The sequence below is a fragment of the Isoptericola sp. NPDC058082 genome, from assembly GCF_042885055.1.
Lineage (GTDB): Bacteria > Actinomycetota > Actinomycetes > Actinomycetales > Cellulomonadaceae > Isoptericola.
Map to the genome: position 1 here is coordinate 68,872 of NZ_JBHVSQ010000011.1, position 57,671 is coordinate 126,542.

Here is a 57,671-nt window from a genome sequence, read left to right on the forward strand (position 1 = left end):
GGCTGCCGCCAGAGATGTATCCCTCCCGCCGCCCCCCCCCCCTCCCACCCGCCCCCCCAGCCCCCCCCGCACCCCCCCCCCCCAACCCCCCCCCGCCCCTCGGGGCCTCCGGCGTGCCCGGGCCGTTCCCGGGCAGTGCCCGGGCATGAGCGCGGGCCCCACCCGGCGCGTGGCGTCTGGATCGAGTCCGTCGGCGTCCCGGTCGGCCCGGGCGCCGCCGCGCGTTGTTGCGACCAGCATGACGACGAACCCGATCGACACCGCCGCGGCTCCCGCGGCGGCCACGACGACGGCCCCGACGAGGGTCCCGGGGGCGCCCGGCCCCCTCCCGCGCCGGCGCGCCGCGCTGGCGCTGGCCACGATGTTCCTGGGCAGCTTCTCGCTCGTGACGGCGGAGTTCCTGCCGCCGGGGGTGCTCACCCCGGTGGCGCAGGACCTCGGTGTCTCCGAGGGCGTGGTCGGCCTGTCGGTGAGCGCCACGGCCCTGACGGCGCTGGCCACCGCCCTGGTGCTGGGCTCGCTCTTCCCGCGCACCGACCGCCGCACGCTGCTCGTGGTGCTCGCGCTGGGCGCGGTCGCCTCCAACGTGCTGGTGGCGCTGGCGCCGAGCATCGGCGTGCTCATGGCCGCCCGGCTGCTGCTGGGTGCGGCGCTGGGCGGCTACTGGTCGATGTCCCTGGTCATCGCGACGCAGCTGGTCCCGGCGGACCGGGTGGGCAAGGCGATGATGGTGGTCAACGCGGGAACGACGGTCGCCACGGTGGCCGGGGTGCCGCTGGGCGTGATCCTCGCCGCCGCCGCCGGCTGGCGCGTCGTGTTCGTGGCCGCCGCGGTGGTCACGGTGGTGACGGCGGTCGCGATGCGCGTCGCCCTGCCGCCCGTGGCGCCGACGCCCGGCATCGGCTGGTCGGCGACGGGCCGGGCGCTGCGGTCGCCGGGCGTCGCGCTGGGGCTGGTGGCGATCGTGGCGGTCATCGGCGGGCACTTCGCCGGCTACACGTACGTGCGGCCCGCCCTGTCGCTGCTGCCCGGTGCGGACGTCGGGACGGTCGCCGTGCTGCTCGCACTGTTCGGCGCCGGCGGCCTGGTCGGCAACTTCGCGATCGGCGCGCTCGTCGACCGGCACCTCGCGGTGCTGCTCCTCGCGGTCCCCGTGGCCGTCGGAGCGAGCGTCGCCGCGGTCGGGCTGGCGTCCGCCGTGCCGCTGCTCGTCTACCCGGCCGTGGTGCTCTGGGGCGCGGCGTTCGGCGGCATCCTCAACGTGGTGCAGGTGTGGATCACGCGGATGATGCCGGACCAGGTCGAGGCGGGCAGCGGGCTCGTCGTCGCGGCGTTCCAGACGGCGATCATCCTCGGGTCCGCGGTCGGCGGTCTCGGCGTCGACTCCGTGGGGGTCGGCTGGACCTACCTCGTGGCGGCGGTGGCCGCGGTCGCGGGCGGGGTCCTGGTGCGCAGCACGCTGTCGCGGCGGTACTCGGACGGCGTCGCGCCCGTGTGACGGCGGAAGGCGCGGCCGAACGCCGTGTCCGAGCCGTAGCCCAGGCGGCGGGCGATCGTCGCGACCGGCAGGTCGCCCGCCGTCAGCAGGCAGCGCGCGTGCGCCACCCGCACCTGCGCCAGGTAGCGGCCGGGCGTCAGGCCCGTGGCGGACCGGAACCGGGCGGCGAACCCGGACCGCGACGCGAGCGCCACCCGCGCCAGGTCGTCCACCGTCCACTCCCGGCCGGGGTCGGCGTGGATCGCGGCGACGGCGCTGGCCAGGCCCGGGTCCTCGCGCTGCATGAGCCAGCGGGCCGGGGCGCAGCCGCGCGCGTACCAGGCGCTGATCGCCATCGACGCGACGAGCGTGACGACCCGGTCGCCCAGCACGCTGCGCGGGGCGCGGTAGTCCTCCACCAGCGAGCGCAGCATGGTCGCGGCCGTCGGCTCGGTCTGCGGCAGCTCGGTGAGGAGCACGGCGGCGGGCAGCACGCCCGCGCCGTCGTCCGCCCCGACCGGCGCGACCCGCACGCACTGCACGGCCGCGTCGGACAGCGCGTGCACCTCGAAGCGCGGCCCGTGCGGCAGGAACAGGAAGTCGCCGGGCGCCAGGTCGGCGACGTCGCCCACGCCGCGCACGCGCACGAGGCCGTCGGTGACCAGCAGGAGCGCGGCGTCCCCGGAGGTGTGCTCCGCCCACGCGCCGGCGGCCAGCGCGTGCCGGGAACGCGCCACGAACCGCCACTGCAGCCCGGCGAGCACGCGGTCGAGCTCCTCGGCGGCGGCCGACGCCGCGGTCGCGCCGGGTCCGTCGGGTCCGACGGCGCACGACGGCGTCGGCAGGTCCGTCACGGTCATCGCGCCTCCCCGGGCGCGACGACCGGCGCGTCCGGCCCGGGCCCTCCAGGAGCATGCCACGCGCGACGGGCGCGTGCGCGACCGTCCGGGCGTCCGGATCCCGGTCGGCGGAGGCCGGGGATCGCGTCCGTCGGCAGGGCGTGACTACGCTCCGGGGGATGCGCGCCGACGACCTGAAGAACGTTCTCCACCCGAACGCGTCGCAGCTCGCGCTGCTGGCCGCCGCGGAGCGGCTCGTGGCGCGCTCCGGGTTCGAGGGGGCGAGCTCGCGGGCGATCGTCCGGGCGGCGGGGCACCGCAACAACTCGGCCGTCACGTACCACTTCGGGTCGCGGCAGACGATGCTCGACGCCCTCTACTACTGGCGCAGCAGGCCGATCAACGAGCACCGCGCGCGCATGGTCGCCGAGCTCGTGGGCGAGGGGCGGGAGCGGGACCCGGAGGGGCTGGTGCGCGCGTACGTCGTGCCGTTCGTGTCGGCGGTCGAGGGGCTGCGGCCCAGCTCGTGGGCCCGCTACACGCAGGCCGTGCTCCAGGACCGGCCGCTGGTCTTCATGGACTGGGTGCGGCGCGACGTGAAGCGCTACGAGGGGGTCGAGGTCCCGGTGGTCGGCACGCTCGACCTGCTCGACCTCATGCGCACGGTGGCGTGCGACGGCGTCGAGCCGCTGGCCGGGCTGCGCGTCGCCACGGTCTCGCGCGCGGTGGTCGCCGCCGTCGCGGCGTGGGAGGCCGACGACGAGAAGGGCGACCTCGGCCTGCCGCCGCTCGACGTCCTCACCGAGGAGCTGGTGCGCTCCGCCACGGGGATGCTCACCGCCTGACCGCGGGGTCGCCCCGGCGGCCGGGCGGTGAGCGGCGACGCCGTCCCCCCGGACCGGCGTCAGCTCTCGGCCGCGCCCGCCCGTCGCCGCGACGCCCGCAGCAGCAGGCCACCGGCCGTGACCAGCAGCAGCGCGCCCAGCGCCGCCGCCCCGACCTCGGCGCCGGTGACCGGCAGGCTGCCGCCGCCCGGCGTCGCGGACCCGCCGTCGGACGGCCCCGCCCCGGTGCCCGGGGCGGCCGGCGTCGCCGGTGTCGTGGGGGCCGGGCTCGCGGTCGGGTCGGGCGACGGGCTCGGCGCCGCGTCCTGCGCGGCGAGGACGAAGTCGACGCCGGTCACCTCGCCGCCCGCCACCTCGAACCCGCGGGACGCGTCGCCCTCGACGACGTAGCCCTCGGGCGGCGTGACCGTGGCCGTGTACGCGCCGTCCGGCAGGTCGGCGGTCCACGCGCCGTCGTCGTCGGTGATGGCGGTGGCCACCTCGGCGCCCTCGGAGTCGGTGACGGTCACCTCCGCCCCGGGCACCGGGGCGCCGTCGGGGTCGGTGACGGTGCCGCCGACGGGCCGCGCGGGCGGCGCCACGGGGTCGGCGACGACGGCGAAGTCCTCGGCCAGGAAGCTCTCCCCGGCAGGGGTGAGGGTGATGGTCCGCTCGGTCTCGTCGGCCGTGTACCCGTCGGGCACGCTCAGCGTGATCGCGTAGTCGCCCGGCGGGAGCTCGCCCAGGAAGTAGTCGCCCGCGTCGTCCGTCGTCAGCGTGACGGGACCGTCGGGACCCGCGACCGTGACGGTGGCGCCCGGCACCGGGTCGCCCGCGTCGTCGGTGACGGCGCCGCCGACCGCGCCCGGTCGCGCCAGGGCGAAGTCGACCCCGGTCACGTCGTCGGTGCCCACGGCGACGTCCCGCGTGGCGGGGCCGTCCACGGTGTAGCCGTCCGGGGCCTGCACGGCCACGGTGCGGTCACCGGGCAGCACGCCCTCGAACGCGTAGGTGCCGTCCGCTCCGGTGGTCGTGCTGCGGTCGCCGAGCGTCACCACGACCCCCGCCACGGGCTCCCCGCCCGCGGTCACGGCGCCGGACACGGTCGCCGGCCCCCGGACGGTGAAGTCGTTGCCGGTGCTGGCCTCCTCCTGCCCGACGTCGACCACGAGGTTCGGCGGCGTCCCGGTGACCACGTACCCCTCGGGCAGGTCGCCGAGCGAGAGCTCGTACTCCTGCGGCCGGTCGTTCGCGACGTCCCAGGCGACGTCGTCCACCAGGTACTCGCCGCGCGAGCTCGTGACGACGGTGATCGGCTCGCCGCCGCCCACCGGCGTCAGCGTCACGGTGGCGCCGGGCACGGGGTTGCCGTCGTCGTCGAGCACGGTGCCGCTGACGGCGACGGGCTCGATGTCGCGGGCCTGGAAGTCGGCGGTGCCGTCGGTCTCGCCGAGGTCGACGTCGCCCACGACGGTCGGACCCACGGCGACGAGCCCGAACCGGTGCGCGTCCGACGACCCGGGCAGCTCCGTCAGCTCCACCCGGTACCCGGGTGCCGCGGTGTAGCCCTCGAAGGCGTAGGCGCCGTCCGCGGCGGACGTCGTGGTGGCGAGGGCCGTCCCGTCGGGGCCGAACAGCGTGAGGGTCGCGCCCTCGAGCGGGGCGCCGTCGTCCGTGGTGACGGTGCCCGTGACGTCGCGGGCCAACGACGCGAACCACGTCTGGTACACCGGGAAGCCGGAGCGCTGGAAGAACCCGATCGTCAGCCGCGTGACGGGCACGGTGGGCCGGAACCAGCCGGTCGCGCCGTTCGTGTCGGTCGCGGTCGCGTTGCCGAAGAGCTGCTGGGTGGCCGGGTCCCAGGTGGGGACCTCCGTGTCGGTGCACGACGGCGAGCCCGCGCCCTGGCAGTAGTTGAAGGCGCCCTGCCAGCCGAGCTCGTCGGCGGTGAGCTGCTGCCCGTCCGCCCCGACGGCGGAGACGCGCACCCAGTCGGCGTCGATGTCGCCGAGCACGAACGCCCAGCCGCCCGCCGGCGTCGGCCGCTCGAAGGTGTAGACGGTGGTCGACGGCGTCGTCGGGCGGTCGGCCTGCGGGCGCAGGTTGACGTACGGCTGGTTCCGGCTCGAGCCGAAGACCTCCCCGGGCGGTGTCGCGTCGGACAGCCACGACGAGGCTCCCGAGACGACACCGACCGTGCCCCCGCGTGAGTTGGAGGTCATGGTCGCGGCGGGGAAGCCGGCCGCGGGCAGCTGCATCGTGGTCGACCAGCTGCCGGCGGAGCCGGTCAACGGGTCCCACGCGGCCCAGCCCGCGGTCGTCGCCGCGGAGGACGTCGTGGGCGCCACGACGGCGGAGAGCGCGGCGAGCGTGAGCGCCGCGAGCGCACTGAGGATCCCCCTGGCCCGGTTCACGGGGACACGGTATGAGACATGTGTCTTGACCGCGCGGCGTGGCGCCGCGGCTGAGGTTCCTCAGAGGTCGGTCAGAGGTCGCCCGTCTTCTCCAGGCGCTTCATCGCCACCCAGCCGATCGGCACGCGGGCCCAGTAGGTGACGACGCGGTAGAGCATGGTGACGGTGACCGCGAGGGACGCCGGGATGCCGGCCGCGGTGAGCCCGGCGATGAGCGCGCCCTCGACGCCGCCCAGGCCGCCGGGGGTGGGCACCATGGCCCCGACGGAGTTGCCGACCAGGTAGATCACCGCGACGTCGATGAGGTTGAGCGACTGCCCGAACGCCGCGAGGGCGAAGTCGAACGCGAGCACGTAGCCCAGCGTCATGATGACGTTGCCGCCGAGGCCCAGCGCCAGGCGCGTGGGCTGGCCCAGCATCTGCGACAGCCGGGGCCACACCTGCTCCAGCGTCGGGCGCGCCTTCTCCCACGCCCACCGGCGGACGGACGGCACCAGCAGGATCGCGACGACGGCGATGGCGACGCCCGCGATGGCGAGCAGCACCGTGGTCGAGGGCAGGTCGATGAGGCCGCCGGAGCGGGTGGACACCGACAGCACGACCAGCAGCAGCACCGTGACGACGAACTGCGACAGCTGCACCAGCGCGACGGTCGCGACCGCCATCGGCGTGGACACGCCGCGACGGGTCAGCATCCGCAGGTTGAGCGCCGCGGGCCCGATGCCGGCGGGGGCGGCGAGCGCGACGAACGACCCGGCCATCTGGGTGAGCGTGGCGCGCCACAGCGGCAGCTTCTCCGGCGAGAACGCGCTGAACGTGAGCGCCGCGCCGAACCAGGTGATGGCCCCGAGCACGAACGACGCCGCGACCCACCACGGGTTGGCCTCGGTGATCGCCGAGGCGATCTCCTCGAAGTTCAACGTCGTGACGATCACGGTGACGGCGACGATCGTCAGGGTCAGCATGATGACCGTGCGGGCGCCGAAGCGGGTGATGTTCTGCGGCTGCACGTCCGCCTGCGGCAGCCGCTCGACGAGCGCCTCGCGCAGCTCGTCCAGCAGGCCCTTCGTGCGCCGCACCTCCTCGCGCGTCGGGCTGGGCAGCGCGATGGACTGCAGCAGCGGCCCGATGGCGGCGATGTCCTCGTCGGGCAGGGCGCGCACCGCGGAGGCGAGCGCCCGGCGCGCGCCCACCCGCAGCGCCAGCAGCGCGAGCATCTGCGTGAGGTCCAGCCGCCGCGACAGGGTGCCCGACGCGATCTCGCCCTGCTCCCACCCGGTGAGCCACACGTGCGGCGCACCGGACAGGTCGCGGTGCACCAGCACGACGTCGGGAGTCAGGGCGTGGTGGGTCAGCCCGGCGTCGTGGGCCCGCCGCAGCTGCTCCCACGCCTGGGCGAGCACGGCGTCGCCGCGCGTGCCGTCGAGGTCGTCGGGCTCGAGGTCGCGCAGGGAGACGGCGCCGCGCGCGTGCTCCTGCACCAGCACCACCGAGTCGTCGGCGACGCCGATGCCCTCCAGCCGCGGGGTGCGCACGCCGGCCGCCTGGGCGGCGTACGCGAGCAGGGCGGTGCGCTCGGCCGCGGCGCGCAGCGATATCGCGGCGCGGCCCTCGAGGCCGCGCAGCCGCAGCGCGCGCCACAGCCGCTGCACCGTGGTGAGCACCTGGCGGTCGCCGTCGAGCACCACGACGTCGCGGCGGGGCTCGCCGTCGCCCGTGAACAGCGCGTACACCCGGTTGTCGCCGGAGCGTGTGAGGGCCACGGCCGCCGCGTCCGCCGTGGTCGGGTCCGGCGGCAGGGTCAGCTCGTCGTCCGTGGCCTCGTCGACCACGTCGCCGTCGGCGTCGTAGGACGCCACCGGGTCCTCCGGCACGGGGGGCGCGCGGTCGGCGTCCGCCTCGTCGTCGACGACGGCGGAGACGTCGCGCACCCGCACCAGCGCCGTCGGGTGGAACCCGGCCCGCCGCACCGCCGCCACGAGGTCGGCGCCGTACGCGCGCTCGCTGCGCACGCCGGACACGTACTGCACCGCCTGCCCGGCGAGGCGGCCCAGCAGCAGGGCGACCAGCACGCCCGGCAGCGACACCTGCCCCGTGATGAGCACGATGAACAGGGCCAGGTACAGCACGTTCCACGACCAGCGCACGGTGCGCCGGCGGGTGCGCGGGCCGGCGGTGGTGAGCAGGCCGGCGATCGCGGCGACGTACCCGGGGATGGTGAGCTGCCACGCACCGTCGGTGTACACGGACAGGCCGCGCACGAGCTCGTCGCTGCCGAACCGGGAGATGGTCAGGGCGGTGACGACGCCGAGCACGAGCCCGAGCGCGGCCGCGCAGATGGACTCGACGACCTGCCGGCCCAGCCGGCGCCAGCCGAGCTCCACCAGCACGGCCGCGGGCACGAACAGGGTGATGAGGCCCTCGAGCAGCGCGACCGGGACGAAGAGGATGCGCGCGAGCAGGGAGCTGAAGGTCCGCACGTCCTGGGTGACGCCCTCGGTGGTGGCGTGCGCGACCACCGACAGCACGAGCACCAGGGCCACGCCCAGGGCGCTGACCACCATGCCGAGCATGTCGGACGGGTGCCGCACCCGGGCCTCGGGGGTGTCGACGACGCGCACGAGGTCGGTCGGCGTGCCCTGGTCGGAGGTGTCGCCGCCGAGCAGCGCCCGCAGCGGCCCCGTCGGTGGCAGGGCGTCGCCCGTGGGGCTCCGGTGCGAAGGATCCTGGGCAGGACCCGCGGTGCTCGCTCCGGACATGCCGGAAAGTCTAGGTGTTACCGGGCCTCACGGCCTGTGACACGAGGTAGAGAGCGGTGGTAGGTTCCCGGACCACGATGCGATCACCGGCCAGGGTGTGACCCACGCCCGTGACCACGGCGACACACCGGTGTGCTAGAAACGCCCGCATCGTGACGAGTCCGCGGCCACCCGCCGCGGCCGGCCTGGACGAAGGGGACCACGACCATGAGTGCCATCAGAGGCTCGCGACGGCTGCTTGCCGGCGCCGCAGGAACCGCAGCGCTCGCGCTGGTGCTGACCGCGTGCGGCGGGGGTTCCGGCGACGGCGGGAGCGGCGGCGGCGGAGGCAGCGCCGAGTCGCTGGTCGTCGGCACCACCGACAAGATCACGTCGCTCGACCCGGCCGGGTCGTACGACAACGGGTCGTTCGCGGTGATGAACCAGATCTACCCGTTCCTCCTGAACACCCCGTACGGCAGCCCCGACGTGGAGCCGGACATCGCGGAGTCGGCGGAGTTCACGTCGCCCAAGGAGTACACGGTCAAGCTCAAGCCGGGCCTGAAGTGGGCCAACGGCAACGACCTCACGTCCTCCGACGTCAAGTTCACCTTCGACCGCCAGCTCGCGATCGCGGACGAGAACGGCCCGTCGTCGCTGCTGTACAACCTCGACTCGGTGGAGACGCCGGACGACACGACCGTCGTCTTCAAGCTCAAGAGCGAGAACGACCAGATCTTCCCGCAGATCCTGTCGTCCCCGGTCGGCCCCATCGTGGACGAGGACGTCTTCTCGGCCGACGCCGTGACGCCGGACCAGGAGATCGTCGACGGCAAGGCGTTCGCCGGCCAGTACTCGATCACGAGCTACAAGACCAACGAGCTCATCAGCTACGAGGCGTACGACGGCTACCAGGGCATCCTCGGCGCGGCCAAGACGCCGAAGGTCGCCGCCAAGTACTTCACGGACGCCTCCAACCTCAAGCTCGAGGTGCAGGACGGCTCGGTGGATGTCGCCCTCCGCTCGCTGTCGCCCACGGACATCGAGGACCTGCGCGGCGACGACGCGGTGAAGGTCGTCGACGGGCCCGGCGGCGAGATCCGCTACATCACGTTCAACTTCAACACCCAGCCCTACGGCGAGAAGCAGCCGGACGCCGACCCCGAGAAGGCGACCGCGGTGCGTCAGGCCGTCGCCGACCTCATCGACCGCGAGGCCCTGGCCGACCAGGTCTACAAGGGCACCTACACCCCGCTGTACTCCTTCGTCCCGGACGGCCTGACCGGCGCCACGGAGCCCCTCAAGGAGATGTACGGCGACGGTCAGGGCGGCGCCGACGCCGACGCGGCGAAGAAGCGCCTCGACGACGCCGGCGTCACCACCCCGGTCGAGCTGAACCTGCAGTACTCGAACGACCACTACGGCCCGTCGTCGGGCGACGAGTACGCGCTCATCAAGGACCAGCTCGAGGAGAGCGGCCTGTTCAAGGTCAACCTGCAGACCACCGAGTGGGTGCAGTACTCCAAGGACCGCACGTCCGACGTCTACCCGGCCTACCAGCTCGGCTGGTTCCCGGACTACTCGGACGCGGACAACTACCTCACGCCGTTCTTCCTCAAGGAGAACTTCCTGGGCAACCACTACGTGAACCAGGACGTGGAGGACATGATCCTCGAGCAGGCCGTCACGGCCGACGAGGCGAAGCGCACCGAGCTCCTGGGCCAGATCCAGGAGGCCGAGGCCGAGGACCTGTCGACCGTCCCGTACCTGCAGGGTGCGCAGGTCGCGGTCACCGGCGCCGACGTCACGGGCGTCGAGGACACGCTCGACGCGTCGTTCAAGGTCCGCTACGCCGCGATGGCCAAGGGCTGAGAGACGGACTGAGCTCTTCTCGTGGCTGCCCGTAGCACGGCAGGAAGCGCACTGGGACGCTACGTCCTGGTGCGCTTCCTGCTCATCATCCCCACCGTGTTCATCCTGGTCACCACCGTCTTCGTGCTCATGCGCGCGACCGGTGACCCCATCACCGCCGCACTGGGCGGCAAGCTTCCGCCCGACCAGCTCGCCGAGCTGATCCATGCGGCCGGCTACGACCGACCCATCATCGTCCAGTACTGGGAGTACCTCACCGGGATCTTCTCCGGCGACTTCGGCACCACGATCAGCGACAACCGGCCGGTCACCGAGGTGCTCACCACCTACGGGACGGCGACGCTGGAGCTCGCGTCCTACGCGATCCTCGTGGCTCTCGTGCTGGGCGTCCCGTTCGGGATGGTCAGCGGCTACTTCCGCGACCGTCTGCCGGACGCGGTGCTCCGCATCCTCGCGATCCTCGCGTACGCGACGCCGGTGTTCTTCGCCGGCCTCGTCCTCAAGCTGGTGTTCTCCGTCTGGCTGGGCTGGTTCCCGGTGGCCGGGCGCGTGTCCACCGACGGGGAGATCGCGATGCAGCTCGCCGGGGCCGACTCCGGGTTCATGCTGATCGACGCGTTCAAGACGGGCGACCCCGAGGTCGTGCTCGACGTGCTGTCGCACGCCGCGCTGCCGGCGATCGCGCTCGGCCTGCTCACCGCCGGCGTGTTCCTGCGCCTCGTGCGCACCAACATGATCGGCACCCTCGGCACCGGCTACATCGACGCGGCCCGCTCGCGGGGCGTCAAGGAGAGCCGCCTCGTGCGCAAGCACGCGTGGCGTCCGGCGCTCATCCCGATCATCACCGTGGCCGGCATGCAGGTCGCGATGCTGCTCGTGGGCGCCGTGCTCACCGAGACCACGTTCGAGTGGCGCGGCCTCGGCTTCCAGCTGTCGGAGTACCTCCAGGCGCGCGACTTCGTCGCCGTGCAGGGGATCGTCGTGCTGATGGCCGTGGTCGTGGCGGTGACGAACTTCCTCGTGGACGTCCTCGCCGCCCTGATCGACCCGAGGGTGAGGTACTGATGACCAGCGGAGAGATCACGAGCGTCGGCACGGCCGGCGCCGCCCCCGAGCACGTCGCCGGACGCGGGGCCTGGTTCAAGAAGCTGCCGGTGGTGCACCAGGTGCGCCAGAGCGTCGGGCTCCAGCGGGGCATGCTCGTCGCGGGCCTCGTGCTGACCACGCTGTTCGTGCTGGTCGCGGTCTTCGCGCCGCTGCTGGCGCCGTACGGCTGGTCGCAGCTGCGCAGCGGCGACGGCGTCGCGTTCGGTGCCCAGCAGCCGCCGTCGGCGGAGCACTGGTTCGGTACCACCGTCGGCGGCTACGACGTCCTGTCCCGCGTGGTGTGGGGCGCGCAGACGTCCCTGCTCGTCGTGCTGGTCGCGGTCGTGGCGTCGATCGTCGTGGGCGTGCTGCTCGGCCTGGTGTCGGGGTACTTCGGCGGCTGGCTCGACCGGGTGCTCGTGGTGATCGCGGACGCGATCTACGCGTTCCCGTCCCTGCTGCTCGCCATCCTGCTCGCCATCGTCATCTCGGGCGGGCAGTCGAGCATGTGGGGCGGCATCCTCGCCGCCGCGCTGTCGATCACCGTGGTGTTCGTGCCGCAGTACTTCCGGGTGGTGCGCGCCGAGGTGGTGCGGATCAAGGCGGAGGCGTTCGTCGACTCGGCGCGCGTGCTCGGCACCGGGCACTGGCGCATCATGACCCGCCACGTGCTGCGCAACTCCACGCGCACGCTGCCGCTGATCGTCACGCTCAACGCGTCGGAGGCGATCCTCACGCTCGCGGGGCTCGGCTTCCTCGGCTTCGGCATCGAGCCGACGGCGGCCGCCGAGTGGGGTTACGACCTGCAGCGCTCGCTCGCCGACGTCACCTCCGGCATCTGGTGGACCGCGCTGTTCCCGGGTCTCGCCATCGTCCTCGCGGCGATGGGCATGACCCTCATGGGCGAGTCGCTCAACGACCTGGCCGACCCGCGCCTGCGCTCGCGCGCACGCTCCGGCAAGGTGGCGGGGGCGGTCGCGGCGACGTCGGTCGAGGCGGACGCCTCCGACCCGGAGAACCCGGCGTCCGCCGAGCACTCGCAGGAGAACCCGAAGGGAGACGACGCATGAGCGCCGTCGCATCGAGCGCCGCATCGTCGAACGGCGCGGTCGCGTCGAACGGCGCGGTCGCGTCGGTCAGGGACCTCGAGGTCTCGTTCGCCACGGACGCCGGCCCGGTGCGGGCCGTCGCCGGAGTGAGCCTCGACGTCCAGCCGGGGGAGGTGCTCGCCGTCGTCGGCGAATCCGGCTCGGGCAAGACCGTCACGGCCAAGACCATCCTGGGCCTCCTGCCGGAGACGGCCACCACGAGCGGCGCCGTCGTGCTCACCGGGCGCGACGGCGCGACCACGGACGTCGTCGCCGTCTCGGCGGCGAAGCTGCGCCAGGTGCGCGGCCGCGACGTGGCGATGGTGTTCCAGGAGCCCTCCAGCGTGCTCAACCCCGTGTACACGGTGGGGTGGCAGATCGCCGAGGGCATCCGGGCGCACGGCGACGTGTCGAAGAAGGAGGCGCGGCGGCGGGCGATCGAGGTGCTCGGCACGGTCGGCATCCCCGACCCGGAGCACCGCGTGGACCACTACCCGCACCAGTTCTCGGGCGGGCAGAAGCAGCGCATCGTCATCGCGATGGCGCTGGTGCTGGGGCCGAGCCTCATCGTCGCGGACGAGCCGACGACGGCGCTGGACGTCACCGTCCAGGCCGAGATCCTCGACCTGCTGCGCCACCTGCGCGACGAGACGGGCACCGCCATCGTGCTCATCACGCACAACATGGGCGTGGTGGCGGATCTGGCCGACCGCGTCGCCGTGATGTACCAGGGCAAGGTCGTGGAGCAGGCGCCGGTCAAGGACCTGTTCGCCGACCCGCAGGCCGACTACACGAGGGCGCTGCTGAAGGCCGTGCCGCGCGTCGGGGAGGGCACCGCCCGCGCCGTCGAGCGCGCGGCGTCCCGGCCCGCGGGGTGGGAGTCGTCGGAGCCGGTGGTGCGGGCCGAGGGGCTGACCATCACCTACCCGGGCCGGTTCCGGCAGCCGGCGTTCACGGCCGTGGACGGCGTGGACCTCGCGATCCGTCCGGGCGAGGTGCTCGGGCTGGTGGGGGAGTCGGGATCGGGCAAGACGACGATCGCCCGCGCGATCGCCGGGCTCACGCCCGTCAGCGGCGGGTCGCTGCGCGTGCTCGGCACGGAGATGCTCGGCGCCAAGGGGCGTGACCTCAAGGCGATGCGCCCGCGGCTGGGCTTCGTCTTCCAGGACCCGGCCACGTCGTTCAACCCGCTGCTGACCATCGCCGAGTGCGTGGCCGAGCCGCTGGTCGTGCACGGTCGGGCACGCCACCCGGAGGCCGCGCGCGGTCGTGTCGACGAGCTGCTGGAGGCCGTCCAGCTGCCCCGCAGCTACGGCGACCGGTACCCGCACGAGCTGTCCGGCGGGCAGCGGCAGCGCGCGTCGCTGGCGCGCGGCCTGGCGCTCGACCCGGAGCTGCTCATCGCCGACGAGCCGACGTCGGCCCTCGACGTGTCCGTGCAGGCGCGCGTCCTGGAGCTCTTCGCCGAGCTGCAGAAGGAGCTGGGCTTCGCCTGCCTCTTCGTGTCGCACGACCTGGCCGTCGTGGACCTGCTCGCCGACCGCATCGCGGTGCTCTACCGCGGGCACCTGGTCGAGGAGGGGACGGGCGAGCAGGTGCTGGGCGGTCCGCGCGAGGACTACACCAAGCAGCTGCTGGCCTCGCTGCCGCTGCCCGACCCGGAGGCGCAGGCCGCGCACCGCGAGGGGCTGCACGCCCTGCGCACGCCGAGGTAGCTCGTCTCCCGCCGAGGTAGTTCGAGACGAGCTACCTCGGCGGGGGTCAGAGACCGAGCGCGTCCTTCCACTCCTGCGGCAGGAGCGCGTAGCCGACGAACGCGACGACGTCGAGCAGGGTGTGCGCGACGACGAGCGGCACGACCCGCTGCCGCCCCCACCGGCTGGTGTAGAACCAGGAGAAGACGACGCCCATCACGACGTTGCCGAAGAACGGCCCGATGCCCTGGTACAGGTGATAGGAGCCGCGCAGCAACGAGCTCCACACGACGAACCACAGGCGGGACCAGCCGAGGTCGCGGGTGCGCTCGTGCAGGTACGCGACGGCCACGACCTCCTCGAGCAGCCCGTTCTGCAGGGCGGCGACGATCAGCACAGGCACGGTCCACCAGTGCTCGTTCAGGGCGCTGGCCTGCACCTGGACGGTGATGCCGAGCAGGCGGCCGAGGCCGTAGAACGCGAGGCCCGGGATGCCGATGGCGGCGGCGAGCGCGAACCCCCACGCGACGTCGCGGCCCGGCCGGGCTCCCTCGAGACCCCAGTCGAGGCCGATCCGGCGACGCGTGCCCCGCCACGTGGCGCCGGCCCGCCCGCTGAGCAGGTACAGCGCCAGCGCGACCGGGACCAGCGCGAAGAAGATCCCCAGCAGCTGGTAGGTGAGGTCGAGCAGCGAGCGGTCGGACTGGCTCGCGTTGAGGGTCGCGGACTGCTGTGCGAGCGGGGTCTCGGCCGTGAGCCGCGCGACGATGTTGACCAGCGCGTACACGCCGCTCTGCCCCAGGCTGAGGCCCAGCACGATCCAGATCTCGGCGGTGGTGCGGCGTCGCGCCGCGGGCGTCATCGTCTGCGGGTCGGCCACCGTCCGGTTATAGCACCCGCCCCTGGACGATCAGGTGGACGGGGGACGGCCCGGACGCCGGGCGGGTGCCGCGTCGCGCGGCAGCCGACCGGCGTCCTTGAGCGCGCGGCGCAGCAGCAGGTCGATCTGGGCGTTGACGCTGCGCAGGTCGTCGGCGGCCCAGCGGGCGACGGCGTCGTGGATCGCGGGGTCGAGGCGCAGCAGCACCTGCTTGCGCGCAGGCCGGGCGGGGCGCCCGGGACCCTCGGGGCGCTCGGTGCCCGGGGACGCGGCGTCGTCCCCGGGCTCGTCCCCCGGTGCAGGGGCCGCGGGCGTCACTGGTACAGCGATCCCGCGTTGACGACGGGCGTGGCGCGGCTCTCGCCGCACAGCACCACCAGCAGGTTGGACACCATGGTGGCGCGGCGCTCGTCGTCGAGCGTGACGACGCCCTCCGACTCGAGGCGGTTCAGCGCGTCCTCCACCATCGAGACGGCGCCCTCGACGATGCGCGACCGGGCGGCGATGATCGCGCCGGCCTGCTGGCGCTGCAGCATGGCCTGGGCGATCTCGGGGGCGTAGGCGAGGTTGGAGATGCGGGCCTCGACGACCTCGACGCCGGCGACGGCGACGCGGGCCGCGACCTCGGTCGCGATCTCCCCGGACACGAGCTCCGTGGCGCCGCGCAGCGACTCGACGCCGTCGCCGCCGTCGTACGGGTGGGACATGGCGACGTGCCGCAGCGCCGACTCCGCCTGCACGGAGACGAAGTCGTCGTAGTCCTCGACGGCGAAGCTCGCCCTGGCGGTGTCCGCGACCTGCCAGACGACGATCGCGGCGATGTTGATGGGGTTGCCGTCGGCGTCGTTGACCTTGAGCTCGCTGGTCTCGAAGTTCCGCACCCGCACGGAGACGCGGCGCCTCGTGCTGAGCGGGACGGTCATGACCAGGCCCGTGCGACGGATCGTGCCGAGGTAGCGGCCGAAGAGCTGCACGACCAGCGTCTCGCCGGGGCTGATCACCGAGATGCCGGTGAGCACGGCGAGCGCGAGCAGCAGGCCGACCGCCAGCACCCCCACCATGGCCGGGGCGTCGCTCGAGACGGCGCCGAGCGTGCCGAGGGCCAGGACGAGCAGCGACACGACCACGCCGAGGACGGCGCCGCCCGCGCCGACGGACCAGGCGGGGCGCTCCGCGACGTCGACGCGGGTGCCGTCGTGGCCGACGGGCCGTCCGGTGGGCTCGCCGCCCACGGAGTCCTGGACGGGGGCGGTGCTCTCGGGCATGGCAGCTCCTGTGCTCGGGGCCGGGCGGTCCGGCGATGCGATAGCAAAGTGATATCACATTATTAGGGTCTTGTGCGTGGAGCTGCTCGGTGCCATGATCGACAAAGCAGTTTGCAGCACAAAGTTCTCTGTTAATCCTCTGCGAGGTAGCGATGACCGACCACCCTGACCGTCCCGGCGACGACGACGCCGGGCTGGCCGCCGCCGACTCCCTGCGGCTCATCCGCGAGCAGCAGGACCGCGCCCGTGCCGCCCTCGGGCCGGACGGCCGCGCGCTCTACGGGGTGTGGGGCGTCGCGTGGCTCGCCGGCTACCTGGTGCTGTGGTCCAGCGCGCAGGGACGCGAGCAGCCGGAGGCCTGGGCGTACTGGGTCTTCGCCGGCGCGCTCGCGGCGGCCGTCGTCTTCACCATGGTGCACACCATGAGCCGTACCTCGGGCACGCGCGGCGTCTCCGCCCGCACGGGCGCGATGTACGGCTGGGCGTGGATGCTCGGCTTCCTCACCTTCAGCGCGTTCCTCGGTGGGCTCGCCCGGGCCGGCGCCGACGGCGAGCTCATGGGCCTGGTCAGCAACGGGGGCGCGTGCCTCGTCGTCGGGCTCCTGTACCTGGGCGGGGCGGTCGCGTTCGACGACCGCAGCCTCTTCGTCCTCGGCGCGTGGATCCTGCTGGTCGCCGCGGCCGCCACGCTCGCCGGCCTGCCCCTCACCTACCTGGTGATGGCGTTCGCGGGCGGCGGTGGCTTCCTCGTGATGGCCGCCGTCGAGCACCTACGGATCGTGCGGCGCCGCCGCCGCCGGCGCCGCGCGGACGCGGAGGTGGGCCGTGGCTGACGCCCTCGACCCGGTCATCCACGCGCCCGCCCGGCTCCGGGTCGTCGCGACGCTCGCCGCCCTGGACGCCGGTGACGAGCTGAGCTTCCCCAAGCTGCAGAAGCTGCTCGACATGACCGCCGGCAACCTGTCCACCCACCTGCGCAAGCTCGAGGACGCGGGCTACGTCCGCGTCACCAAGACCCACGAGGGTCGTACCCCCGCGACGTACCTCGCGCTCACCCCGCACGGGCGTCGCGCCTTCGAGGACTACCAAGAGGCCCTCACCGGCCTGCTGAGAGGAGCCGGATCATGACCCGCACCCGACCCCCGGAGCGCGCCCCCGCCCTGGCCGGGGCGCCGCTCGCACCCCCCGCCGCACCCCCCGCCGCGGCCGTCGTCGCCGTGCGCGGCGTCACCCGGCGGTTCGGCGACGTCGTCGCGCTCGACGACGTGTCGCTCGACGTCGGCCCCGGCGAGCTCGTGGGCCTGCTCGGGCCCAACGGCGCCGGCAAGTCCACGCTGCTCTCGCTGGTCAGCGGCCAGCGCCGCCCGGACGCCGGCACCGTGCGCCTGCTGGGCGGCGACCCGCGCGACGCCGCCAGCCGCGCCGGGCTCGGCATCACCCCGCAGGAGACGGGGCTGCCCGCCACGCTGCGGGTGGGCGAGGTCGTCGACTTCGTCGGCGGGCACTTCGCCGACCCGGTGCCCACCGGCGAGCTGCTGGAGCAGTTCGGGCTCACCGACCTGGCGCGGCGGCAGACGGGGGCGCTGTCCGGCGGGCAGAAGCGGCGGCTCGCCGTCGCGCTGTCGCTCGTGGGGCGGCCGCGCGTCGTCCTGCTCGACGAGCCCACCACCGGCCTCGACGTCGGCGCCCGCCAGGCGCTGTGGGACGCCGTCCGCGCCTACCACGCGGCCGGGGGCACGGTGCTGCTCACCAGCCACTACCTCGAGGAGGTGCAGGCGCTGGCGCAGCGCGTCGTCGTCATCGACCGCGGCGTGGTGCGGGCGGACGACACGCTCGACGCCATCCTGCGGCGTGTGGGCCTGCGGCGCGTGGCGCTGCGGGCGACGGCCGACCTGGCCGCGTGGCCCGGCGTCGTGCGCGCGGAACGACTCGACGACGGCACGCAGGAGCTGTACACGGCGGACGCCGACGAGCTCGTCCGGTCGCTGGTGCGCGACGACGTGGACTTCCACGACCTCCGCATCCGGGGCGCGAGCCTCGAGGAGGCGTTCGAGGAGATGGTGACGGAGGCGGCACGATGAGCGCGACGACGACCCCCGCCCGGGCGGGGACGGCCCCGGGACCGCTGCGGCTGACCTGGCTGCACCTGCGCTACCAGTTCCTCGAGACGGTGCGCGTGCCCATCGCGGTGCTGGGCAACATGCTGTTCCCCGCGCTGGCGATGTTCTTCTTCGTCGTGCCGCAGCGCGACGTCGCGAACAACCCGCTCTGGGCCACGATGTCGGTGGCGAGCCTCGGTCTGTTCGCCGTCTGCTCGGCCAGCCTGTTCACCTACGGGCTGGGCGTGGCGGAGGACCGGCAGCTCCCGTTCGACCCGTTCCTGCGCTCCCTGCCCGCCGGCCCCGGCCCGCGGATGGTCGCGCGGATCGGCAACGGCGCGATCTTCGCGCTGTTCGGGCTGGTGCCGCTCATCCTCATCGGCTGGCTGTTCACCGCCGCGACGGTGACGTTCGGGCAGCTGCTCGCCGGGGTGGGCACGATCCTGCTGGTCTCCGTGCCGTTCGTGCTGCTGGGCATGGCCGTGGGCTACTCGCTGTCCGCCAAGGCCGCGCTGCCGGTGGTGCAGGCGGTGCTGTTCCCGCTGGCGTTCGCGGGCGGCCTGTTCCTGCCGCCGCAGGCGTTCCCGTCGTGGCTGGACGCGATCTCGCAGGCCACGCCGACACGCGCCGGTCGTGACCTGCTGGTGCAGGCGCTCACCGGCGAGCCCGCCTACGGGCTCGCGTGGGTGGTGCTGCTCGGCTGGACGCTGCTGTTCGCCGTCCTGGCCGTCGGCGCCTACCGCCGCGACGAGGGTCGCCGCTTCCGCTGACCCGGGTCCGTGCTGCGAGCATGATGGTGGCCCTGTTCCGCGACCGGAACAGGGCCACCGACATGCTCACGGCACACGAGGGTCAGCAGAGGTCAGCCGGCCCGGCGCAGGCGCAGCGAGTTGCCGACGACGATGACGGACGACGCGGCCATGGCCGCCCCGGCGATCATCGGGTTGAGCAGCCCCGCCGCGGCGAGCGGGATCGCCGCCACGTTGTAGGCGAACGCCCAGAACAGGTTCTGCTTGATCACGCGCAGCGTGCCGCGCGACAGGCGGACGGCGGCGGGGGCCGAGCGCAGGTCGCCGCGCACGAGCGTGATGTCGCTCGCCTCGATCGCGACGTCCGTGCCCGTGCCCATCGCGAGCCCGAGGTCGGCGGTGGCGAGCGCGGCGGCGTCGTTCACGCCGTCGCCGACCATCGCCACGACCCGGCCCTCGGAGCGCAGCCGGGTCACGACCGCGGCCTTGTCCTGCGGGAGCACGCGAGCGATGACGTCCTCGTCGGCGATGCCGACCTCGCGGGCGGCGACGCGGGCCGCGCCCTCGCCGTCGCCGGTGAGCAGCACGGGCCGCAGGCCGAGGTCGCGCAGCTCGCGGACGGCCTCGGCGGAGGTCGCCTTCACCGGGTCGCGCAGCACGACGACGCCGCGGGCCGCGCCGTCCCACGCGACGACGACGGCGCTCGCCCCGGTCGCCTCGGCGTCGTCGAACGCGGCGGCCAGCCCGTCCGTCCCGTCGCCGTCGAACGCGACGCCCTGCCCGGCCAGCCACGAGGGCTGCCCGACGAGCACGCGCCGGGCGTTGAGCCCGCCGTCGACCCCCAGCCCGGTGAGGCCCGAGTGCGCCCGTCGCACGACCGCCTCGACGCCGCCGCCCGGCGTGGCGCGGAAGTCGAACGCCTGCAGCGCGCCGATCCCGACGCCGTCCGCCCCCGTCCCCCCGGACGTGTCAGGCTCTGCGCCCGGCGTACCTTGCGATCGTCCCGACAACTCCGTGGCGGCGGCCGCCACCGCGTGGGCGATCGGGTGCTCGCTGAGTGCCTCGACGGCGCCGGCGTAGGCGAGCACCTCTCGCTCGCCGGCGGCGCCGGCGACGACGCGCTCCACCTCCATGCGGCCCTCGGTGACGGTGCCGGTCTTGTCGAGCACGACGGTGTCGACGCGGCGGGTGGACTCCAGGATCTCCGGGCCCTTGATGAGGATGCCGAGCTGCGCGCCGCGGCCGGTGCCGACCAGCAGCGCGGTGGGCGTCGCCAGCCCGAGGGCGCAGGGGCAGGCGATGATCAGGACGGCGACGGCGGCGGTGAACGCGAGCTGCACGTCGGCGCCGGCCAGCAGCCAGCCCACCAGGGTGAGCACGGACAGCCCGATGACGATCGGCACGAACACGGCGGAGATGCGGTCGGCGAGCCGGGCGACGGGCGCCTTCCCGGTCTGGGCCTGGGAGACGAGCCGGCCGATCTGCGCGAGCGTCGTCTCCTCGCCCACGCGGGTCGCGCGCACCAGCAGGTGGCCGGACGTGTTGACGGTCGCGCCGGTGACGGCGTCCCCGGGGCCGACGTCGACCGGGACCGGCTCGCCCGTGAGCAGCGAGGTGTCGACGGCGCTCGCGCCCTCGACGACCTCGCCGTCGGTGGCGACCTTCTCGCCCGGCCGCACGACGAACACGTCGCCGACGGCGAGGTCCGCGACGGGCACGCGCTCGGTGACGCGCCCGCCGTCGGGCCCGGTCAGCGGCGTGCCGTCGGGGGCGAGCCGCACCCGCTCGGCGTCCTTGGCGCCCAGCTCCAGCAGGGAGCGCAGGGCGTCGCCCGCGCGGCGGCGCGAGCGGTGCTCGGCGTACCGGCCGGCGAGCAGGAACGTCGTGACGACGGCCGCGACCTCGAAGTACAGCTCGGGGGTGCCGCCGGACTCGGACGGGATCAGCGACGGCCGCATCCGCATGCCGAGCTCGCCCGTGCCGCCGAGCGTGAGCGCCCACACCGACCACAGGGTCGCGGCGATGACGCCGAGCGAGACCAGGGTGTCCATCGTGGACGCGCCGTGCCGGGCGGCCCGCGCCGCCGCGGTGTGGAACGGCCACGCGCCCCACGTCACGACCGGCAGCGCGGCGGCGGCGACCAGCCACTGCCAGCCCGTGAACTGCAGCGCGGGGATCATCGACAGCGCCACCACCGGCACGGTGAGCACCGCGGACGCGACGAGCCGCCGGCGCAGGTCGGCCCCGCGGGCGTCGCCCGGAGCCGACGTGTCCGACGACGGGCGGGCCGGGGCGCGCTGCGCGTCGGACGGGTCGGGCGCGGTGGCGGAGGTGTCGGGCTCGGGGTGCACCGGAGCCGGCTGAGGATCCGGCACGGGCCGGGCGACGTCGCGGCGGCCGGTGACGCGGGCGCCGTAGCCGGCCTTCTCGACGGCCTCGACCAGCGCGGCGTCGTCGACGGGCGACGTGAGCTCGACGTGCGCGCTCTCGAGCGGCAGGTTGACGGTGGCGGTGACGCCGTCGACGCGGTTGAGCCGCTTCTCGACGCGGGCCACGCACGAGGCGCAGGTCATGCCCTCGATGGCGAGGTCGATCTCGAGGATCGGCGGCGTGGCCGGGGCAGGTCCTGCCGGGTCGACCGGCGAGGACGTGGGGGTGCTCATGAGGGTGACTCCCTGAGGTGCTGGGTGGAGGTCACCCGCGACGACCGGGGTGGCGGGGTCGCGGTGGGGGCGCCGCGTCGGGCGACGACGGCGCGGCGCGGAGGGCCTGGGTCGCGGACGCTCGGGGAGCGGGCGACGGTTCGGCAGGCGGTCCGCGGGGTGGCTCGCGGGGGCGAGCGGTGCGGCTCAGGCGCGCGGGGGCACGGTCAGGTCGTACGTCTTGTGCTCGCGCGCGGCGTGCTCGTGGCCGCAGCCGCAGGCCCCGTCGTGGGCGTGCTGCCGGGCGGGCGCCTGCGCGGCCTGCTGGGCGGCGAGCGCGTCCTGCTGGACGGCGACCGACGCGACGTCGTACCCGGCCTCGTCCACGGCCTCGCGCAGCGCGGCCTCGTCGAGCGGGGCGTCGGAGAAGACCGCGACGTCGGAGGTGCCGCCGACGTGCAGCTCGACGCTGACGTCGACGACGCCCGGGACGGCGGAGAGGTCCTTGGTGACGTGCGCGACGCAGTTGGCGCAGGTCATGCCGGTGACGCCCAGGGTGGTGACGGTGCTCATGCGTGCTCCTTCGTCGAGGGTGGATCGGCGGGTGGATCAGGAACGGACGAGGCGGCCGATGGCGTCGGCGGCCTCCTTGACCTTCGCGGCGCCCTCGGCCTCGGAGGCGCGGGCGGCGTCGACGACGCAGTGGCCCAGGTGGTCCTCGACGAGGCCGATCGACACGGCCTGCAGCGCCTTGGTCACGGCGGACACCTGGGTGAGGATGTCGATGCAGTACACGTCCTCGTCGATCATGCGGGCGATGCCACGCACCTGACCCTCGATGCGGCGCATGCGCTTGAGGTAGGCCTCCTTGTCGGAGGCGTAGCCGTGCGGCCCGTCGTGCGGGTGGCCGCCGTCGGCCGCGAGGTCGGGGAGGGGCGTGCCGGTGTCGGTCATGGGTCCACCATACCCCTAGGGGGTACCGTGTCAAGCCGTCGGCCCCGGCTGCCCGCGCCTGCACCGCCGCCTGCCCCTAGTCTCGCCATGAAGGGCGGAGGCGGCATGGGTACTGCGATCCGGCGTGCGGCTGCGGCCCTGGGTGCGCTCGCGCTGGCCTTCGTCACCCTCACGCTGCCCGCGGCGGCGCCCGCGTCGGCGGCCCCCACGCAGCCGTTCACGGTCAAGTTCTCGACCAACGCCAACGGCGCGCTCACGACCGTCGGCAACAACCTCTTGACGTGCAGCGCGTCCTCGTCCTGCACGAGCGCGCAGAACGGCGCGGCCGCGGACAACAACGCCTTCACCATGACGCAGCTCGACGCCGACGGGACGCCCGGGACGACGAACTCGTCCGCGTCCCGGCTCGACCTGCCCGAGGGCGCGACCGTGCTGTGGGCGGGCCTGTACTGGGGCGCGCGGCTGGACGCCGGCGCCGGAGGGCAGAGCGCGTCCGCGAGCGCGATCGGCGCGATGTCGCTGCGCGCCCCCGGGGACTCCGGCTACCGCACGGTCGCGGCGTCGACGGCGGCCCGCGACCAGTTCGGCCCGAACACCTCGAGCTACGGCGCGTACCAGCGGTTCGCCGACGTCACGGCGATCGTCAGGTCCGCGGGCAACGGGAGCTACTGGGGCGCGAACGTCGCCGCTGCGACCGGGCAGGACCGGTACGCCGGCTGGGCGCTCACGGTCGCGTACTCGGCCCCCGGCCTGCCGCTGCGCAACCTCACGGTGTTCGACGGGTTCGACGTCGTGAGCAACAGGAGCCCGCAGTCGGTGCAGGTCTCGGGGTTCCTCGCGCCCCGGTCGGGCACGGTCGACGCGCAGCTGACGATGGTGGCCTACGAGGGCGACCTGTCGCAGACCGGCGACTACACGAGGCTCGACAGCACCCAGCTGGCGACGGCGGCGTCGCCGGGCTCCAACTTCTTCGACTCCACCAACGACACCAACGGGTCGTCGGTCGCCACGCGCACGCCCGCGCACCGGAACATGCTCGGGTTCGACGTGAAGAACCTCGGTGCCTCGGGGGTGATCCCGAACGGCGCCACGAGCGCGACCTTCACGTTCTCCAGCAACGGGGACGTCTACTACCCGGGGGTGGTGGGCCTGGCGATCAACCTCTACGCCCCCGACTTCACGGCGTCGGCCAAGACGGTCGTGAACCTCAGCGGGCACAGTCCGGCCCGCCCGGGCGACACGCTGGAGTACACGGTCCACTACTCCAACACGGGGCAGGACCCTGCCGTCGACGCCGTGTCGGAGGACGACCTGCCGCTCGGCACCTCCTACGTGCCGGGGTCGTTGCGCTACCTCGCGTCGCCGGTGTCGCCGCCGGGCGGGCTCACCGACGGCGCGGGCGACGACCGGGGTGAGGTCGACGGGCGGACGGTGCGCGTCCGCGTGGGGACGGGGGCGACGGCGTCGGCCGGGGGCACGGTCGACATCGGCGCGGCGCCCGCCTACGCGTTCCAGGTGACGCTGGACGACGACGCGGGCGGGACCACCGTCGCGAACCTCGCGAACCTCGACTACGCGACGGCGACCACCGGGACGGCGGCGCGCTACACGACCCCGCCCGCGACCGTGGACGTGGCGCGGCAGGCCGACGTGTCGGTCACGAAGACGATGTCCCCCGACCCGGCGGCGGTCGGTCAGGACGTGACCGCGACGCTCGTCGTCCGCAACGACGGGCCGAACGCCGCCACGGACGTGACGGTCACGGACCCGGTGCCCGCCGGCTGGGACGGGGTGACCGCGACGTCCACGGCCGGGACCTGCTCCGTGGCCGACGGGACCGTGAGCTGCGCGCTCGGTGACCTCGCCGACGGGGCGACCGCGACCGTGACCCTCACCGGCACGACGTCGTCGGGCTCGACGGCGACGTCCCTGACCAACGTCGCGACGGTGAGCACGTCGTCCCTGGACCCGACGCCCGCGAACAACGTCTCCGGCGCCACCGTCACGCTCGCGCGGAGGGCCGACCTGTCGGTCACCAAGACGGCGTCCCCGACGACGGCCGGCCCGGGCGCCGAGACGACCTGGACCCTTCGGGTGTCGAACGCCGGGCCGTCCGACGCACGTGCCGTGCGGATCACCGACGCGCTCGACGACGCCGGCCGGGCCACGCTCACCGGCGCGACGATCACGTCGGCGGACGGGTCCGCCCCCGCGTGCGAGGAGCCGACCGGCCGCGGGGCGACCTGCACGCTCGACACGCTCCCCGCGGGCGCGACGGCGACCGTGACCGTGACGGGGACGCTCGCGACGAACCTCACGGAGGGCGTCACGGTCGGCAACACGGCGACCGTGACGTCGGCGACGCCCGACCAGGCGACCGGCGACAACACCGCGACGGCGACCGTGACGGCGGCCGACCCGGAGGCCGACGTCCGGGTCACCAAGGCGGGCCCGGCCGACGTGGTGGCGGGCCGGAGCATCGCATGGACGGTGACCGCCACGAACTACGGGCCCGCGGACGCGACCGGGGTGGTGGTCACGGACGCCGTCCCCGACGGGGTCACCGGCATCGGGGCGACGACGTCCCGCGGCGACGCGTGCACCGTCGAGGACCGGACGGTCACGTGCCCGGTCGGCGCCCTGCCGTCCGCCGGCGCGGGCACGGCGGGAGCGGCGGTGACGATCACGGTGACCGGCCTCGTGGCGCCCGGGACGACCGGCACGCTCCGCAACACCGCGACGGCGACGTCCACCTCCACCGACCCGGCGGGCGGGAACGACACCGCCACGTCCGACACCGCGGTGCGCGCCGAGTACGACCTCGCCGTGACCAAGACGGCCAACCGCACGACCCTGCCGGGCGAGGCGCCGCGGCCGGTCGACTACCGGATCACGATCACCAACAACGGCCCGTCCGCGGCGCGGGACATCGACGTGAGCGACGCCCTGCCGGACGCGCTGGACCTGCGCGGGGCGGACCCCGTCACCGGGTGCGCGGCGGACGTCACCGCGGACGGGTTCACGTGCACGGTGCCCGGCCCGGTCGCGCCCGGCGAGACCGCCGTCGTCACCGTGGCGATGCAGGCCGACGAGGTGCTCGCGGGCGGCCCGGACGTCGTGCAGACGGTCACGATCGACGCGCCGGGGGACACCGACCCGTCGAACGACGAGGCGTCGTGGACGCTCAGCGGGCTCCCGTTCGTGGACCTGTCGCTCGCCAAGACGGCGGACGCCACGGTGACGGCCGGCGGCACCGCCACCTACGACCTCGTCGTGACCAACACGAACGACCCCGCCGACGTCACCGAGAACCTCGCCGCCCTCCGCCCGGTCCTCACGGACACGCTGCCGGACGGCATGACCTTCCAGGGCGCGACCGTCACCTCCGGCGGCGGTCAGAGCGTCGCCTGCGGCACCAGCGGGCAGACGCTCACCTGCCAGCTGGGGGCCAACCTGGACGCCGGGACGTCGGCGACGGTCGAGGTCACGGTCGACGTGGCGCCGGACGTCGCGGCCGGGGCCACGCTGGTGAACGCGGCCACGGTCGTCACGGGGAACATGGAGACCAACCCCGACAACAACCTGGCGAACAACAGCGCGCAGGCGTCCAGCACCGTGGTCGCCGAGGCGGACGTGGCGGTCACCGGGCTCTCCGTCGAGCCCGTGGACCCGGACGCGACCGGCCCCGGCACCCATCGCCGGGTCCACCTCACGGTGTCCAACGAGGGGCCGTCGGTCGCCCGCGACGTGACCCTGCGCATCGAGCGCACCGAGGACGGCGTGCTCGTGGACCCCGGGACGCTGCCCACGGACTGCACCGCGACGGCACGGGAGATCGTCTGCACCCTGGACGGCCGTGACCTCGCGCCCGGCGAGTCGGTCGACATCGACTACGTCCTGGAGGTGGCGAGCTACGTCGACCCGGGCACCTACGTGAAGACGGCGCAGGTCTCGAGCTCCACCCCGGACACCGACCTCACGAACAACACGCAGCAGGCGTCCACCGTCGTGGGCGCCCCCGTGACCGACCTGGCCGTCACCAAGACGGCGACCGGCACCGTCCCCAACCCGGACGAGGCCACCGGCACGCACGACTCGTTCGTGGCCGGCGGCGCCTTCACCTACCGCATCGCGGTCGCCGTGCCCGAGGCCGCCGTGCCGGGTGCCGGGTACGCGGACGCGCAGGACGTCGTCGTGGAGGACCTGCTGCCGCTCGGCTTCGTCGCCACCGGGGCCAGCACCGGCAGTGGAACCTGCACGATCACCCCCGTGGTGGAGTCGGGCGGGGGCGTGCGCAGCGCGCTCTCGTGCTCGCTCGGCACGGTGCACGGCTGGTCGGGGGCGACCGCGCCCGCCCCGGTGGTCGTCACCGTGCACGGCACGCTGGACCCGGACGCCAACAACCTCAACGGGGGCGACCGGTTCGCCGAGCAGGTGCCGAACACCGCCACGGCCACCACCGGCACCCCGCTGGCCGGCGGCGCGACGAGCGTGCAGGACGCCGCCGCGGTCGACGTCGTCGAGATCGCCGACCTCCACCTGGTCAAGACGCCCGACGCGGCCACCGTCAACGCGGGCGGTACGGTCGGGTACACGCTGACCGTCGTGAACTCGGGGGCGTCCGGCGTGGAGCACGCGGTCGTCACCGACTCCCTGCCGGCCGGGTTCACGCTGGTGGACGCCCTGTCGGACTGCACGCCGCCGCAGACGACGCCGGTGGACGAGACCGAGGCCCGGCCGCAGGTGCCCGACGGGCCCGGCCAGGAGATCGCGTGCCGGCTGGGCGCGGTCCCGGCGGGCGGCTCGGCCACGATCCACGTGGTGGCCTCGACGCCGGACACGTTGGCGGCGGGCACGGCGACGAACACCGCCACGGTCGGCCTGCTGGCGAACGAGGCCGCGCCGGACGACAACACCGCCACGGCCGACGTCGACGTGCGGCGCGTGACGAACCTCGGTATCTCCGCCTCCGCGAGCACGCTGACGCCGGCGGCCGGCCAGGACGTGACGTTCACCGGCTTCGCCGTGAACAACGGCCCGTCCACGGCCGACGGGACGAACGGCGACACCGTCTTCCCGCCGGGGTTCGTGCCCTACGCGGACAGCGTCGACGTGCCGTTCAACGACTGCACCTGGAACCGCACGCCGCCCGACGACCCCACGACGGCGTCGTGGGAGGACTTCCGGTACGTGCTGCACTGCGAGCCCCTGACGCCCGGGGCCCGGTGGGAGGCAGGGGGCGCGACCACCAACGTCGTGACCGTGCACGTCCCCGGCGACACCCCCGCGGGCAGCTACTCCGGCCGGGCGGTGATCCGCTCGGACACGCCGGAGACCACGGAGGAGGACAACGAGGCCCCGCTGACGCTGACCGTCCAGCACGTCTCGGACACCAGCCTCGTCAAGGACCTCGTCGAACCGCACCCGATGGTCGCCGGGAGCCCGGCGACGTGGCGGCTGACGATGCGCAACGCCGGGCCGTCCGTCGCCGAGGACGTCGTCGTGTCGGACACCGTGCCGGGCGGCATGACGTTCGTGTCCGCGGAGCTCGAGGGCGGCGCCGACTGTCCCGTCCCGGAGACGCACGGCCTCCCGAACGGCGACACCGAGACGATCGTGCGCTGTCCGGTGGGCCGGATCCCGGTGGGGGAGTCGGCGTCGGTGCTCGTGACGTTCGACGTGGCCGCCGACCAGGCGGGCGAGAACCTGTGCAACTCGGCGCTGGTCGGCTCCGGCTCCCTCGACCCGGCCGCCGCGGACAACGAGGGCGAGAGCTGCGGCGAGGTCGTCGCGCCGCCGGGCACCGACGTCTCGCTGGTGCTGTCGCCGCCCACGCAGACCCACCTGTCCGGCGAGCGCGCGGAGCTCACCGCGACGGTGCGCAACGAGGGGCCCGGGGACGCCACCGACGTCGTGGCCGTGCTCGACGTGCCGCCCGGGCTGACGGACTACAGCGGGGTGGCGGTGTCCTGGCCGGCCGGGAGGCCACAGCCGCCCGACGGGGTGGTCGGCTCGCTGACGCTCGACGTCGGGGACCTCGCGCCGGGCGAGGCGGTCGTGTACCGGGTCGTCGGGACGGCGACCGGCAGCCCCGGCGACGTGCTGCCCGTGGACGGCGTCGTCACCCACGACGAGCCGGACACGGTCGAACCCAACGACACCGACGAGGCGCAGATCCTCATCGTGGAGCCGAGCCCGTCGCCGAGCCCGTCGCCGAGCCCGTCGCCGAGCGCGTCCCCGAGCCCCTCGCCCAGCCCGTCCGGCGTGCCGTCGTCGCCCGGCCCCACGTCGGGCGCCCCCGCGGTGCCGCCCGGCCCCGGGGACCCCGGTGGCACGACGACCGCGCCCCCGTCGGCGTCCGGGCCGCTGCCGGTCACGGGCGCGCAGGTGGTCGGGTGGGCGATCGCGGCGCTGGTCGTGACCGGTGTCGGGCTCGCGCTGCTCGCCGCCGCGCGGCGCCGCCGGGAGGGCTGACCGCGCCGACGAGGAGGCCCCGCGCCGGAAGCCGTCAGGAGATGCGGAAGGGAGCGACCAGGAGGTCGTCGCGGCGCGAGCTCGGGCCGACGAGCAGCTCGAACTCGCCGGGCTCGACGACGCGGCGCCCGCCGGCGTCGACGATCGTGCAGTCCGTGGCGGGCACCTCGATCTCGACGACGACGCGCTCGCCGGGCGTCAGCGGCACGCGGCGGAACGTCTTGAGCTCGCGGTCGGCCCACGTCACCGACGTGACCTTGTCGCTCACGTAGACCTGCACGGTCTCGACCGCCGGGCGGGGGCCGGTGTTGGCCACGGTGACGCGGCCGCGCACCACGCCGTCGGCCGCCACGTCGGCGGCGTCCAGCACGAGACCCGAGTACTCGACGGTCGTGTACGACCGGCCCTCGCCGAACACGTACGGCGGGCGCTGCGTGAGGTCGGCGTACCGCGTGCCGTGCTGGCCGCGCACCTGGTGGTAGAAGACGGGCTGCTGCCCGGCGTGCAGGGCGTAGGAGATCGGCAGGCGGCCGGTCGGCTCGACCAGCCCGAGCAGCAGCTCCGCGACGGCCCGGCCGCCGCGCATGCCGGGGTTGGCGGCGTGCACCAGGGCGGCGGCCTCGGCCACGGCCGCGGGCAGCACGAGCGGCTTGGAGGCGACGAGGACGACGACCACGGGCGTGCCGGTCGCGACCAGCCGCTCCAGCAGCTCCACCTGGCCGCCCTGGAGCTCCAGGGTGGCGGTGGACTTCCCCTCGCCGGCGAGCGCGACCTCGTCGCCCAGCACGGCGACGACGACGTCCGCGGCGCGGGCCGCCTCCTCCGCCTCGGCCAGCAGGGCCGGGTCGGACGGGGCGGGCAGCGCGGCCGGCGGCCGGGGCTGCCCGTCGGGGTAGTGGGTGCCGTCCGGGTCGGGGCCCAGCTCCACGACGTTCGCGCCCCGGGCGTAGGTGACCTCCCACGACGCCGGCGCGACGGCGCGCAGCCCGTCCAGCACCGTCTCGGTCAGCTCGCGCGGGTGGCCGTCGCGGATCCAGCTCACCTGGCCCGACGCACCGGCCCAGTCGCCGAGCTGGGCGTGCGGGTCGTCGGCGTTCGGCCCGACGACGGCGACGCGGTGCGGGCGGGCCGGGTCGAGCGGCAGCGTGCCGTCGTTCTCCAGCAGCACGAGGGAGCCGCGCGCGACGTCGAGCGCCAGGTCGCGGTGCGCGGCGGACCCGACGACCGCCTCGATGCGCTCGGCGACGGGCGCGCGCGGGTCCTCGAACAGCCCGAGGTCGACCTTGAGGCGCAGGACGCGCCGTACCGCGTCGTCGAGCCGTGCCACGTCGATCCGGCCGTCGGCGACGGCCTCCTGCGCGCCCTCGAAGAACCTCGGCGTCGCCATGATCACGTCGTTGCCGGCGCCGACGGCGGCGGCCGACGCGGCGGCGTGGTCGGGGCTGACGAACTGCTCCCACACCATGCGGCCCACGTTGTCCCAGTCGGTGACGAGGGTGCCGTCGAAGCCCCACTCGTCCTTGAGCACGCCCTGCAGCAGCCAGCGGCTCGTGGTGATCGGGACGCCGTCGATGGCCTGGTAGCCGATCATCACGGTGCGCACGCCCTCGCGGACCACGCGCTCGAACGGCGGCAGGAACCAGGAGCGCAGCTTGCGCGGCGTGAGGTCGGCCTCCGTGGCGTCGCGGCCGCCCTGCGTCTCGGAGTAGCCGGCGAAGTGCTTCGCCGTCGCCAGGACGGCGGTGGGGTCGGTCAGCCCGTCGCCCTGGTAGCCGCGCACCATCGCGGCGCCCAGCTCCCCGATGAGGTACGGGTCCTCGCCGAACGTCTCGTTGACGCGGCCCCAGCGCAGGTCGCGCGTCGCGCACAGCACGGGGGAGAACGTCCAGTGCAGGCCGGTCGCGGCGGCCTCGACCGCCGTCGCCCGCGCCGCCCGCTCCACCAGGTCGAGATCCCAGGTCGCCGCCATCCCCAGCTGGCTGGGGAAGACCGTCGCGCCGGGGAAGAACCCGTGCCCGTGGATGGCGTCGTCGGCCACCAGCAGCGGGATCGCCAGCCGCGTGCCGCGCGCCAGCTCGATCGCCTCGACGACGCGCGACGGCGACGCGTGCAGGATCGACCCCGCCAGCCGCCCGACGACGATGTCCTCGAGGTCGTCCATCGCGTTGAGCTGCAGCATCTGCCCCACCTTCTCGGGCAGCGTCATGCGGCGCAGCAGGTCGTCCACGCGGTCGGCGGGGGACAGGGACGGGTCGCGGTACGGCAGGTCGGTCATGGCGCAGAGTCTTCCGTCGGGGGCGGGCGTGCCGAGGTAGTTCAGCCGGCCGCGAGGTAGTCCAGAGATCCGCGAGGTAGTTCGAGATTTGCCGAGGTAGTTCGAGATCCCGCGAGGTAGTCGACTACCTCGCCAGGATGCGAACTACCTCGCGGATCCCGGAGCTACCTCGCGGATCCCGGAGCTACCTCGCGGAGTCCGGAACTACCTCGCGGAGTACGGAACTACCTCGGCGGAGGTCAGCGGACGGTGAGGCCGTTCGCCTGTGCGACGGAGCCGAGCCAGCCCAGCGACGGCTTCGGGCGGCGCTCGAAGGTCTCCTTGTCGAACTCGACCAGGCCGAACGTCGGGCGGAACCCGGAGGCCCACTCGTAGTTGTCCAGCAGGCTCCAGTGCAGGTAGCCGCGCACGTCGACGCCGTCGGAAATGGCGGAGTGCAGGCCGGCCAGCGCGCCCTCGGTGTAGTCGATGCGACGCGCGTCGTCCTGGGTCGCCATGCCGTTCTCGGTGACGAACACGGGGACGCCCTCGGTCTTCTCCCACGCGGCGCGGACGCCGTGCTCCAGGGCGAGGGGGTAGAACTCCCAGCCGGTCAGCGTGGTCTCGACGCCGTCGGGCACCTGGCGCGGGCCGTCGGGGCCGATGATCGTGCGGGTGTAGGCCTGGACGCCCACCCAGTCGTCGCCGCGGGCGGCCTCGAGGTACCAGTCGTCGCGCTGGTGGCCGTACTCGTGCGCCACGTCCTCGCAGCCGGGCTCCGGCTGGAAGTCCTGCGTCGCGATGGTCCAGCCCGAGTTGATGCCGCCGACGCCGGCGAGGATCTCCCGAGAGCGGGTGTGGCACTCGAGCAGCGTGTCCGCGACCTGGAGGTCGGGGTCGGGCAGTCCGTACGCGACCAGGTTGGCCGGGTCCTCGCCGCCCGCGATCATCGCGGCGATGTTCGGCTCGTTGATGGTGCAGACGTAGTCGACGTCGTTCCCGAGGATCGGCAGGGCGAGCTCGGTGAAGCGGGCGAAGCGGTCCGCCGCCTTCGGGGAGCGCCACATGCCCTCGGCGTAGAACCAGCGCGGCACCGTGAAGTGCATGAGCGTGACCATCGGCGTGATGCCGAGCTCGAGGCACGTCTCCACCATGCGGCGGTAGTGCGCGATCTCGGCGCGGGAGACGAAGCCCTCCTCGGGCTCGATCCGCGCCCACTCGATGGAGAAGCGGTAGGTGTCCAGGCCGGCGTCGCGCAGGAGCGTCATGTCCTCGCGGTAGCGGTGGTAGCTGTCCGCGGCGTCGCCGCTGGGCTCGACGATCGACGTGCCGGCGGCGTGCTCGCGCACCCACCAGTCGCTGGAGACGTTGTTGCCCTCGATCTGGTGGGCCGCGGTGGCGGCGCCCCAGCGGAAGCCCTCGGGGAAGTGCAGCACGGGATGGTCCTTACGTTGTGGTGCGGTGCAAAGAGGCGCGGGCGCGGCGGCCCGGCGCGGAGTGGCGGTTCAGCGGGTGGTGGTCCAGAAGCCGGCCAGGAGGTCCGCCGTCGCGGCGGGGTTCTCGACGTTGGGCAGGTGCCCGGCGCCGTCGACGACGGCGTAGCGGGCGGCGAGCCGTTCGGCCATGGCGCGCTGCCACGGCTGCGGCCACGCGGCGTCGTCCACGCCGTGCGCGACCAGCACCGGGAGGCCGGTGGCGGCCAGGTCGGGCGTGACGTCGCGGACGTCGGCGAGGACGTCGATGGCGCCCAGGAGGTTGTCCACGCTGGTCGCGACCGAGCGGTCCCGGTGGAAGCGGGCGTCGACGTCGAGGTCGGCCAGCTCCTGCGGGTCCTCGGCCAGCCGCCGGGCGAGCCCGGGGTTGTCGAGCGTCCACAGGTCGACCAGCCCGGCGGCGGCGAGCAGCCGGTCGCGCTCGGCGTCCTTGCGCCCGGGCCAGCCGTGCGGGCCCGAGCAGAGCATCGTGAGGCTGGCGAACGGCGCGGCGTCGCGCACGACGGTGGCCGCCGCGACCGTGCCGCCGAAGCTGTGCCCCAGCAGGTGCAGGGCGCCGGGCTCGATCCCGGCCGCCGCGGTCACGAGGGCCGCGACGTCGAGCGCGTCGCCCGTGAAGTCGTCGCGGCGGTACGCGCCCACCCCGCGCGGGGCGGCCGAGTCGGCCTGCCCGCGCTGGGAGTACGTCCACGCCTCGACGCCGCGCTCGGCCAGCAGCGGCAGCAGCAGCCGGTGGTCCTCCCGCGACCCGGTGAACCCGGGCACGAGCAGGGCCACGGCGCGGCGCTCCACGCCGGCCGGCACGACCGACCGGAGCGCGGTGAGCGGCCCCACCGGCACGTCGAGCACCAGCGGCTCGACGCCGTCCGGCAGCGGCAGCACCGAGAACGGCGTGCCCGGCCGGACGGCCGTCGAGGCGGGCGCCGTCACGACGCAGCCCCGTCGGAGAAGCGGCGCGCGGGCTGCGGGATCGCGTCCAGCAGCCGCGTCGTGTACGCGTCCTCGGGGAACCGCAGCACCTGGGTGGTGCCGCCGGACTCCACGACCCTGCCGTGGTGCAGCACCATGATCTGGTCGGTCACGACGCGCGCCGACAGCAGGTCGTGCGTGATGTACAGCAGCGAGACGCCGAGGTCGGCGCGCAGGTCCTCCAGCAGGCTGAGCACGCCGGCGCGCAGCGACACGTCGAGCATGGAGACCGGCTCGTCGGCGATGAGCACCTGCGGGTTCGAGGCCAGGGCGCGCGCGACGACGACGCGCTGGCGCTGCCCGCCCGACAGCTGGTGCGGCAGCTTGGCCGCGTACTGCTCGACGGGCGTGAGGCCCACGGTCTCCAGCAGCTCCAGCACGCGCTCGCGCGCGGCCTCGCCCTTGAGCGCGGTGAAGTTCTCCACCGGCCGGGTGAGCGTGTACTCCACGGTGTGCAGCGGGTTGAGCGCCGAGTACGGGTCCTGGAAGACCATCTGGACGTCGGCGTGCAGCGTCTTGAGCCGGCGCCGGCGCAGCCGGTCGACCCGCAGGTCGCCGAAGGTCACGGTGCCCGACGTCGGCCGCTCCACGCCGGTGACCATCTTCGCGATGGTCGACTTGCCGGAGCCCGACTGGCCCACCAGAGCCATCGCCGCCCCCGGCTCCAGCCGGAACGAGACGTCGTCGACGGCGGTGACGGCCTGCTCGCCGCGGCGCGGCGGCGGGTACACCTTCGACACGTGGTCCACGACGATCGCGTCGTGGGCGGCGGCCCGCCCCTCGTGATCGCCGGGGCGGGCCTCGCCGTCCCCGCTCGCGCGCCCGGCGGCCGGCGCCTTGCGCTCGAAGCCGGGCAGCTCCACGACCTCGGCCCGCGGGTCGGCGTAGTGGCTCAGCAGCATCTGCGTGTACGGGTGGGCGGGCGCGGAGAAGATCTGCCGCGACGCGCCGTCCTCGACGATCTCGCCGTCGTGCATGACGACGACGCGCTCCGCCGACTCCAGCACCACGCCGAGGTCGTGCGAGATGAGCACGGCGGTGAAGCCCTCCGCGGCCTGCAGCTCGCGGGTGGTGTCCATGACCGCGTGCTGCACCAGCACGTCGAGGGCCGTGGTGGGCTCGTCGAACACCATCAGCCGCGGCTCGAGAGACAGGGCGAGCGCGATCGAGACGCGCTGGCGCATGCCACCGGAGAGCTCGCCGGGGTAGCGGTCGAGCACCGTGGAGGGCAGCTGCACCTTGTCGAGCAGCTCGACGGCGCGCTGGCGGCGCTTCCCCTTCGGCACGTGACCGTGCGCGGCGAAGATGTCGCCGAAGTGGTTCGCGATGCTGCGCACCGGGTTGAGCGCGTTCATGCCCGACTGGAGCACCATCGCGAACCCGCCGCGGCGCTGCGCGCGCAGCTCCTCGGCGTCCAGGTGCGCGATGTCGGTGCCGTCGAACACGATGCGCCCGCCGGAGATGCGCGCGGGGGCCTTGGCGAGCCGCGTGATCGCGAAGCCGAGCGTCGACTTGCCGGAGCCGGACTCGCCGACCAGGCCCACGAACTCGCCCTGCTCCAGGGTGAGGCTCGCGTTCTTGACGGCGTGCGTCGGGGTGGCCCCGCGGGGCTCGTAGACGACGGACAGGTCCTGGATCTCGAGCAGGCTCATCGGCCGGTCCCTTCCCGCAGGCGCGGGTTGGACAACCCGTCGACGCCGAAGTTCACGAGGGTCATGGAGGTCGCCAGCAGCGCGATGCACAGGCCCGGGGCGAACAGGAGGATCCACTGGCCGGTGAGGATCGCCATCGAGTTCTGGGCCCAGAAGATCATCGAGCCCCAGCTCACGGTGGCCATGTCGCCCAGGCCGAGGAACGACAGGCCGGACTCGGCGAGCACCGCCGACGTCGCGGCGCCGAAGAACGACCCCGCGATCATCGAGGTCATGTTCGGCAGGATCTCGCGGAAGATGACGCGGGCCGAGCTCTCGCCGGAGAAGATCGCCGCCGTGACGAAGTCGCGCGAGCGCAGCGACTGCGTCTGCGAGCGCAGCACGCGGGCGCCCCAGGCCCAGCCGGTGATGACGACGACCAGGATGATCATCGGCAGCCCGCCGTTCTGCAGGTACGCCGCGATGATGATCATCAGCGGCAGGCCCGGCATCACGAGGAACAGGTTGACGAGGAAGTTGACGACGTCGTTGCCCCAGCCGCGCAGGTAGCCCCACGACAGGCCGATGACGACGGCGACGAGCGTCGACAGGCCGCCGGCGACGAAGCCGACCAGCAGCGAGACGCGGGCGCCGTAGATCACCTGGGACAGCACGTCCTCGCCGGCGCCGGTGGTGCCGAGCCAGTGCGCGGCGCTGCCGGGCTCGTTGCGGGCGAACGAGTCGTCGTGCGGGGAGTACGGGGCGAGCAAGGGCGCGAAGATCGCCATGAGGACGAACATCCCCAGGATGACGAGCCCCACGCGGGCCTTGGGGTTGGCCCAGACGGTCGCGAACGCGCGGCCGAGCACCTGGCCGGTGCGGCCGAGGCGGGTGCGGGCGGGCCGGGAGGGGCCCTGCACGGACTCGGGGGCGGGGCCCTCGGGGTCCGGGATCGTCGCGGTGGTCGTGGTGGTCGGGTCAGCCATCGGGGTCACCGCCTCGTTCGGGGGTCGAGGACGCCGTAGAGGATCTCCACCAGGAAGTTCGCGAGCAGCACGCTCACGGTGATCATGAGGAAGAGCGCCTGCATCAGCGGGAAGTCCTGGTTGGTGACGGCGTTGAACAGCAGGTAGCCGACGCCGGGGTAGGCGAACACCTGCTCCACGAGCAGGGACCCGCCGACGACGCCGCCGAGGGCCATGCCGAAGCCGGTGAGGTTCGGCAGGATCGCGTTGCGGGCGGCGTAGCGGATCGCGACGGTGCGGCCGCGCAGGCCGTTGGCCTCGGCGAACGTCACGTAGTCGTCGCCGAGCGTGTTGATCATCGTGTTGCGCATGCCGAGGATCCAGCCGCCGAGCGACGTGATGAGGATCGTCACCGCGGGCAGGGCCGCGTGGTACAGCACGTCGCCGAGGAACTCCCACGACAGGTTCGGCACCGCGGTGGCGGAGTAGGCGCCCGAGGTGGGGAACCAGCCGAGCACGTAGCCGAGGAAGAAGACGATGAGGAGCGCGGTCCAGAAGTAGGGGAACGCGGAGAGGAAGCTGCCGGCCACCGTGGGCAGGGAGTCCATCCAGGTGCCGCGCTTCCAGGCCGCCCCGATGCCGATCAGGGTGCCGAGCACGAACGCCACGACGGTGACGGCGCCGACCATGATCAGCGTCCAGGGCAGGGCGCCGGCCACGAGCTCGGAGACCTGCTGCGGGAAGAAGGTGTACGACACCCCGAAGTCGAGGTGGATGACGTTGTTCAGGTACGTGACGTACTGGTCCCAGATGCTGCCGCCGGGCACGCCGAGCTGGGCCTCGATCGCCGCCTGCACCGACGGCGTCACGGGGCCGTTCTGGGCGAGCTTGGCGATGGCCGCGTCAGCGGGGGAGCCGGGCATGAGGCGCGGGATGACGAAGTTCAGCGTCACCGCCGCCCACAGCGTGAGGACCAGCAGGCCGAGCTTGCGGAGCGCGTAGCGCAACGGAGCCTCCGGGTCGGTCGGTTCGGTGGGGCAGGGGGTGCCGGCCGGGCCTGACGACGGTCGTCGGGCCCGGCCGGCGCGCGGGGGTCAGCCCTGGGCGGGCTGGAGGTGCGTGAGGATCAGCAGCGGGGTGGAGTCCCACGTCTTGGGGGAGGCGTAGGGGTCGTCCGCGCTGGGCCAGCCGGTGAAGTTCTTGTTCGAGAACAGGCCCCACGAGCCGCCGTAGAACAGGGCGATCATCGGCAGCTGCTCGTACGTGATCTGCTCGAGCTGGTGCGTGATCTCGAGCTGCTTCGCCTCGTCGGTGGTCACCTTGAGCTCGGCGAGGAGCTCGTCGGCCTCCTTCGACTCGAAGCGGCCGAAGTTGCCGGCGGAGGTCTTGCCGACGGGCAGCAGGAACTCCGAGCCCATGAGGCCGTTGTAGTCCTGGAACGGCTGCCCGGTGCCGCCGACGGTGCCCATGATCATGTCGAAGTCGCCCGTGCGGAGCTCCTTCTGGTACGCGGCGGCCTGCGGCTGCACGACGCTGACGTCGATGCCGATCGCGGTGAGCTGGCCCTTGACCTGCTCGACGCCCTGCAGCCAGTCCGACCAGCCGTTCGGGGTCGTGATCGTGATCTTCAGCGGCTTGCCGGACGAGTCGACGAGCTTGTCGCCCTTCTTCGTGTACCCGGCCTTCTCGAACGACGCGAGGGCGGCGTCCGTGTCCTGGTCGATGTACCCCTGGTTCGGGATCGACGTGTCGAGGATCGCCTCCTGGTTGGGCAGCATGAGGCCGGTCTGGCTGGCCCGGTCGACGTAGCCCTGCTCGGCCTTGTCGGCGATGACCTGCTTGTCCAGGGCCAGCGCGATGCCCTTGCGGAAGTCGACGTCGTCGTACGGGGCCTTCGTCATGTTCGGGATGAGGGAGATCGCCGCGCCCGCCGGGAACCAGTAGGTGTTGTTCTCGGGGTCGGCCTTGACCCAGGTGTCCTCGACGTCGCTCATGAACGCGTAGGCCCAGTCGTAGCCGTTGTTGACGATGTCCAGCTCGGAGTTGGCGGCGGGCTGCACGAGCTCCTCGACGGCCACCTTGTCCGCCTGCCAGTACGACGCGTTCTTCTTCAGCGTGTACTGGTTCGGCGTGAACTCGCCGAGCGTGTAGGGGCCGGACCCGACGGGCTCCTCGTTGGTCCAGGTGACCGGGTCGTCGACCTCGGACCAGATGTGCTCCGGCACGATGAGCTGCTGGGCGAGGATCTTCGCGGCGGGGACGTCCTCGGTCTGCAGGTGCGCGACGACGGTCGTGCCGTCCACCTCGACCGACTTCAGGTGCGACCACGCGCCCTTGAGGTCCATCTCGGGGTGCTTCTTGACGAGGTCGAAGGAGTACTTGACGTCCTCGGCGGTGAGGGGCTCGCCGTCGGACCACGTCACGCCGTCACGGATGGTGAAGACGACGGTCTTCGCGTCGGGCTGCTCGTACCCCGTGGCGAGCCAGGGGGTCTCCTCGCCGCTCATCTCGTTGATGATGACCAGCGGCTCGTACATGTACGTCGTCGTGTTGCGCTTGCCGGACGAGTACGGGTTGAAGTTCCGGTCGAACGTCGGCGAGCCGTTGTCGGCCGCGATGAGCATCGACGTCGCGCCACCAGCGGCGCCGTCGTCCCCCTTGTTCTGCACCGGTGCCGAGCAGGCCGCCGTGGCCAGCACCGCGACGGTGGCCGCGATGGCGGCCAGGCGCCGCCCCGAGCGCGCTGTGCGCGTCATGGACATCCACTCCTCTTCGTCGAGGCCTCTCCTGTGAGGGCCCGCGCACGCCGGGGTCGGCGTGCGACGTCCCGGCGAGTGTATGCGCATACATTTCGGAGCGGCAAACCGTGTGGCCAGTGGCCCGGACGTGCTCCGTGGCCCTCCCGGGCGGCAGGGGTCACGAGCAGCCGCAGCTCTCGCGCAGCAGCACGCGCACGGGCAGGTTCACCGTCGCCGCCGGCGACGACGGGTCGGCCAGCCGGGTGCGGAGCAGCTCCACCGCCGCGCGCCCGAGCTCGACCATCGGCTGGCTCACCGTGGTGAGCCGGGGGATCGAGGCCTGCGTGGCGTCGATGCCGTCGAACCCGGTGAGGACGACGTCGCCCGGGACGTCGACGCCCGCCTCGGTGAGCACGTCGAGGAAACCGAGCGCCGTCTGGTCGTTGGAGCACACCAGCGCGCGGGGGAGCGCGTGCCCGGTGGTCCCCGTGCCGCGGCCGGTCACGTGGGCCGCGAGCATCGTGCGGGCGAGGTCCCGCGCCCCGGCCCGCGTGAAGTCGCTGCGGGCGGCCGGCTCGGCGGGCACCTCGAGCCCCGCCGCGGCGAGCGCGTCGCGGAAGCCCTGGAAGCGCTCGTGCGCGTCGGGGGAGTCGAACGGCCCGCCCACGAACGCGAGGTCGCGCAGGCCGTGGTCGGCGATCAGGTGGTCCACCAGGGCGCGGGTGCCCGCGCGGTTGTCCACCGAGATGTGGTCGTAGGCGTCGTCCTGCGGCGGGCCGGCCATCACGACGACGGGGACCCGGCGCGCGATGTGCGCCAGCAGGTCGTCGGGCACCGACTTCGACAGCACCGCCAGGCCGTCCACGCGGCCGGCGAGCTCGTTGACCGCCTGCGCGCGGCGCAGCCCGCGCGCCACGCCGATCATCACCGCGTGGCCGGTGCGCCACGCCTCCAGCTCCGCGCCGCGCATCACCTCGCCCAGGTACAGGTTGCTCCACCGCGCGGTCACCGGGCCGCCGACGTCGCGCACCACCTCGACCGCCTCGCCCACCCGCACCGGGTCGGGCAGGTCGGCGGCCTCGTCGATGCCGTCCACGTCGGGGAAGCACAGGCCCAGCACGCCCGTCGAGCGCGCGGCCAGCCCGCGTGCCGCTCCGGACGGCACGTAACCCAGCTCGCGGATCGCCTCGTGCACCACCGTGCGGGTGCGCTCGCGCACGTCGTCGGGGCGGCGCAGCACCCGCGAGACCGTCGCGATCGAGACCCCCGCGCGCTGCGCGACGTCGTACACCGTGGGGGCCTTCGCCACCGGAACTCCTTGACCGCATGCGTCGCCCGCACGGCCGTGCGAGCGGTCCCACGATAGTGACTGCGCATACATCCCGGCATCGCGGCCGGTCAGCGCCCCGCCGCGGGTGCTGTCAGGCGGCGGGGGCGGGCTCGGCGTCGACGGCGATGCGCAGCGCCGCCACCAGGTCGCGGTACAGCTCGTCCGTGGCGTGCAGCTCCTCGTGGGTGCCGCTCGCGCGCACGCGGCCGCCCTCCATGACGAGGATCCGGTCGGCGTCGAGCACCGTGGACAGCCGGTGCGCGACGGTCACGACGGCGCCGTGCCGGGTGTGCGCGCGGATCGCGTCGTGGATCGCCGCCTCGGTGAGGCCGTCCACCTGCGACGTCGCCTCGTCGAGCAGCAGCACGTCCGGCTCCTTGAGCAGCGCGCGCGCCAGGGCGATCCGCTGCCGCTGCCCGCCCGAGACGGCCGACGACACCAGGGAGGTGTCCAGGCCGTCGGGCAGGGCGTCGAGGTCGGCGGCCAGGCGCACCGCCTCGAGCACCGCGCGCACCTCGTCGTCGGTGGCGTCGGGGCGGCTGAACAGCAGGTTCTCCCGGATGGTGCCCGGCACCACCGGCGTCTCCTGCTCCACGTAGGCGAACCGGGCGCGCACCTGCGCGTGGGTCAGGTCGCGGTACGGCACGCCGTCGAGCCGCACCTCGCCGCCGGTCGGCTCGAGGAAGCGCAGCAGCAGCGAGAGCAGCGTCGTCTTGCCCGCCCCGGAGGGGCCGACGAGCGCCACGTGCCCGCGGCGCGGCACCTCGAGCGTGACGTCGTGCACCACCGGCGTGTCCTCGGCGTAGCCCGCCGTGACGCCGTCGAGCACGAGGACCGGCCTGGCCGGTCGGTCCCGGTCGTCGTCGCCGTCGTGGTGCGCGGCCCCCGCGGCGCGCGGCGCGACGGCCGGGCGCGCGGCGTCGTCCTCCTCGAGCTCCATCGTCCCGACCTCCCGGATCCGCTCCGCCGCGGCGAGGCCGGACTGGAGGGTGGTGAACGCCTGGGTGAGCTCCGAGATCGGCCCCACGATGTTGAACGCGTAGAGCAGGAAGGCCACGAGGCTGGAGACGGCGAGCAGGTCCTGCGAGACGCGCCAGGCGCCCAGCCCGAGGATCACGATGATGGCGAGCTGGATGCCGCCCCACGAGACGGTCCACGCGACCGCCTCGGTCTTGACCGCCGTCACCGCGTGCTTCCGCGCCTCCCGCGCGTCGCCGAGGATCTTCGTCCCCTGGCGCTCCTCGGCCCCGCTGGCCTTGACCGTGCGCACGGCGCGCACCGCGCCCTCGACGGCGCCGCCCAGGCGGCCCACCGCCTCCTGCGTGCGGTGCTGCGCCTTGCCGATGCCGGGCAGGAGCAGGCCCATCGCGACGGCCACGACGACGATCGCCACGACGGTGGAGCCGAGCAGCGTGAGGTCGAGCACCGCCATGAGCACGAGCGTGCCGACCAGCGAGATGAACCCGTTGACGAGGCTGACCAGGCTGTTCGACGTCGCCTCGCGCAGCAGCAGGGTGTCGGAGGTGACCCGGGTGACGAGCTCGCCGGCCGGCTTGGACGTGATGGCGCCGACCTTGGCCCGCAGGTAGCGCGTGACGATCGACGACCGGGCCTCGTAGACGACGTCCTCCGCGAGGCGGCCCAGCAGGATCCACTGGAACAGCCCCACGACGGAGCCGACGACCATGAGCGCGAGCAGCCAGGCGACCGGCCCGCCCAGCGACGCGCCGGTCGACAGGGTGTCGAGCACCCACTTGGTGACCATCGGGGTGGCGAGGCTCATCGCGGTGGCCAGCAGGCCGAGCACCAGCCCGAGCGCGAGGGTGCGGCGGTGCGGGCGCACGAAGCCGAGCAGGATGCGCAGGCGCTCGCGGCCGGACGTCTCGGGGGTCGGCGGTGCGGTGGCGGTCATGCTGTCAACCATCGTTGACGCTCCTCGGTCTCGTCAACCCTGGTTGACGGTATTGGCGGCGGTTCGCAGCGGTCGGCCGGATTCCAAAGTGGAACACGAGTGTTCCAACCCGGTCAAGCACTATTCCATTCCACGGGTGTAGCGTTCGCCGCATGACGGAGGTGCAGGACGTCGAGACGGGAGCCCGCGCGCGCACGCGCCGAGCGATCGTCGAGGCCGCGGTGACCCAGCTCGCGCGCGACCCCGGGGTGGCCCTCGGGCAGGTCGCCGACGCCGCAGGGGTCGGCCGCACCACGCTGCACCGCTACTTCCCGGAGCGCTCCGACCTGCTCGAGGCCGTCGGCGCCGAGACCGCGGCGCGGCTGGAGGAGGCCCACGACCGCGCCCGGCTCGACCAGGGCACCGCCCGCGAGGCGCTGCGCCGGCTCTGCCCCGAGTACCTGCTGCTCGGCGATCACCTCACGCTGCTGTTCACGGAGGTGGTGCCCGACGGCCCCGCCGACGGGTGCGCGGACGACGACCCGATGGTCGCGCTGGTCGAGCGCGGGCGCGCCGACGGCAGCCTCGACCCCGAGCTCAGCCCGGCGTGGGTGATCGGCACGATCTGGGCGCAGCTCTACCTGGCCTGGGAGACGCTGCGCGAGGGCCACGAGTCGCGCCACGACGTCGTGCAGCAGCTGATGCGCACGGTGGACAAGGCGCTCGCCCCCTGACGGGCCCCCGCGCGGTCAGCCGTGCAGCGCGACCTGGTCGTGCGGGGCGACGCCGTGCGAGCGGCCCGGGTACCGCAGCCCGGAGAAGTACAGGGTCGTGTGGGCGACGATGTGCTCGGCGGGGACGACGACGCCCTCCCACTCGGCGTCGGTCGTCGTGTGGGCGTCGCTCACCAGGGTGACGTCGAGATCGCGGGCGGCGGCAGCCTGCGTGGTGGTCCGGATGCAGTAGTCGGACTGCGCCCCGGCGACGACGAGGCGCGTCGCGGCGAGGTCGTGCAGCACGACGTCGAGATCCGTGCCCGCGAACGCGTCGCGGTACGCCTTGCGCACCAGGGGCTCGCCGGGGGCTCGCTCGAGGGGCGCGGCGAGCTGCCAGCCCGGGGTGCCCTCGGGCAGGTCGCCGTGGTCCTGCACCCACACCACCGGGGTGCCCGCACGGCGTGCGCGGTCCACCAGCGCGGCCGTGCGGCGCACGACGCCGTCGGCGTCGAGGCACCCGTCGAGCACCCCGACCTGCAGATCGATCACCAGCAGCACGGTCCGCCCGGTCGCGGTCGACCGGGGCGCCGGAGTCGTGTCCACCGTCGGTCAGGCGGTCGCCGCCGCGGCGGCGCGGGCGCCGGCCGGCAGGGCGTCGAGGATGCGGTTCACGGCGGCGTCGTCGTGCGCGGCGGAGACGAACCACGCCTCGAAGACCGACGGCGGCAGGTTGACGCCCGCGTCGAGCAGGGCGTGGAACAGCGCGCGGTAGCGGTACGCCTCCTGCGCCTGGGCCTGCGCGTAGTCGCGGACGCCCTCGGCGGCGGCGAACGGCCCGAAGAACGTCGAGAAGAGGGAGCCGGCGCGCTGCACCCGGTGCTCCACGCCCTCGGCGGACAGGGCGTCGCCGAGCGCGGTGGCGATCGTGTCCGCGACGGCGTCGACCCGCGCGTAGACGCCGTCGTCGGCCAGGCGCAGCGTCGTGAGGCCGGCGGCGACGGCCACCGGGTTCCCGGAGAGCGTGCCCGCCTGGTAGACGGGTCCGGTGGGGGCGAGCTGGTCCATGATCGACGCCGGGCCGCCCAGCCCCGCCACGGGCATGCCGCCGCCCACGACCTTGCCGAAGGTGATCAGGTCGGGCGTGTACCCCTCGCCGCCCTCGCGACGGATCCGGGCGTTCTCCAGCCCCCACCAGCCGGACGGGCCGACGCGGAAGCCGGTGAGCACCTCGTCCATGACGAACAGGGCGCCGTGCGCGCGCGTGACGCGGCGCAGCCCCTCGTTGAACCCCTCGGCCGGGGGCACCACGCCCATGTTGGCGGGGCTCGCCTCGGTGATGACGGCGGCGATGCGCGAGCCGTGCTGCGCGAACGCGGCCTCGACGGCGGCGAGGTCGTTGTACGGCAGCACGAGGGTCTCGGCCGCCGACGCCTCGGTGACCCCGGCGGTGCCCGGCATGGCGAGCGTCGCGACGCCCGACCCGGCCTCCGCCAGCAGCGCGTCGACGTGGCCGTGGTAGCAGCCGGCGAACTTCACGACGAGCGGGCGACCGGTGACGCCGCGCGCCAGGCGGACGGCCGTCATCGTCGCCTCGGTGCCCGTGGAGACGAGGCGGACGCGCTCCGCGACGGGCACCCGGCGGCGGATCTCCTCCGCGAGCTCCACCTCGGCCACCGTGGGCGCGCCGAACGACAGGCCGCGCGCCGCGGCGTCCTGCACGGCCGCGACGACCTCGGGGTGCGCGTGGCCCAGCAGCGCCGGCCCCCACGAGCAGACGAGGTCCACGTACTCGCGCCCCGCGACGTCCGTGACGTACGGGCCGCGCGCGCTCGCGAGGAACCGCGGGTCGCCGCCCACCGAGCCGTACGCCCGGACGGGGGAGTTCACGCCCCCGGGGATGGCGGCCTGGGCGCGCAGGAACGCGGCGTGGTTGTCGGTGGTGTGCGTGCTGGCGGTCACTTGATCCACTCCGCGATCTCGTTGGCCCAGTAGGTGAGGACGACGTCGGCGCCGGCGCGCTTGATGGCGGTCACGGACTCGAGCACGGCGGCCTTCCGGTCGATCCAGCCGTTCGCGGCGGCCGCCTCGATCATCGCGTACTCGCCCGAGACCTGGTACGCCGCGACCGGCACGTCGGACCGGTCCGCGACGGAGCGCAGCACGTCGAGCGACGTCCCGGCCGGCTTCACCATGACCATGTCCGCGCCCTCGGCGAGGTCGAGGTCCGCCTCGCGCAGGCCCTCGCGGGCGTTGGCGGCGTCCATCTGGTACGTGCGGCGGTCGCCCTGGAGGGAGCTGTCGACGGCCTCGCGGAACGGGCCGTAGAACGCGCTCGCGTACTTGGCGCTGTAGGCGAGGATGCTCACCTGGTCGAAGCCCGCGTCGTCGAGCGCGTCCCGGATGACGGCGACCTGGCCGTCCATCATCCCGGAGGGCGCCACGACCTCCGCGCCCGCCCGCGCCTGGGCGACGGCCATCGCCGCGTACCGGTCGAGGGTCGCGTCGTTGTCCACGGTGCCGTCGGCGGCGAGCACGCCGCAGTGGCCGTGGTCGGTGAACTCGTCCAGGCACGTGTCCGCCATGACGACGGGGCCCGGGCGCCCGGACGAGCCCGCTGGAGCCTCCGCCTCGACGGCGGCGACGGCCTCGCGCGCGACGCGGATGCCGCGCTGGAGGATCCCGTCGGGGTCGTCGCCGGCGGTGCCCGTCGCGTCGCGCTCGGCGGGGATGCCGAACAGCATGACGCCGCCCAGGCCCGCGCGGGCCGCGTCGGCGACGGCGTCGCGCAGCGTGGCCTCGGTGTGCTGCACCTGGCCGGGCATCGACGTGATCGGCGCGGGCTCGGCCAGGCCCTCCTTGACGAACAGCGGCAGCACGAGGTCCGCCGCGTGCAGGCGGGTCTCGGCGGCCAGGCGCCGCATCCGGGGGGTGGTGCGCAGGCGGCGCGGTCGGTACACGATGCCGGTGCCCGAGGTGCTCACGGGTGCTCCTTCGCTGAGGTGTCGGGCGCACGGTTCGTTCCCGTGGGCCGAGTGTCTGACAGTGCCGGGTCTGACGGGGCGAGCCCTGACAGCGCCCGCTCGACGGCGGCGGCGAGCGCCTCGTCGGTGGGGTGCGCCGCGACCGCGGCGACGTGCAGCCCGGCGTCGCGGGCGGCGTCGGCCGAGGGCGTGCCGATGGCGACGACGGGCGTGCCGGTGCCCGCCTGCGCGGCGATCTCGCGCGCGACGGAGCCGGACGAGACGACGACGACGTCGAAGCCGCCGGCGCGGGCGCGCTCCGCGAGGTCCGTGGGCAGCGCGTGGCGCACGGTGCGGTACGCCGTCACGACGTGCGGCGCCCAGCCGCGGTCGGCGAGCCCGTCGTCGAGGGTCGGGCGGGCGAGGTCGCCGAGCGGCAGCAGCACGGCCGGCGTCTCCGGGTCCGTGACGGCCGGGTCGGGGAACGCCGCGACCAGGCCGGCGGCGGTGGCGTCGTCCTCGGGCACGAGGTCGGTCGTGACGCCGACCGCGGTGAGGGCACGGGTCGTCGCGGGCCCGACGGCGGCCCACCGCGCGGGGGTCTCCGCGAGGCTCGTGCCGGTCCGGGCGGCGGCGTCGGCGAGCGCGTCGACGGCGTTGACGCTGGTCACGACCGCCCAGACGTAGGCGCCCCGGGCCAGGCCGCGGACGGCGTCGTCGAGCGGGGCGAGGTCGTCCGCCGGCGCGCGCTCGATCACGGGGGCCGCGACGACCTCCAGCCCCAGGTCGCGCAGCCGTGCCACGAGGCCGGCGCCGCGCTCCGGCGCGCGCGCCACGAGGACGGACCTCGCCGGGGGCGAGGTGGCGGGGGTGGCGTCCTCGGCGGTCACGCGCCCTCCGGGTCGTCGGTGCCGGTGGGGGTGTGCAGGGGCTCGACGTCGGACCGCGGCGCGACGTCGTCGTCCTCCCCGGTGCGGGGCTCGCCCGTGCCGCCCACCAGCGGCGCGAGGCGGGCCGCGCCGTCGGCGAGCAGCGACTCGGCCACGCGGACGCCCAGGGCGGTCGCGGCGTCGTCCTGCGCAGCCTGGTCGCGGGGGCCGGCGTCCGCGGCGAGGGCCGCCGACGCGCTGTGCGTGAGCTGCTCGGTCCCGTCGACGCGCGCGACGACGGCGGTGAGCTGCAGCTCGCCCGCCTCGACGCGGGCGTGCGCGCCGACCGGCGCCGCGCACCCGGCCTCGAGCCGCGCGAGCACCGCGCGCTCGGCCAGCACGGCGAGCCGGGTCGGACGGTGGTCGAGGGCGGCGAACGCGTCGGCCAGGGGGGTGCCGGGCGCCAGGTCGGCGGTGCGGGCCTCGACGGCGAGGGCGCCCTGCCCGGGGGCGGGGGCCACGACGACCGGGTCGAGCGCCTGCGAGACCACCTCGGTGCGGCCCAGCCGCGACAGGCCGGCGAGCGCGAGCACGACGGCGTCGAGGTCGGCGTCCGGGCCGAGCGCGCGGGCCAGGCGGGTCTCGACGTTGCCGCGGATGTCCACCAGCTCGACGTCGGGCCGCGCGGCCTGCACCTGCGCCGCCCGGCGCGGGGAGCCGGTGCCGACGCGGGCGCCTCGGGGCAGGGTGTCGAGCGTGAGGCCGTCGCGGGCGCACAGCGCGTCGCGCGGGTCCTCCCGCTCCGGGGTGACGATCGTGAGCTCGGCGGGCTGCGCCGTCGGCAGGTCCTTGAGCGAGTGCACGGCCACGTCGCAGCGCCCGTCGAGCAGCGCCTCCCGCAGCGCGGTGACGAACACGCCCGTGCCGCCCAGCGAGGCGAGCGAGCCCGTCTTCACGTCACCCTCCGTGCGGATGCGCACCAGCTCGACCGGCCGGCCCAGCAGCTCCTCCAGCCGGCGCGCGACCAGGCCGGACTGCGTCGTCGCGAGGGCGCTGCCGCGGGTGCCGAGGCGCAGCGGGGCGGGGGCGGTCTCGGGGGTGCTCACCGGTCCAGTGTCGCGCAGCGGCACGGCCTGTGGACAACTCCCGGGCGGCCCGGAGGCCGATCTCACACGCTTCTCCCGTCGTCCTGACGCCGGGTCATGACGATGCGTCACCACCGCCCCCGAGTTGTCAGGATGTGCGCCGGGCATACCGCGCGCTCATCCTGACAGGTCGCGGGTCAGAGGGCGGCGACGGCGGCCTGCGCGTGCGCGACGATCGCCGCGAGGCCGGTGCCGGCCACCCAGCCGCCGGTCACGGCCAGCCCCGGCGTGTGCCCGACGGCGGCGGTGAAGGCGCCGACCTGCGCGCGGTAGTCGGGGGTGGGCGGGGGGAGGGAGCCGGCCCAGCGCTGGAGCAGGTGGTCGCGGACCCGGTCGGTGAGGTCGACGCCGAGCAGCGCGGACGCGTCGCGGGCGGCCTCGTCGGCCGACGGCGGCTCGGTCGCGGTGCCGATCCGGCCGTACGACAGCCGCACCACGTGCACCCCCGGCCCGGCCACGGCGCGCACGCGGTCGGCCAGCCACGGCCACTTCGCGGTCGCGTGTGTCAGCGCCTTGGCGCGCACCTCGTCCGCCCCGGCGCCGTCGGGTGCGACGAGGAGCCCGGAGCCGCGCGGGGCGTCGTCGAGCTCGGGCGCGTCGAGCAGGAGCGTCGCGAGCCAGATGTCGGCGCCGGCCTCCGGCGTCGGCGCGGGCACGGACCCCGGCCCGACCGCGCCCGGAGCCGTCACCCACGGGGCCAGCAGCGGTGCGACCTGCGGCGTCGTCACGACCAGCCGCGGCGCGCGCACGGTGTCGCCGACGGTCGTGGTGACCTGCCAGTCCGCGCCGACCCGCTCCACGCCGTCGACCTGCTGCCCCACGCGCACGGCCGCGTGGATCGGGCCGGTCGCGTCGGTGCGCGGGGAGTCGGCGAACTCCTCGGCGCTCGCGGCGATCTCACCGGTGAGGGCCTCGACGATCGCGTGGATGCCGCCGTCGATGCCGCGCACGGCGGACCCGGCGGGCGCAGCCGCCCGCAGCTCCCCGACGGCGCGCGACAGCGACGCGGTGCGCGCGAACGCGTCGAGCAGCCCGGGTGCGACGGCGGCCACGTCGAGGCGGTCGAGCGGCGCCGAGTGCACCCCGGTGGCGACGGGCGCGACGAGCCGGTCGGCCACGCGCCGTCCGAGCCGGGACCGCACCAGCGTCCCGAGGTCGGTGGTGTCGGCGACGAACCGCGGCAGCACGCGGTCCAAGGCCGCTCGTGCGACGCCGGGCCAGCCGATCGCGCGGCGGACGTCGGGCGCCCACGGCACGGAGGGGATGCCGAGCACGCCGGCCTTCGGCAGCGGGAAGGCGTGGCCCGCGGCGTACCCCCGCGCGGACAGCGGGGCCGGGCTCACGACGTCCAGCCCGAGCTCCTCGGCCAGGTCCGTGACGGCGGTGCCGCGCGCCGCGAACGACTCGGCGCCGAGGTCGAGGCGCACGGGCAGCGAGCCGAACGCGCCGCCGCGCACGGGCCCGCCCACGCGGTCGGACGCCTCGAGCAGCACCACCTGCAGGCCGCGGTGGACGAGGGTGCGGGCCGCGACGAGCCCGCCGATCCCGCCGCCGACCACCACCGCGTCGACGTGCTCGGGCGGCCGGGCGGGCCGGCCGGAGGGCATGTCGTCGGGGGCGCCGAGCGGCGGGAGGGGCGTCACAGCGCGTGCACCAGCTCGACGACGCGCGTGAGCACGGTGGGGTCGGTGTCCGGCGGCACGCCGTGGCCGAGGTTGACCACGTGCCCGGGGGCCCCGGCGCCGCGCGCGACGACGTCGCGCACGTGCGCCTCGAGCACCGGCCACGGGGCGCCCAGCAGCGCGGGGTCGATGTTGCCCTGCACGGGGACGGCGCCGCGCGGGTGGTCGGCGAGCAGGGCGGCGGCCTCGTCCAGCGGGGTGCGGTAGTCCACGCCGACCGCGGGGTGCGTGACGCCGGCGGCGTCGAGCACGTCGCGCAGCGCCGGCAGCAGGTGCCCGGTGCCGGTGCCGAAGTGGATGGCCGGGAGGCCGCCGTCGTCGCCGGGGAGACGCAGGTCGGCGACGTGCGCCAGCGCGGCGGTCGACGACGGCGCCACGTGCGCGGTGTAGTCGGCCAGGGACAGGGAGCCCGCCCAGGAGTCGAAGAGCTGCACGGCCGAGGCGCCGGCGAGCACCTGCGTGCGCAGGAACCGGCCGGTGAGCTCGGCGGTCCAGGCGGTGAGGCGGGCCCACGTCTCCGGGTCGGCGTGCATGAGGGTGCGGGCGGCGAGGTGGTCGCGCGACGGCCGGCCCTCGACCAGGTAGGCGGCGAGCGTGAACGGCGCGCCGCCGAACCCGAGCAGCGGCACGTCCCCCAGCTCGGCCACGGTGAGGCGCACGGCCTCCGCGATGGGGGCGAGCGCGCCGTCGTCGAGCGTGCGCGACGTGAGCCGGGCGACGTCCTCGGCCGTGCGGTACGGCTGGTCCATCACGGGCCCCACCCCGGGCTTGATGTCCACGTCCACGCCCGCGAGCCGCAGCGGCACGACGATGTCGCTGAAGAAGACGGCGGCGTCCACGTGGTGGCGGCGCACGGGCTGGAGGGTGATTTCCGCGGCGAGCGGTGGCCGGAGGCAGGAGTCGAGCATCCCTACCCCCTGACGGACCTCGCGGTACTCGGGCAGGGACCTGCCGGCCTGCCGCATGAACCACACGGGGGTCACGTCCGGACGCTCGCCCCGCAGGGCACGCACCAGCGGGGCACGCGTCGTCCGGCCGTCGACCAGGGGGTGGTCGGCGGGGAGCGGGTGGGTCTCGCGACTCGGCTCGGGAGCGATCGTGGGGGATGTCACGGTTCATGATTCTGCCCCGCTTGTTCGGCCCTCTTAAAGTGGAGCCACTGTGGTACTCCTCTCCCTCACCGCCTCGCACCGCGAGCTGGACCTGGACGCGCTCGAGCGGCTGTCCACCGGGTCCGGCTCCGTCGGGCGCGTCGCCGTGGGGTCGTGCGGGCCCGTGCAGGGCGCCGTGGTGATCTCCACGTGCAACCGTTTCGAGCTCTACCTGGACGTCGACGCGCCGCTGCAGGGCGACGCCGTGCGGCACACCACGCGGCACGTCGCGGCGCTCGTCGCCGCCGGCTCCGGGGTGTCCGAGGAGGTCGCGGCGGACTCCTTCACGGTCCGGACCGGGCCGGAGGTCACCTCGCACCTGTTCACCGTGGCCGCGGGGCTGGACTCGATGGTCGTGGGGGAGCGGGAGATCGCCGGGCAGGTGAAGCGCGCCCTCTCCGAGGCCCGGACGGACGGCACCACGTCCAAGACCCTCGAGCTGCTGTTCCAGACGGCGTCGCGCACCTCGAAGCGCGTCGGCACGCGGACGGAGCTCGGCGCCGCAGGGCGGTCCGTCGTGTCGCTCGGCCTCGACCTCGCCGGGCGGGACGTCGTCCCGGGCTCCGCTGGCCGGGACGTCCCGGGCGGCCGTGCCGACCAGGACGGGTCGTGGCGGGGCGTGCGGACGGTGCTCATCGGCACGGGCTCGTACGCGGGGGCGTCGGTGGCGGCCCTGCGCGCCCGCGGCTGCGACGACGTGCGGGTGTACTCGCGCTCCGGCCGCGCCGAGGCCTTCGCGGCGGGCCACGACGTCGTGGCGGCGCCGGACCTGGTCGAGGCGCTCGCCGACGCCGACCTCGTGGTCTCGTGCTCGGGCGCGCGCGGCCGCCGGCCCTCGGGCGGCGTCGCGGACGGGCAGGCCGAGGCGTCCCTGGAGTACGTGCTCGACGCGGCCGCCGTGGTGCGCTCGCGGGAGCGGGCCGCGGCCGCCGCGGGCGACGAGCCGGAGCCGCGCCCCCTGGTGGTGCTCGACCTGGCGCTGCACCGCGACGTGGACCCGCGCGTCGCGGACGTCGAGGGCGTGCTGCTGTACGACCTCGGCACGCTCAAGGCGCACGCCCCGGCCACCGCCGCGGACGTCGTCGACCGGGCCCGCCGGATCGTGGACGACGCGGCCGCGGGCTTCGAGGAGACCCGCCTGGGCCGCGCGGCGGACGCCGCCGTCGTGGCCCTGTTCGACGCGGCGGAGGTCGAGGTCCGGCGCGAGGTCGACGCGGCGGTCGACCGCCTCACGACCGAGCTCGCGGCACGCGGCGGGACCCCCGACGAGGCCGACGTCGACGCCATCGCGCGCGACGTCCGCAGGCGGGTGCACGCCGCCCTGCACGGCGAGATCGTGGCGGTGCGCGCGGAGGCGCTGGCCCGGGCGCGGGCCGAGGAGGCCGCCGTCGTGGCGGGCGCCGAGGAGCTCGTCGAGGGCGCCGAGCGCACCGGTCGCCGCTGACGGTCCCGTTCCGACGCAGCACTGTCGCGAACCTCCCACAGAGCCCGGTTCGCCGGGTGGGGGCCCAGATCACCCTGTTTCAGCGCGCGCGTCCGGCATGTCAGCACTAGCGTGCCGAAAGCGGGCACCTGGCCGCCCCTGTCGGCCGTCGACGGTGTGGGAACCGCCTTCGAAAGGACGCGCTGAACATGGACACCTTCTGGGACTTCTTCTGGTACCTCGTCTGGATCTTCCTGTTCGTGGCCTACCTGATCGTCCTCTTCCAGATCCTCACCGACCTGTTCCGCGACCGGGACCTGTCGGGCTGGTGGAAGGCGGTGTGGGTCGTCTTCCTGATCTTCGTGCCGATGATCACCGCGCTGATCTACCTCATCGCCCGCGGCCGGGGGATGTCGGAGCGTCAGCTCGCGGCGGTGAAGGAGGCCAAGGCCGGCACCGACGCGTACATCCGGGAGGTGGCGGGCTCCCCGGCCGAGCACATCTCGTCGGCGAAGAAGCTGCTCGACGAGGGCACGATCACGCCCGAGGAGTACGAGCGCCTCAAGGCGAAGGCCCTCTCCTGACCGCCCACCGCTGACCGGCTCACGACGCCCGGCCCCGCCCCGCGGGACCGGGCGTCGTCGTGCGCGGGTCCCGGTGTCCGACCGCGCCGCTACGCTCGGCTGCCATGAGCAGCGCAGCCCCGGCCCCGGCGCCCCGCCTCGGCGTGATCGACATCGGCTCCAACACGGTGCACCTGCTCGTGCTGGACGCCCGGTACGGCGTGCGGCCCGTGCCGCACGCGGAGCGCAAGATCACCGTGCGCCTGATGCGCTATCTCGACGCCGACGGCGCGCTGTCCGACGAGGGGCGGCGGGCGATGCTGGCGGCCGTCGACGACGTCATGGAGCTCGCGCGCGAGTCGGCGGTCGACGAGCTGCTGCCGATGGCGACCTCCGCACTCCGGGACGCGGCCAACGGTGCCGCGGTGCTCGCCGAGATCGCCGGGCGGGTGGGCCGCGAGGTGGTGGTGCTCTCCGGCGAGGACGAGGCGCGGCTCACGTTCCTCGCCGCCCGCCGCTGGCACGGGTGGGCGGCCGGGCGGCTGCTGGTGCTCGACGTCGGCGGCGGCTCGCTGGAGATCGCGTCCGGCGTCGACGAGGAGCCGGACCTCGCCGCGTCCGTGCCGCTCGGCGCCGGACGGACCACGCGCGAGTACCTGCCCGACGACCCGCCCCCGCCTGAGCAGGTGCAGGCCCTGCGCGTGCACGCCCGCGCGCTGCTGGCGCCCGTCGTCGACCGGCTCGCCACCGTGCCGGCGCCCGACCACGTGGTCGCGACGTCGAAGACGTTCCGCTCGCTCGCGCGGCTGGCCGGCATGCAGGTGGAGGCCGTCGGCCCGGACGACCGGTGGCGGATGCGCCTCGTCCAGCTCGCGGACTGGGTGCCGCGCCTGGCCCGCCTCACCGCCGAGGGACGCACCGCGCTGCCGGGCGTGACGCCCGAGCGCACGTACCAGATCGTCGGCGGCGCGGTCGTGGCGGAGGAGACCATGCGCGCGCTCGGCGTCGACGAGGTCGAGATCTGCCCGTGGGCGCTGCGCGAGGGCGCCGTGCTGCAGTGGCTCGACCACCTGTAGGCGCCCGACCTGCGGGCGCCCGTCGGCAGGGCCGGGATCAGCGGGAGGGGCCCTGCACCCATGCCGCGCCGGACGCCGACACGCGGACCCCGTCGGGGCGTTCGACGACGACGAGCAGGACGGCGGCGCAGGTCGCGCAGCGCACGACACCGCCCATCGCGGACAGGTGCACGGTGGTGCGGGCGAGGACGTCGGTGTGCCCGCAGCTCGCGCAGCGCACGACGGCGCGCGTGGTCTCGAAGGCGTAGACCTCGCTCAGCGCGCCGGCCAGGGCCGACCCGTCGAGGGCGGGCCCGCCGGGGAGGGTCGGCTCGGGGGACGACATCAGGCACCTCCGAAACGCTCGGTGCGGACCCGGTCGGGCGGGTGCCCGAGGCCGGTGAGCAGGCCGGCCGCCGCCTCCACGAAGCCGGTGGGGCCGCAGACGAACACGGAGGTGCCGTCGGCGGGTCCGAAGCCCGGGGCGACGAGGTCGTCGGTCGTGATCCGGCGCGGCGGCGCCGGCCAGCCCGGCGGGGCCTCGCGGGTGAAGACCCAGCGCACGTCGAACCCCCGGTCGGGGGTGTCGACCTCCCCGCGCTCGATCGCGTCGGCGGGCGTGCGCACCGAGCACACGAGGCGGAACGGCGCCCGGCGCCCGGTGCTGCGCCGGGCGCGCAGCATCGCGAGGAACGGCACGACGCCGGAGCCGCCGGCCACGAGCAGCACCGGGGCGGTGTCGGCGTCGTGCCACACGAAGTACCCGCCGAGCGGGCCGCGCACCTCGAGCTGGTCTCCCGGCCGGGCGTCGCGGACGAGGTAGGGCGACACCTCGCCGTCGGGCACCTCGTCCACCACGAGGTCGACCCGCTCGTCGTGCCCCGTCTCGGCGAGGGAGTAGGCGCGGGTGGCCTGGTAGCCGTCGGGGGCGGTGAGCCGCAGGTCGACGTGCTGGCCGGGCAGCGCGCCGACGAACCCCGGCACCGACAGGGTCAGGGCGCGGGCCGTGCGCGTCAGCGGTCGTGCGCCGACGACCGTCGCGACGTGCCAGCTCACGCGTACCGCTGCTCGAGCCAGGGGTCGCCGTAGGCGTGGTAGCCGTTCTGCTCCCAGAAGCCCAGGTCGTCGTCGTCCATGAGGTCGAGGCCGCGCAGCCACTTGGCGCTCTTCCAGAAGTACAGGTGCGGCACCAGGAGCCGGGCCGGCCCGCCGTGCACCGGCTCCAGCGGCTCGCCCTCGAACTCGAACGCCACCCATGCCTGCCCGTCGAGCAGGTCCTGGAGCGGCACGTTCGTCGTGTACCCGCCGTACGAGCGCGCCATGACGAACTCCGCGCTGGTCTCGACGTCGGCCAGCAGGGTGTCCAGGGAGACGCCGCGCCAGGTGGTGCCGAGCTTGGTCCAGTGCGTGACGCAGTGGATGTCGGTCACGACGTCCTCGGCCGGCAGCGCCATCAGCTGCTCCCACGTCCACGAGACGCCCTCGCCCGTCTCGGTGCGGACGGTGAGCTCCCAGCGGGACTCGTCCACGTTCGGGGTCGGCCCCGCCGACAGCACGGGGAAGTCGTCCGTGACGAACTGCCCCGGCGGGACCTGGTGCTCGGGCTCGGGGCGCCGGCCCCCGAAGCCCCGCGTGACGATGCCCATCGACGTCCCCTCTCGCGGGTGCCCGGCCCTGCGGTGTCGGTCGGCCGGTGCTGGTCCGATCAGACCAGAGGCGCGGCCGTCTCGCACGTGCCGCGGGCGAGGATCATCCGCGCGCGGGTCCTGTCGACCACGCGGCGTGGTCGGCGCCCCACGGGCGCGCCGGCGCCGGGTGGTCGTCGTGGCCGGGCAGCGCGGGGCGGGCGGTCGTGACGCGCGGGCGGCGGCCGTGGCTCACGACCGACTCCGGGCCGGGCTCGGCGGCCGGCGGGGACCCGGGGGCCCGGGGGTCGGCGTCGAGCAGCCACGCGGCGGTGCGTGCGAGCGCCGCCGCGACGTCGCGGCCGCGCCCGTCGGCGCCGCGGGCGGCGAGCGCGTCCACGATGCCGGCGGCGAGCAGGTAGCCCGTCGCGTGGTCCAGCGCCTGCGCGGGCAGCGCGCCGGGAGCGACGCCGTCCGCGGACTCGAGCAGCGCGACGCCCGACGCCGCCTGCACGATCGAGTCGAAGCCGCGCCGGTGCGCCCACGGCCCGGCGTCGCCCCAGGCGGACACGTGCGCGACGACGGCCCCGGGCGGTGGCACGAGCCCGAACCGGTCGAGCGCGCCGGGACGGTAGCCGGTGACGAGCACGTCGGCGTCGTCGAGCAGCGCCTGCGCGCGCTCGCGGTCGCCGGGGTCGCGCAGGTCGAGCAGGGTGGTGCGCTTGCCCTGCCCGACGTCGAGGTGCTGGTGGCGGATCTCGGCGGGCACGGGCGGGTCGACGCGCAGCACGTCGGCACCGAGCGCGGCCAGCGCCCGGGTGGCGACGGGGCCGGCGATGACCCGGGTGAGGTCGAGCCCGCGCACGCCCGCGAGCGGCGCGGCCCCGCCCGGGAGGACGGCGGGTCGTGCGACGACGTCGTCGCGCGCCTCCGTCCGCACCAGGGGCCCTCGCCCCGCGGCCCGGCCGGGCGCGGACGCGCGCCACTCCGGCTCGGCGCGCACGCGGACGACGATCGCGCCCGTGGCGGCGGCATCGTCCTCCAGCGCCGCGGCGGAGGCGTCCGCGACCCGGGCCGCGAGGGCGTCGCGGCCTGTGCCGTCGGGCATGCCGAGCAGGTGCAGCAGCCGGGCCCGGTGGTGCGGGTAGTTGGCGTGCGTGCGCACCCAGCCGTCGCGGGTGCGGAAGAAGCCGGACAGCGGCGCGAACCCCGGGACGGGTCGCCCGTCGAGCCGCAGCACCCGGTCGGAACCGAACGACGCCGCGACCCGGGCCGGCGCCGGCCCCCGCTCCACCAGCGGGCCCGTCGCGCCCGCGCGTCGGGCGGCCGAGGCGAGGGCCGCGACCGACCCCAGCGCCAGGTCCAGGGCGGGCAGCGTGGCGGCGAGCCAGGCGTCCCGCGCGCCGTCGAGCGGCGGGACGTCGTCGTCGGGCGGGGCGCCGTCGCCGAGGCCCGCCCGGTAGTCCGCCACGAGGCGGCGCCACGGCTCCATCCCGTCACCGTACCCACGCCCGGCGAGGGCGGAGGGGGTGGCCGGGCCGATAGGATCGCGGGCATGGCCAAGAGCTCTGCGACCGCCCCTGTCCTGCGTCCGTTCGAGGGTCTTCCCGGGGAGGCCGACTGGGTCGCGCTGCGCGAGGTCGTGCCGTCCGCCACGGCCACGGCGCGCACGACCGCCGACCACGGCGGGAGCGACGTCACCGTCACGACCGTCCTGCCCGGCGGCTGGTGCGCGCTGCACCGCGAGGACGGCACGGTGCTGCTCGCGCTGCAGGGCCTGGGCGCGTCCGACGACCTCAGCCGCGACCTGGCCGCCGCGCTCCTCGCGGCGCTCGCCGCCGAGCCCGGCTCGGGCGTGCTGCCCGAGGACCTGCCGGCCCCGGCGGACGACGACCCGCGCCTCCAGGACGTGCTCGACCTCGACGTCCCGTTCGAGGTGACCGTGCACGACGGCTACGACTACTGGATCGACGCCGGCACGCAGATGACGGACGAGATCCGCGAGTCCCTCGACGAGGCGGCGGAGTCGTCCATCCCCACCGTGAAGCTGGCCTCGGTCCCCGCGGCGTACTGGTGCCGGATGTCGCGCGAGTTCCTGCGCTGGGCGCGCACGGAG

The 57,671-nt window shown here is 74.8% G+C and carries 45 protein-coding genes (1 of these 45 running past the window's edge); 16 read left to right on the top strand and 29 right to left on the bottom strand.

The features are described 5' to 3' along the window. Window positions 1-238 precede the first annotated feature (238 nt). Window positions 239-1,498: an MFS transporter gene (locus ACFVS0_RS15260; RefSeq protein WP_430588426.1), complete on the top strand. Its 1,260-nt coding sequence runs from the start codon at window positions 239-241 to the stop codon at window positions 1,496-1,498. On the opposite strand, the gene ACFVS0_RS15265 is transcribed toward ACFVS0_RS15260, so the two are convergent. Beyond that, on the bottom strand, window positions 1,405-2,337 hold the full coding sequence (locus tag ACFVS0_RS15265) for a helix-turn-helix domain-containing protein (protein WP_430552366.1): 933 nt from the start codon (window positions 2,335-2,337) through the stop codon (window positions 1,405-1,407). The genes ACFVS0_RS15260 and ACFVS0_RS15265 overlap by 94 nt on opposite strands. A 158-nt stretch (window positions 2,338-2,495) precedes the next feature. Here ACFVS0_RS15265 and ACFVS0_RS15270 point away from each other — a divergent pair, with 158 nt between their 5' ends. After that, on the top strand, window positions 2,496-3,161 hold the full coding sequence (locus tag ACFVS0_RS15270) for a TetR family transcriptional regulator (RefSeq protein WP_430563242.1): 666 nt from the start codon (window positions 2,496-2,498) through the stop codon (window positions 3,159-3,161). A 59-nt stretch (window positions 3,162-3,220) separates the two neighbouring features. Here ACFVS0_RS15270 and ACFVS0_RS15275 read toward each other — a convergent pair whose 3' ends face one another. After that, complete coding sequence (locus ACFVS0_RS15275; protein ID WP_430588427.1) at window positions 3,221-5,554, bottom strand: collagen binding domain-containing protein; 2,334 nt, start codon at window positions 5,552-5,554, stop codon at window positions 3,221-3,223. A gap of 71 nt (window positions 5,555-5,625) precedes the next feature. After that, complete coding sequence (locus ACFVS0_RS15280) at window positions 5,626-8,313, bottom strand: flippase-like domain-containing protein (protein ID WP_430588428.1); 2,688 nt, start codon at window positions 8,311-8,313, stop codon at window positions 5,626-5,628. Between the two features lie 207 nt (window positions 8,314-8,520). Here ACFVS0_RS15280 and ACFVS0_RS15285 point away from each other — a divergent pair, with 207 nt between their 5' ends. Genes ACFVS0_RS15285 through ACFVS0_RS15300 form a run of 4 tightly spaced genes read left to right on the top strand, consistent with a single transcriptional unit; the run spans window position 8,521 to window position 14,053 of the window. Next, complete coding sequence (locus ACFVS0_RS15285; RefSeq protein ID WP_430588429.1) at window positions 8,521-10,164, top strand: ABC transporter substrate-binding protein; 1,644 nt, start codon at window positions 8,521-8,523, stop codon at window positions 10,162-10,164. A gap of 21 nt (window positions 10,165-10,185) precedes the next feature. Then, entirely contained in the window at window positions 10,186-11,229 is a 1,044-nt protein-coding gene (locus tag ACFVS0_RS15290) for an ABC transporter permease (RefSeq protein ID WP_430552361.1), read from the top strand. Next, window positions 11,229-12,320 (top strand): ABC transporter permease, encoded by a 1,092-nt coding sequence (locus ACFVS0_RS15295; RefSeq protein ID WP_430552360.1) that lies wholly within the window; start codon window positions 11,229-11,231, stop codon window positions 12,318-12,320. The genes ACFVS0_RS15290 and ACFVS0_RS15295 overlap by 1 nt, the downstream gene beginning before the upstream one ends. Then, window positions 12,317-14,053, top strand: a complete 1,737-nt coding sequence (locus tag ACFVS0_RS15300) for a dipeptide ABC transporter ATP-binding protein (protein WP_430588430.1) — start codon at window positions 12,317-12,319, stop codon at window positions 14,051-14,053. Before ACFVS0_RS15295 ends, ACFVS0_RS15300 begins: the two co-directional genes overlap by 4 nt. A 46-nt stretch (window positions 14,054-14,099) precedes the next feature. Here ACFVS0_RS15300 and ACFVS0_RS15305 read toward each other — a convergent pair whose 3' ends face one another. Genes ACFVS0_RS15305 through ACFVS0_RS15315 form a run of 3 tightly spaced genes read right to left on the bottom strand, consistent with a single transcriptional unit; the run spans window position 14,100 to window position 16,177 of the window. Further along, window positions 14,100-14,894: a CPBP family intramembrane glutamic endopeptidase gene (locus ACFVS0_RS15305; protein WP_430552371.1), complete on the bottom strand. Its 795-nt coding sequence runs from the start codon at window positions 14,892-14,894 to the stop codon at window positions 14,100-14,102. A 48-nt stretch (window positions 14,895-14,942) separates the two neighbouring features. Continuing rightward, window positions 14,943-15,230, bottom strand: a complete 288-nt coding sequence (locus ACFVS0_RS15310; protein ID WP_430563247.1) for a hypothetical protein — start codon at window positions 15,228-15,230, stop codon at window positions 14,943-14,945. After that, window positions 15,227-16,177 (bottom strand): SPFH domain-containing protein, encoded by a 951-nt coding sequence (locus tag ACFVS0_RS15315; protein WP_430563248.1) that lies wholly within the window; start codon window positions 16,175-16,177, stop codon window positions 15,227-15,229. Before ACFVS0_RS15315 ends, ACFVS0_RS15310 begins: the two co-directional genes overlap by 4 nt. Window positions 16,178-16,329: 152 nt before the next feature. Between ACFVS0_RS15315 and ACFVS0_RS15320 the strand changes: the two genes are divergently transcribed. The 4 genes from ACFVS0_RS15320 to ACFVS0_RS15335 are packed head-to-tail and all read left to right on the top strand — an operon-like array spanning window position 16,330 to window position 19,046. After that, a complete protein-coding gene (locus ACFVS0_RS15320) occupies window positions 16,330-17,010 on the top strand; it encodes a hypothetical protein (protein WP_430588431.1) in 681 nt (226 codons plus the stop codon). After that, window positions 17,003-17,305, top strand: coding sequence for a transcriptional regulator (locus ACFVS0_RS15325; RefSeq protein WP_430552355.1), 303 nt, complete (start codon window positions 17,003-17,005; stop codon window positions 17,303-17,305). Before ACFVS0_RS15320 ends, ACFVS0_RS15325 begins: the two co-directional genes overlap by 8 nt. Next, window positions 17,302-18,258 (top strand): ABC transporter ATP-binding protein, encoded by a 957-nt coding sequence (locus ACFVS0_RS15330; protein ID WP_430552354.1) that lies wholly within the window; start codon window positions 17,302-17,304, stop codon window positions 18,256-18,258. Before ACFVS0_RS15325 ends, ACFVS0_RS15330 begins: the two co-directional genes overlap by 4 nt. After that, window positions 18,255-19,046, top strand: coding sequence for an ABC transporter permease (locus ACFVS0_RS15335; protein ID WP_430552353.1), 792 nt, complete (start codon window positions 18,255-18,257; stop codon window positions 19,044-19,046). The genes ACFVS0_RS15330 and ACFVS0_RS15335 overlap by 4 nt, the downstream gene beginning before the upstream one ends. Window positions 19,047-19,138: 92 nt before the next feature. Here ACFVS0_RS15335 and ACFVS0_RS15340 read toward each other — a convergent pair whose 3' ends face one another. The 3 genes from ACFVS0_RS15340 to ACFVS0_RS15350 form a co-directional block, all read right to left on the bottom strand. Further along, the gene (locus ACFVS0_RS15340; protein WP_430588432.1) at window positions 19,139-21,688 is read right to left on the bottom strand and encodes a heavy metal translocating P-type ATPase; all 2,550 of its coding nucleotides are present in this window, start codon (window positions 21,686-21,688) and stop codon (window positions 19,139-19,141) included. A 186-nt stretch (window positions 21,689-21,874) separates the two neighbouring features. After that, a complete protein-coding gene (locus ACFVS0_RS15345; RefSeq protein ID WP_430552351.1) occupies window positions 21,875-22,240 on the bottom strand; it encodes a heavy-metal-associated domain-containing protein in 366 nt (121 codons plus the stop codon). 36 nt (window positions 22,241-22,276) lie between these two features. Then, on the bottom strand, window positions 22,277-22,621 hold the full coding sequence (locus tag ACFVS0_RS15350) for a metal-sensitive transcriptional regulator (RefSeq protein WP_430552350.1): 345 nt from the start codon (window positions 22,619-22,621) through the stop codon (window positions 22,277-22,279). A 105-nt stretch (window positions 22,622-22,726) separates the two neighbouring features. On the opposite strand from ACFVS0_RS15350, the gene ACFVS0_RS15355 reads away from it, so the two are divergent. Continuing rightward, on the top strand, window positions 22,727-29,095 hold the full coding sequence (locus ACFVS0_RS15355) for a hypothetical protein (RefSeq protein ID WP_430588433.1): 6,369 nt from the start codon (window positions 22,727-22,729) through the stop codon (window positions 29,093-29,095). 34 nt (window positions 29,096-29,129) lie between these two features. Here the strand turns inward: ACFVS0_RS15355 and ACFVS0_RS15360 are convergent, their stop codons facing one another. From ACFVS0_RS15360 to ACFVS0_RS15400, 9 genes are all read right to left on the bottom strand, one after another. Beyond that, entirely contained in the window at window positions 29,130-31,370 is a 2,241-nt protein-coding gene (locus tag ACFVS0_RS15360; RefSeq protein ID WP_430588434.1) for a glycoside hydrolase family 3 N-terminal domain-containing protein, read from the bottom strand. Between the two features lie 239 nt (window positions 31,371-31,609). Next, window positions 31,610-32,785, bottom strand: a complete 1,176-nt coding sequence (locus ACFVS0_RS15365) for a glycoside hydrolase family 1 protein (RefSeq protein WP_430588435.1) — start codon at window positions 32,783-32,785, stop codon at window positions 31,610-31,612. 69 nt (window positions 32,786-32,854) lie between these two features. After that, window positions 32,855-33,772, bottom strand: a complete 918-nt coding sequence (locus ACFVS0_RS15370; RefSeq protein WP_430588436.1) for an alpha/beta fold hydrolase — start codon at window positions 33,770-33,772, stop codon at window positions 32,855-32,857. Then, complete coding sequence (locus tag ACFVS0_RS15375; protein WP_430588437.1) at window positions 33,769-35,463, bottom strand: ABC transporter ATP-binding protein; 1,695 nt, start codon at window positions 35,461-35,463, stop codon at window positions 33,769-33,771. The genes ACFVS0_RS15370 and ACFVS0_RS15375 overlap by 4 nt, the downstream gene beginning before the upstream one ends. After that, the gene (locus ACFVS0_RS15380) at window positions 35,460-36,428 is read right to left on the bottom strand and encodes an ABC transporter permease (protein WP_430552344.1); all 969 of its coding nucleotides are present in this window, start codon (window positions 36,426-36,428) and stop codon (window positions 35,460-35,462) included. The genes ACFVS0_RS15375 and ACFVS0_RS15380 overlap by 4 nt, the downstream gene beginning before the upstream one ends. Before the next feature lie 5 nt (window positions 36,429-36,433). Continuing rightward, window positions 36,434-37,414, bottom strand: coding sequence for an ABC transporter permease (locus ACFVS0_RS15385; RefSeq protein ID WP_429730146.1), 981 nt, complete (start codon window positions 37,412-37,414; stop codon window positions 36,434-36,436). Window positions 37,415-37,501: 87 nt separating this feature from the next. Then, complete coding sequence (locus ACFVS0_RS15390) at window positions 37,502-39,163, bottom strand: ABC transporter substrate-binding protein (RefSeq protein ID WP_430552343.1); 1,662 nt, start codon at window positions 39,161-39,163, stop codon at window positions 37,502-37,504. Window positions 39,164-39,323: 160 nt separating this feature from the next. After that, the gene (locus tag ACFVS0_RS15395; protein ID WP_430588438.1) at window positions 39,324-40,454 is read right to left on the bottom strand and encodes a LacI family DNA-binding transcriptional regulator; all 1,131 of its coding nucleotides are present in this window, start codon (window positions 40,452-40,454) and stop codon (window positions 39,324-39,326) included. Window positions 40,455-40,566: 112 nt separating this feature from the next. Continuing rightward, window positions 40,567-42,387, bottom strand: coding sequence for an ABC transporter ATP-binding protein (locus ACFVS0_RS15400; RefSeq protein WP_430584220.1), 1,821 nt, complete (start codon window positions 42,385-42,387; stop codon window positions 40,567-40,569). 152 nt (window positions 42,388-42,539) lie between these two features. Here ACFVS0_RS15400 and ACFVS0_RS15405 point away from each other — a divergent pair, with 152 nt between their 5' ends. Then, the gene (locus ACFVS0_RS15405; RefSeq protein WP_430552340.1) at window positions 42,540-43,100 is read left to right on the top strand and encodes a TetR/AcrR family transcriptional regulator; all 561 of its coding nucleotides are present in this window, start codon (window positions 42,540-42,542) and stop codon (window positions 43,098-43,100) included. A 15-nt stretch (window positions 43,101-43,115) separates the two neighbouring features. On the opposite strand, the gene ACFVS0_RS15410 is transcribed toward ACFVS0_RS15405, so the two are convergent. The 7 genes from ACFVS0_RS15410 to hemE all read right to left on the bottom strand — a co-directional run bounded on the left by ACFVS0_RS15410 (window position 43,116) and on the right by hemE (window position 50,850). Further along, the gene (locus ACFVS0_RS15410) at window positions 43,116-43,631 is read right to left on the bottom strand and encodes an isochorismatase family protein (RefSeq protein WP_430588439.1); all 516 of its coding nucleotides are present in this window, start codon (window positions 43,629-43,631) and stop codon (window positions 43,116-43,118) included. Between the two features lie 60 nt (window positions 43,632-43,691). After that, window positions 43,692-45,050 carry a glutamate-1-semialdehyde 2,1-aminomutase gene (hemL, locus tag ACFVS0_RS15415; protein WP_430584218.1) on the bottom strand — a complete coding sequence of 453 codons (1,359 nt, stop codon included), beginning with the start codon at window positions 45,048-45,050 and terminating at the stop codon, window positions 43,692-43,694. Next, window positions 45,038-46,003 carry a porphobilinogen synthase gene (gene hemB / locus ACFVS0_RS15420; protein WP_430588456.1) on the bottom strand — a complete coding sequence of 322 codons (966 nt, stop codon included), beginning with the start codon at window positions 46,001-46,003 and terminating at the stop codon, window positions 45,038-45,040. Before hemB ends, hemL begins: the two co-directional genes overlap by 13 nt. A 56-nt stretch (window positions 46,004-46,059) precedes the next feature. Beyond that, window positions 46,060-46,932: a uroporphyrinogen-III synthase gene (locus ACFVS0_RS15425; protein ID WP_430588440.1), complete on the bottom strand. Its 873-nt coding sequence runs from the start codon at window positions 46,930-46,932 to the stop codon at window positions 46,060-46,062. Beyond that, window positions 46,929-48,017 carry a hydroxymethylbilane synthase gene (hemC, locus tag ACFVS0_RS15430; RefSeq protein WP_430563260.1) on the bottom strand — a complete coding sequence of 363 codons (1,089 nt, stop codon included), beginning with the start codon at window positions 48,015-48,017 and terminating at the stop codon, window positions 46,929-46,931. The genes ACFVS0_RS15425 and hemC overlap by 4 nt, the downstream gene beginning before the upstream one ends. 176 nt (window positions 48,018-48,193) lie before the next feature. Then, a complete protein-coding gene (locus ACFVS0_RS15435; RefSeq protein ID WP_430588441.1) occupies window positions 48,194-49,699 on the bottom strand; it encodes a protoporphyrinogen/coproporphyrinogen oxidase in 1,506 nt (501 codons plus the stop codon). After that, window positions 49,696-50,850 (bottom strand): uroporphyrinogen decarboxylase, encoded by a 1,155-nt coding sequence (gene hemE / locus ACFVS0_RS15440; RefSeq protein WP_430588442.1) that lies wholly within the window; start codon window positions 50,848-50,850, stop codon window positions 49,696-49,698. Before hemE ends, ACFVS0_RS15435 begins: the two co-directional genes overlap by 4 nt. A 49-nt stretch (window positions 50,851-50,899) precedes the next feature. Between hemE and ACFVS0_RS15445 the strand changes: the two genes are divergently transcribed. The 3 genes from ACFVS0_RS15445 to ACFVS0_RS15455 all read left to right on the top strand — a co-directional run bounded on the left by ACFVS0_RS15445 (window position 50,900) and on the right by ACFVS0_RS15455 (window position 53,951). Further along, window positions 50,900-52,333 carry a glutamyl-tRNA reductase gene (locus ACFVS0_RS15445; protein ID WP_430588443.1) on the top strand — a complete coding sequence of 478 codons (1,434 nt, stop codon included), beginning with the start codon at window positions 50,900-50,902 and terminating at the stop codon, window positions 52,331-52,333. A gap of 188 nt (window positions 52,334-52,521) precedes the next feature. After that, window positions 52,522-52,896, top strand: coding sequence for an SHOCT domain-containing protein (locus tag ACFVS0_RS15450; RefSeq protein WP_430552332.1), 375 nt, complete (start codon window positions 52,522-52,524; stop codon window positions 52,894-52,896). Window positions 52,897-53,000: 104 nt separating this feature from the next. Continuing rightward, complete coding sequence (locus ACFVS0_RS15455; RefSeq protein WP_430552331.1) at window positions 53,001-53,951, top strand: Ppx/GppA phosphatase family protein; 951 nt, start codon at window positions 53,001-53,003, stop codon at window positions 53,949-53,951. Window positions 53,952-53,988: 37 nt separating this feature from the next. Here ACFVS0_RS15455 and ACFVS0_RS15460 read toward each other — a convergent pair whose 3' ends face one another. The 4 genes from ACFVS0_RS15460 to ACFVS0_RS15475 form a co-directional block, all read right to left on the bottom strand. Continuing rightward, entirely contained in the window at window positions 53,989-54,276 is a 288-nt protein-coding gene (locus tag ACFVS0_RS15460) for a DUF6510 family protein (RefSeq protein ID WP_430584213.1), read from the bottom strand. Further along, on the bottom strand, window positions 54,276-54,986 hold the full coding sequence (locus tag ACFVS0_RS15465) for an FAD-binding oxidoreductase (protein ID WP_430563264.1): 711 nt from the start codon (window positions 54,984-54,986) through the stop codon (window positions 54,276-54,278). Before ACFVS0_RS15465 ends, ACFVS0_RS15460 begins: the two co-directional genes overlap by 1 nt. Continuing rightward, a complete protein-coding gene (locus ACFVS0_RS15470; protein ID WP_430552328.1) occupies window positions 54,983-55,576 on the bottom strand; it encodes a molybdopterin-dependent oxidoreductase in 594 nt (197 codons plus the stop codon). Before ACFVS0_RS15470 ends, ACFVS0_RS15465 begins: the two co-directional genes overlap by 4 nt. A gap of 103 nt (window positions 55,577-55,679) precedes the next feature. Beyond that, window positions 55,680-57,047: a CoA transferase gene (locus ACFVS0_RS15475; RefSeq protein WP_430588444.1), complete on the bottom strand. Its 1,368-nt coding sequence runs from the start codon at window positions 57,045-57,047 to the stop codon at window positions 55,680-55,682. A 63-nt stretch (window positions 57,048-57,110) separates the two neighbouring features. On the opposite strand from ACFVS0_RS15475, the gene ACFVS0_RS15480 reads away from it, so the two are divergent. After that, on the top strand, window positions 57,111-57,671 hold the 5' portion of the coding sequence (locus ACFVS0_RS15480; protein ID WP_430588445.1) for a DUF5926 family protein. 273 nt of this gene lie beyond the right edge of the window; only the first 561 of its 834 coding nucleotides appear in the window; the start codon lies at window positions 57,111-57,113; its stop codon lies off the right edge, out of view.

Coding starts and splice junctions, on each gene's coding strand:
- ACFVS0_RS15265 (WP_430552366.1), bottom strand. CDS start 2,337: ATGACCGTGACGGACCTGCCGACGCCGTCGTGCGCCGTCGGACCCGAC.
- ACFVS0_RS15375 (WP_430588437.1), bottom strand. CDS start 35,463: ATGAGCCTGCTCGAGATCCAGGACCTGTCCGTCGTCTACGAGCCCCGC.
- ACFVS0_RS15460 (WP_430584213.1), bottom strand. CDS start 54,276: ATGTCGTCCCCCGAGCCGACCCTCCCCGGCGGGCCCGCCCTCGACGGG.
- ACFVS0_RS15270 (WP_430563242.1), top strand. CDS start 2,496: ATGCGCGCCGACGACCTGAAGAACGTTCTCCACCCGAACGCGTCGCAG.
- ACFVS0_RS15335 (WP_430552353.1), top strand. CDS start 18,255: ATGAGCGCGACGACGACCCCCGCCCGGGCGGGGACGGCCCCGGGACCG.
- ACFVS0_RS15315 (WP_430563248.1), bottom strand. CDS start 16,177: ATGCCCGAGAGCACCGCCCCCGTCCAGGACTCCGTGGGCGGCGAGCCC.
- hemB (WP_430588456.1), bottom strand. CDS start 46,003: ATGCGGCGCCTGGCCGCCGAGACCCGCCTGCACGCGGCGGACCTCGTG.
- ACFVS0_RS15380 (WP_430552344.1), bottom strand. CDS start 36,428: ATGGCTGACCCGACCACCACGACCACCGCGACGATCCCGGACCCCGAG.
- ACFVS0_RS15475 (WP_430588444.1), bottom strand. CDS start 57,047: ATGGAGCCGTGGCGCCGCCTCGTGGCGGACTACCGGGCGGGCCTCGGC.
- ACFVS0_RS15360 (WP_430588434.1), bottom strand. CDS start 31,370: ATGACCGACCTGCCGTACCGCGACCCGTCCCTGTCCCCCGCCGACCGC.
- ACFVS0_RS15400 (WP_430584220.1), bottom strand. CDS start 42,387: ATGACCGCCACCGCACCGCCGACCCCCGAGACGTCCGGCCGCGAGCGC.
- ACFVS0_RS15280 (WP_430588428.1), bottom strand. CDS start 8,313: ATGTCCGGAGCGAGCACCGCGGGTCCTGCCCAGGATCCTTCGCACCGG.
- ACFVS0_RS15305 (WP_430552371.1), bottom strand. CDS start 14,894: ATGACGCCCGCGGCGCGACGCCGCACCACCGCCGAGATCTGGATCGTG.
- ACFVS0_RS15330 (WP_430552354.1), top strand. CDS start 17,302: ATGACCCGCACCCGACCCCCGGAGCGCGCCCCCGCCCTGGCCGGGGCG.
- ACFVS0_RS15455 (WP_430552331.1), top strand. CDS start 53,001: ATGAGCAGCGCAGCCCCGGCCCCGGCGCCCCGCCTCGGCGTGATCGAC.
- ACFVS0_RS15295 (WP_430552360.1), top strand. CDS start 11,229: ATGACCAGCGGAGAGATCACGAGCGTCGGCACGGCCGGCGCCGCCCCC.
- ACFVS0_RS15340 (WP_430588432.1), bottom strand. CDS start 21,688: ATGAGCACCCCCACGTCCTCGCCGGTCGACCCGGCAGGACCTGCCCCG.
- ACFVS0_RS15260 (WP_430588426.1), top strand. CDS start 239: ATGACGACGAACCCGATCGACACCGCCGCGGCTCCCGCGGCGGCCACG.
- ACFVS0_RS15355 (WP_430588433.1), top strand. CDS start 22,727: ATGGGTACTGCGATCCGGCGTGCGGCTGCGGCCCTGGGTGCGCTCGCG.
- ACFVS0_RS15450 (WP_430552332.1), top strand. CDS start 52,522: ATGGACACCTTCTGGGACTTCTTCTGGTACCTCGTCTGGATCTTCCTG.
- ACFVS0_RS15285 (WP_430588429.1), top strand. CDS start 8,521: ATGAGTGCCATCAGAGGCTCGCGACGGCTGCTTGCCGGCGCCGCAGGA.
- ACFVS0_RS15320 (WP_430588431.1), top strand. CDS start 16,330: ATGACCGACCACCCTGACCGTCCCGGCGACGACGACGCCGGGCTGGCC.
- ACFVS0_RS15345 (WP_430552351.1), bottom strand. CDS start 22,240: ATGAGCACCGTCACCACCCTGGGCGTCACCGGCATGACCTGCGCCAAC.
- ACFVS0_RS15350 (WP_430552350.1), bottom strand. CDS start 22,621: ATGACCGACACCGGCACGCCCCTCCCCGACCTCGCGGCCGACGGCGGC.
- ACFVS0_RS15300 (WP_430588430.1), top strand. CDS start 12,317: ATGAGCGCCGTCGCATCGAGCGCCGCATCGTCGAACGGCGCGGTCGCG.
- ACFVS0_RS15405 (WP_430552340.1), top strand. CDS start 42,540: ATGACGGAGGTGCAGGACGTCGAGACGGGAGCCCGCGCGCGCACGCGC.
- ACFVS0_RS15390 (WP_430552343.1), bottom strand. CDS start 39,163: ATGACGCGCACAGCGCGCTCGGGGCGGCGCCTGGCCGCCATCGCGGCC.
- ACFVS0_RS15470 (WP_430552328.1), bottom strand. CDS start 55,576: ATGGGCATCGTCACGCGGGGCTTCGGGGGCCGGCGCCCCGAGCCCGAG.